The organism is Hirschia maritima DSM 19733, from assembly GCF_000378345.1.
In the GTDB taxonomy this organism is placed as follows: domain Bacteria; phylum Pseudomonadota; class Alphaproteobacteria; order Caulobacterales; family Hyphomonadaceae; genus Hirschia; species Hirschia maritima.
Genome location: NZ_KB899546.1, coordinates 1 through 57,671, shown reverse-complemented (window position 1 = coordinate 57,671; position 57,671 = coordinate 1). Strand labels below are relative to the sequence as shown.

At 45.4% G+C, this 57,671-nt stretch carries 48 protein-coding genes and 1 pseudogene (1 of these 49 running past the window's edge); 25 read left to right on the top strand and 24 right to left on the bottom strand.

Going from position 1 to position 57,671, the window contains the following annotated elements:
• The 7 genes from lptB to F551_RS0108555 all read left to right on the top strand — a co-directional run.
• Positions 1 to 553: the 3' portion of an LPS export ABC transporter ATP-binding protein gene (gene lptB / locus F551_RS0108585; RefSeq protein ID WP_018997090.1), read on the top strand. The gene continues 218 nt to the left of window position 1, outside the view; only the last 553 of its 771 coding nucleotides appear in the window; its start codon lies beyond the left edge, outside the window; the stop codon is at positions 551 to 553.
• Between the two features lie 9 nt (positions 554 to 562).
• A complete protein-coding gene (rpoN, locus tag F551_RS0108580; protein WP_018997089.1) occupies positions 563 to 2,074 on the top strand; it encodes an RNA polymerase factor sigma-54 in 1,512 nt (503 codons plus the stop codon).
• A 135-nt stretch (positions 2,075 to 2,209) separates the two neighbouring features.
• A complete protein-coding gene (gene hpf / locus F551_RS0108575; RefSeq protein WP_018997088.1) occupies positions 2,210 to 2,785 on the top strand; it encodes a ribosome hibernation-promoting factor, HPF/YfiA family in 576 nt (191 codons plus the stop codon).
• 59 nt (positions 2,786 to 2,844) lie between these two features.
• Positions 2,845 to 3,318 (top strand): PTS sugar transporter subunit IIA, encoded by a 474-nt coding sequence (locus F551_RS0108570; protein WP_018997087.1) that lies wholly within the window; start codon positions 2,845 to 2,847, stop codon positions 3,316 to 3,318.
• Between the two features lie 130 nt (positions 3,319 to 3,448).
• On the top strand, positions 3,449 to 4,234 hold the full coding sequence (locus F551_RS0108565) for a hypothetical protein (RefSeq protein ID WP_018997086.1): 786 nt from the start codon (positions 3,449 to 3,451) through the stop codon (positions 4,232 to 4,234).
• Between the two features lie 85 nt (positions 4,235 to 4,319).
• Positions 4,320 to 5,423 carry a histidinol-phosphate transaminase gene (gene hisC / locus F551_RS0108560; protein ID WP_018997085.1) on the top strand — a complete coding sequence of 368 codons (1,104 nt, stop codon included), beginning with the start codon at positions 4,320 to 4,322 and terminating at the stop codon, positions 5,421 to 5,423.
• A complete protein-coding gene (locus tag F551_RS0108555) occupies positions 5,420 to 6,376 on the top strand; it encodes a prephenate/arogenate dehydrogenase family protein (protein WP_018997084.1) in 957 nt (318 codons plus the stop codon). Before hisC ends, F551_RS0108555 begins: the two co-directional genes overlap by 4 nt.
• Here the strand turns inward: F551_RS0108555 and F551_RS0108550 are convergent, their stop codons facing one another.
• The 5 genes from F551_RS0108550 to ftsE all read right to left on the bottom strand — a co-directional run bounded on the left by F551_RS0108550 (position 6,377) and on the right by ftsE (position 10,392).
• Complete coding sequence (locus F551_RS0108550; protein WP_018997083.1) at positions 6,377 to 7,396, bottom strand: DUF2125 domain-containing protein; 1,020 nt, start codon at positions 7,394 to 7,396, stop codon at positions 6,377 to 6,379.
• Positions 7,397 to 7,399: 3 nt separating this feature from the next.
• The gene (locus tag F551_RS0108545; RefSeq protein WP_018997082.1) at positions 7,400 to 8,128 is read right to left on the bottom strand and encodes a lysophospholipid acyltransferase family protein; all 729 of its coding nucleotides are present in this window, start codon (positions 8,126 to 8,128) and stop codon (positions 7,400 to 7,402) included.
• Between the two features lie 72 nt (positions 8,129 to 8,200).
• Entirely contained in the window at positions 8,201 to 8,686 is a 486-nt protein-coding gene (locus F551_RS0108540; protein WP_233355229.1) for a YdcF family protein, read from the bottom strand.
• A 129-nt stretch (positions 8,687 to 8,815) separates the two neighbouring features.
• Positions 8,816 to 9,679: a cell division protein FtsX gene (locus F551_RS0108535; protein ID WP_018997080.1), complete on the bottom strand. Its 864-nt coding sequence runs from the start codon at positions 9,677 to 9,679 to the stop codon at positions 8,816 to 8,818.
• Positions 9,676 to 10,392: a cell division ATP-binding protein FtsE gene (ftsE, locus tag F551_RS0108530; RefSeq protein ID WP_018997079.1), complete on the bottom strand. Its 717-nt coding sequence runs from the start codon at positions 10,390 to 10,392 to the stop codon at positions 9,676 to 9,678. Before ftsE ends, F551_RS0108535 begins: the two co-directional genes overlap by 4 nt.
• A gap of 84 nt (positions 10,393 to 10,476) precedes the next feature.
• On the opposite strand from ftsE, the gene F551_RS0108525 reads away from it, so the two are divergent.
• The 4 genes from F551_RS0108525 to F551_RS16545 all read left to right on the top strand — a co-directional run bounded on the left by F551_RS0108525 (position 10,477) and on the right by F551_RS16545 (position 15,404).
• Entirely contained in the window at positions 10,477 to 11,358 is an 882-nt protein-coding gene (locus F551_RS0108525; RefSeq protein WP_018997078.1) for an MJ0042-type zinc finger domain-containing protein, read from the top strand.
• Positions 11,345 to 11,884 (top strand): phosphoribosyltransferase, encoded by a 540-nt coding sequence (locus F551_RS0108520; protein WP_018997077.1) that lies wholly within the window; start codon positions 11,345 to 11,347, stop codon positions 11,882 to 11,884. Before F551_RS0108525 ends, F551_RS0108520 begins: the two co-directional genes overlap by 14 nt.
• A gap of 130 nt (positions 11,885 to 12,014) precedes the next feature.
• The gene (locus F551_RS0108515) at positions 12,015 to 14,663 is read left to right on the top strand and encodes an ATP-binding protein (RefSeq protein WP_018997076.1); all 2,649 of its coding nucleotides are present in this window, start codon (positions 12,015 to 12,017) and stop codon (positions 14,661 to 14,663) included.
• A gap of 123 nt (positions 14,664 to 14,786) precedes the next feature.
• The gene (locus tag F551_RS16545; RefSeq protein ID WP_018997075.1) at positions 14,787 to 15,404 is read left to right on the top strand and encodes a hypothetical protein; all 618 of its coding nucleotides are present in this window, start codon (positions 14,787 to 14,789) and stop codon (positions 15,402 to 15,404) included.
• Positions 15,405 to 15,434: 30 nt separating this feature from the next.
• Here F551_RS16545 and F551_RS0108505 read toward each other — a convergent pair whose 3' ends face one another.
• The 4 genes from F551_RS0108505 to argH form a co-directional block, all read right to left on the bottom strand.
• Entirely contained in the window at positions 15,435 to 18,056 is a 2,622-nt protein-coding gene (locus tag F551_RS0108505) for a DUF4175 domain-containing protein (protein WP_018997074.1), read from the bottom strand.
• Between the two features lie 30 nt (positions 18,057 to 18,086).
• A complete protein-coding gene (gene lysA / locus F551_RS0108500) occupies positions 18,087 to 19,352 on the bottom strand; it encodes a diaminopimelate decarboxylase (RefSeq protein ID WP_018997073.1) in 1,266 nt (421 codons plus the stop codon).
• Positions 19,353 to 19,423: 71 nt separating this feature from the next.
• The gene (gene lptM, locus F551_RS0108495; protein ID WP_018997072.1) at positions 19,424 to 19,633 is read right to left on the bottom strand and encodes an LPS translocon maturation chaperone LptM; all 210 of its coding nucleotides are present in this window, start codon (positions 19,631 to 19,633) and stop codon (positions 19,424 to 19,426) included.
• A complete protein-coding gene (gene argH, locus F551_RS0108490; RefSeq protein ID WP_018997071.1) occupies positions 19,630 to 21,057 on the bottom strand; it encodes an argininosuccinate lyase in 1,428 nt (475 codons plus the stop codon). Before argH ends, lptM begins: the two co-directional genes overlap by 4 nt.
• Positions 21,058 to 21,099: 42 nt before the next feature.
• On the opposite strand from argH, the gene F551_RS0108485 reads away from it, so the two are divergent.
• On the top strand, positions 21,100 to 21,690 hold the full coding sequence (locus tag F551_RS0108485) for a TlpA family protein disulfide reductase (RefSeq protein WP_018997070.1): 591 nt from the start codon (positions 21,100 to 21,102) through the stop codon (positions 21,688 to 21,690).
• Between the two features lie 3 nt (positions 21,691 to 21,693).
• Here the strand turns inward: F551_RS0108485 and F551_RS0108480 are convergent, their stop codons facing one another.
• From F551_RS0108480 to F551_RS0108455, 6 genes are all read right to left on the bottom strand, one after another.
• Positions 21,694 to 23,793, bottom strand: a complete 2,100-nt coding sequence (locus F551_RS0108480; protein WP_018997069.1) for a pilus assembly protein TadG-related protein — start codon at positions 23,791 to 23,793, stop codon at positions 21,694 to 21,696.
• Positions 23,794 to 23,883: 90 nt separating this feature from the next.
• A complete protein-coding gene (locus F551_RS0108475; RefSeq protein ID WP_033404898.1) occupies positions 23,884 to 24,762 on the bottom strand; it encodes a 3-hydroxybutyryl-CoA dehydrogenase in 879 nt (292 codons plus the stop codon).
• A 183-nt stretch (positions 24,763 to 24,945) separates the two neighbouring features.
• Positions 24,946 to 25,872 (bottom strand): electron transfer flavoprotein subunit alpha/FixB family protein, encoded by a 927-nt coding sequence (locus F551_RS0108470; protein WP_018997067.1) that lies wholly within the window; start codon positions 25,870 to 25,872, stop codon positions 24,946 to 24,948.
• Entirely contained in the window at positions 25,872 to 26,618 is a 747-nt protein-coding gene (locus tag F551_RS0108465; RefSeq protein ID WP_018997066.1) for an electron transfer flavoprotein subunit beta/FixA family protein, read from the bottom strand. The genes F551_RS0108470 and F551_RS0108465 overlap by 1 nt, the downstream gene beginning before the upstream one ends.
• Before the next feature lie 143 nt (positions 26,619 to 26,761).
• Positions 26,762 to 27,346, bottom strand: a complete 585-nt coding sequence (locus F551_RS0108460; protein ID WP_018997065.1) for a cob(I)yrinic acid a,c-diamide adenosyltransferase — start codon at positions 27,344 to 27,346, stop codon at positions 26,762 to 26,764.
• Between the two features lie 82 nt (positions 27,347 to 27,428).
• Positions 27,429 to 27,638 (bottom strand): twin transmembrane helix small protein, encoded by a 210-nt coding sequence (locus F551_RS0108455; RefSeq protein WP_018997064.1) that lies wholly within the window; start codon positions 27,636 to 27,638, stop codon positions 27,429 to 27,431.
• Positions 27,639 to 27,858: 220 nt separating this feature from the next.
• Between F551_RS0108455 and F551_RS0108450 the strand changes: the two genes are divergently transcribed.
• On the top strand, positions 27,859 to 29,169 hold the full coding sequence (locus tag F551_RS0108450) for an ammonium transporter (RefSeq protein ID WP_018997063.1): 1,311 nt from the start codon (positions 27,859 to 27,861) through the stop codon (positions 29,167 to 29,169).
• A gap of 83 nt (positions 29,170 to 29,252) precedes the next feature.
• Here F551_RS0108450 and F551_RS16540 read toward each other — a convergent pair whose 3' ends face one another.
• The 5 genes from F551_RS16540 to F551_RS0108425 all read right to left on the bottom strand — a co-directional run bounded on the left by F551_RS16540 (position 29,253) and on the right by F551_RS0108425 (position 37,528).
• Positions 29,253 to 30,971, bottom strand: a complete 1,719-nt coding sequence (locus tag F551_RS16540; protein WP_018997062.1) for an acyl-CoA dehydrogenase family protein — start codon at positions 30,969 to 30,971, stop codon at positions 29,253 to 29,255.
• A 121-nt stretch (positions 30,972 to 31,092) separates the two neighbouring features.
• Positions 31,093 to 31,386, bottom strand: coding sequence for a hypothetical protein (locus tag F551_RS0108440; protein WP_018997061.1), 294 nt, complete (start codon positions 31,384 to 31,386; stop codon positions 31,093 to 31,095).
• Positions 31,387 to 31,632: 246 nt separating this feature from the next.
• The gene (locus F551_RS16535) at positions 31,633 to 32,490 is read right to left on the bottom strand and encodes a TerC family protein (protein WP_018997060.1); all 858 of its coding nucleotides are present in this window, start codon (positions 32,488 to 32,490) and stop codon (positions 31,633 to 31,635) included.
• Positions 32,491 to 32,615: 125 nt separating this feature from the next.
• Positions 32,616 to 35,411, bottom strand: coding sequence for a hypothetical protein (locus F551_RS0108430; protein ID WP_018997059.1), 2,796 nt, complete (start codon positions 35,409 to 35,411; stop codon positions 32,616 to 32,618).
• 245 nt (positions 35,412 to 35,656) lie between these two features.
• Positions 35,657 to 37,528: a DUF885 domain-containing protein gene (locus F551_RS0108425; RefSeq protein WP_018997058.1), complete on the bottom strand. Its 1,872-nt coding sequence runs from the start codon at positions 37,526 to 37,528 to the stop codon at positions 35,657 to 35,659.
• 198 nt (positions 37,529 to 37,726) lie between these two features.
• Here F551_RS0108425 and fliQ point away from each other — a divergent pair, with 198 nt between their 5' ends.
• The 6 genes from fliQ to alaS all read left to right on the top strand — a co-directional run bounded on the left by fliQ (position 37,727) and on the right by alaS (position 46,764).
• Positions 37,727 to 37,990, top strand: coding sequence for a flagellar biosynthesis protein FliQ (gene fliQ, locus F551_RS0108420; protein WP_018997057.1), 264 nt, complete (start codon positions 37,727 to 37,729; stop codon positions 37,988 to 37,990).
• Between the two features lie 17 nt (positions 37,991 to 38,007).
• Positions 38,008 to 38,751: a flagellar biosynthetic protein FliR gene (fliR, locus tag F551_RS0108415; RefSeq protein ID WP_155825877.1), complete on the top strand. Its 744-nt coding sequence runs from the start codon at positions 38,008 to 38,010 to the stop codon at positions 38,749 to 38,751.
• A gap of 11 nt (positions 38,752 to 38,762) precedes the next feature.
• Positions 38,763 to 39,824, top strand: a complete 1,062-nt coding sequence (gene flhB / locus F551_RS0108410; RefSeq protein ID WP_018997055.1) for a flagellar biosynthesis protein FlhB — start codon at positions 38,763 to 38,765, stop codon at positions 39,822 to 39,824.
• A 99-nt stretch (positions 39,825 to 39,923) separates the two neighbouring features.
• Entirely contained in the window at positions 39,924 to 42,545 is a 2,622-nt protein-coding gene (locus tag F551_RS0108405) for an ATP-binding protein (RefSeq protein WP_018997054.1), read from the top strand.
• 230 nt (positions 42,546 to 42,775) lie between these two features.
• Positions 42,776 to 43,870, top strand: coding sequence for a recombinase RecA (gene recA, locus F551_RS0108400; RefSeq protein WP_018997053.1), 1,095 nt, complete (start codon positions 42,776 to 42,778; stop codon positions 43,868 to 43,870).
• A 203-nt stretch (positions 43,871 to 44,073) separates the two neighbouring features.
• Positions 44,074 to 46,764: an alanine--tRNA ligase gene (gene alaS, locus F551_RS0108395; RefSeq protein WP_018997052.1), complete on the top strand. Its 2,691-nt coding sequence runs from the start codon at positions 44,074 to 44,076 to the stop codon at positions 46,762 to 46,764.
• Positions 46,765 to 46,770: 6 nt separating this feature from the next.
• Here alaS and F551_RS0108390 read toward each other — a convergent pair whose 3' ends face one another.
• Together F551_RS0108390 and F551_RS0108385 are read right to left on the bottom strand one after the other, a co-directional pair.
• Positions 46,771 to 47,508: a pseudouridine synthase gene (locus tag F551_RS0108390; protein ID WP_018997051.1), complete on the bottom strand. Its 738-nt coding sequence runs from the start codon at positions 47,506 to 47,508 to the stop codon at positions 46,771 to 46,773.
• Positions 47,505 to 48,428, bottom strand: a complete 924-nt coding sequence (locus F551_RS0108385; protein WP_018997050.1) for a class I SAM-dependent methyltransferase — start codon at positions 48,426 to 48,428, stop codon at positions 47,505 to 47,507. Before F551_RS0108385 ends, F551_RS0108390 begins: the two co-directional genes overlap by 4 nt.
• A gap of 228 nt (positions 48,429 to 48,656) precedes the next feature.
• On the opposite strand from F551_RS0108385, the gene F551_RS0108380 reads away from it, so the two are divergent.
• The 3 genes from F551_RS0108380 to F551_RS16525 all read left to right on the top strand — a co-directional run bounded on the left by F551_RS0108380 (position 48,657) and on the right by F551_RS16525 (position 52,984).
• Complete coding sequence (locus F551_RS0108380) at positions 48,657 to 50,174, top strand: acyl-CoA carboxylase subunit beta (protein WP_018997049.1); 1,518 nt, start codon at positions 48,657 to 48,659, stop codon at positions 50,172 to 50,174.
• Between the two features lie 86 nt (positions 50,175 to 50,260).
• Positions 50,261 to 51,352 (top strand): glycosyltransferase family 2 protein, encoded by a 1,092-nt coding sequence (locus F551_RS16530; RefSeq protein WP_018997048.1) that lies wholly within the window; start codon positions 50,261 to 50,263, stop codon positions 51,350 to 51,352.
• 15 nt (positions 51,353 to 51,367) lie between these two features.
• Positions 51,368 to 52,984, top strand: a complete 1,617-nt coding sequence (locus tag F551_RS16525; RefSeq protein ID WP_018997047.1) for an alkaline phosphatase family protein — start codon at positions 51,368 to 51,370, stop codon at positions 52,982 to 52,984.
• Positions 52,985 to 53,225: 241 nt separating this feature from the next.
• Here F551_RS16525 and F551_RS0108365 read toward each other — a convergent pair whose 3' ends face one another.
• Positions 53,226 to 53,603 (bottom strand): nuclear transport factor 2 family protein, encoded by a 378-nt coding sequence (locus F551_RS0108365; RefSeq protein WP_155825875.1) that lies wholly within the window; start codon positions 53,601 to 53,603, stop codon positions 53,226 to 53,228.
• A gap of 159 nt (positions 53,604 to 53,762) precedes the next feature.
• On the opposite strand from F551_RS0108365, the gene F551_RS0108360 reads away from it, so the two are divergent.
• From F551_RS0108360 to F551_RS0108340, 3 genes are all read left to right on the top strand, one after another.
• Positions 53,763 to 54,827, top strand: coding sequence for an aspartate-semialdehyde dehydrogenase (locus F551_RS0108360; protein WP_018997045.1), 1,065 nt, complete (start codon positions 53,763 to 53,765; stop codon positions 54,825 to 54,827).
• 165 nt (positions 54,828 to 54,992) lie between these two features.
• Positions 54,993 to 55,904 carry an EamA family transporter RarD gene (gene rarD / locus F551_RS0108350; RefSeq protein ID WP_018997043.1) on the top strand — a complete coding sequence of 304 codons (912 nt, stop codon included), beginning with the start codon at positions 54,993 to 54,995 and terminating at the stop codon, positions 55,902 to 55,904.
• 249 nt (positions 55,905 to 56,153) lie between these two features.
• A complete protein-coding gene (locus tag F551_RS0108340) occupies positions 56,154 to 56,573 on the top strand; it encodes a VOC family protein (protein ID WP_018997041.1) in 420 nt (139 codons plus the stop codon).
• Between the two features lie 255 nt (positions 56,574 to 56,828).
• Here F551_RS0108340 and F551_RS17435 read toward each other — a convergent pair.
• Positions 56,829 to 57,671 (bottom strand): annotated as a pseudogene (locus F551_RS17435) (hypothetical protein); the annotation flags it as partial.

Below are 57,671 nucleotides of genomic sequence, written 5' to 3'. Positions count from 1 at the left end.
CGGACGAGTGGAAATTGATGGAGAGGATGTGACTGCGTTGCCTATGTATCAACGTGCACGTCTTGGCGTCGGTTACCTGCCCCAGGAAAATTCTATTTTCCGAGGTATGACTGTTGAACAAAACATCATGAGTGTTGCTGAGTTGACTGAAAAATCCAAAGACAAACGCCAGGAATTGGTGGAATCGTTGATGGATGAATTGAATGTCTCTCATCTTAGAGATCAGAGTGCTAATTCTCTTTCCGGTGGTGAACGTCGCCGTGTTGAGATTGCAAGGGCGCTCGCTTCCCGGCCAAGTTTTATTTTGTTGGACGAACCCTTCGCTGGGATCGACCCGTTAGCGGTGTCTGATATTTCAGATTTGGTACGGTATTTAAAACAACGCGGTTTAGGCGTGTTGATTACTGATCACCAAGTACGCGAAATGCTTGATATTGTTGACCGCGCCTCCATTATTTATGAAGGTGAAGTACTCTTTGAAGGACAGCCAGAAGAAATTCTAGCCAACGAAGATGTGCGACGGGTCTATCTTGGGGATCGGTTCGCGGCCTAGGAGGCGCGTATGGCGATTTCACAACGTTTGCAAATGCGTCAGGGCCAATCATTGGTCATGACACCTCAATTGCAGCAAGCAATCAAATTGCTGCAATTATCAAATATCGAACTCGCCGAGTATGTCGAAGCAGAGATTGAAAAAAACCCGCTAATCACAAAGAGCGATGGTTCAGAAGATGCGATGCCAAAAACAGAAGCATCTGAATCAACATCAGCCAGTGAGTTGGATTTAGGTGCGGGTGAAGCTCAGAACAATTTAGACGCGCCCAAAGAAGATGCTTATGAAGCTGACAGTCCGTCAGAGCAAATTCGCAGTGAAGCTGGAAGTGCATCACTAAGCGGTCCATCATCTTCCATGGATTGGTCTGGAACGGGAAAAGGCGGCGGTAGTAGCTTTGGTGATGATTATGATTTTGAAAGCAATCTTTGCGAAGAAGTCACACTGCGCTCGCACCTAGAAGATCAGTTGAAAATGTCTGGTATATCCAGTGTTGATCAATTTGTTGCACAACGTTTGATCGATGAATTGGATGAAGTTGGATACATGCGGACTGATCCAACTGAAATTGCACAAGTATTAGGAACAGATGTTGAGCACATCGAACGTGTACTTGGTGTTTGTCAGGGTTTTGAGCCGACGGGTGTTTTTGCTCGAAGTTTAGAAGATTGTTTGATTCTGCAATTGAAGGAAAAAAATCGCTTTGACCCAGCTATGGGAGCGATGATTGAAAACCTACAATTGGTGGCAAAAGGAAATTTAAAAGCGCTAGCTGAAGTTTGCGGTGTTGATCGTGAAGATTTATCAGAAATGCTTTCCGAATTACGCGCTTTATCGCCGCGCCCCGCTGCGGGATATGCAGGTGATGCCGCCCCGACAGTTGTACCAGATGTTTTTGTACGTGAACTTGCAAATGGTATGTTTGCGGTTGAGTTAAATTCGGACACTTTACCGAAAGTCCTGCTTGATCGGTCCTATTATGCTGAAGTGTCTAATGTGACACGGACCGAAGACGAGAAAGAGTTTGTCTCAGAATGTCATGCGAGTGCGAACTGGTTGATCAAAAGTCTTGATCAACGTGCGCGTACCATATTGAAAGTGTCACAAGAGATTATTCGTCAACAAGATGGTTTCTTTGTACGTGGTGTTCAGGCGCTTAGACCATTGAATCTAAAAGCAGTTGCTGATGCTGTCGATATGCACGAGTCCACAATTTCTCGTGTTACATCAAATAAATTTATGTCTACACCGCGCGGTGTATTTGAGCTAAAATACTTCTTTTCAGCTTCAATTCCAGCCCTTCGTGGTGGCGAAGCACATTCGGCAGAAGCTGTTCGATATCGTATCAAATCCATGATCGATGACGAAGCACCGGATGCTGTTTTATCAGATGATCAGATAGTTGAACGTCTACGCGCGCATGGAATCGACATTGCAAGACGTACAGTTGCTAAATATCGGGAATCTTTGCGAATTCCCTCATCAGTTGAGCGTCGTAGGGCCTTGGCCCGCTCGGCATAATGTGCTTCACTGATTGAACTGAGACGGGTCTGGCCGTCTTCGCCGTAGATTTGTCGCGGCGCATGATGGCTTTCAGCCTCAGGGGTGTCTGACGGTTCTCGTCAGACTTGTTTTTCTCATAATTGGAGACCCTACATGCAAATTGAAATCGCTGGAAAACAAATCAACTTGGGTGATGCTCTGAAAGAGCATATTACATCTGGTATTGAAGGAAGCGTATCAAAATATTTCGACCGTGCTGGTGAAGCTGCTGTGTTTGTATCAAAGCCAAGCCGTGATTTTGAGGTCGATTGTTCTGTGCACTTACCCTCCGGTGTTACATTGCAGGCTCACGGTGAGGGTGCTGATGCGCACATCGCTTTTGAAGCCGCTCTAGAAAAAATTGAAAAACGCGTTCGTCGGTATCACAGGCGACTAAAAGATCATCACAGGAATAATAAGGATTCTTTGCCTGCTGAGGCTGTGATGGAGCGTGTTATTGCTTCTCAGGATGACGAAGTTGATGACACAGCTGAACTTGGAAATGCGCCTGCCATTATCGCAGAAACAGATACTAAACTTAAAACCATGACTGTTTCTATGGCAGTTATGCAACTGGAATTGACTGATTCCCCGGCAATAATGTTTAGAAATGCATCTCATGGATCTTTAAACATGGTATTTCGTCGTCCAGATGGAAATGTAGGGTGGGTTGATCCCGGAGACGCTTAGGGATATCTGGTAGCCAATCGGCTATGTATTTCGATAGTAATTGACGAGAATTATACTTTATGACTGACGTTCTGGACCTGCTTCGTCCCGAAACTATTGCGCCGCGCGCAAAATGGGGAAGCAGAAAGCTCGTTATTTCCGAGTTATCAGACATCGTGGCCAAACAAGTTGGTTTGGATGGAAACGATATTTTTAACGCGGTAATGGAAAGAGAACGTCTTGGTTCAACTGGTGTGGGCGAAGGGGTGGCAATCCCTCACGCCCGCATTGATGGATTGGAGAAGCCTATTGGGGCGTTTGCGCGCCTTGAAGAAGCTGTTGATTTCGAAGCGATTGATGAACGCGATTGCGATTTGATATTCTTGATTTTGGCACCAAAAGAATCTGGTGTTGATCATTTAAGAGCACTTGCAAAAGTGTCTCGTATTATGCGTCAGGAAAGATTGCGGGAGGATTTGCGTAAAGCTCATTCTGTTGACGCAGTTTTGGAAGTTTTCGCGCCAACTTCTCAATCAGAAGAAACCGTTGCATAGCTATTTCGAGCAATGATTATTCGTTAAAACTAACTTTGCAGCAGAGCTTATGAATTGCGTTGTTGGAAATTTGCTCAAGCGTGTTTAAGTTAGCGCCCAGTTTACCGCTAATTGAGGTTGGATCTGGGGAATGAACGAAGAATTTATTAGAGCTGAAATTGAATCTGCTGATAAAGCTCTCAATGAAGCGTTCATTCGACGTTTGCGGGCTATATCGGCCCTTAAAGAAGCCAAACAAGTCAATGATAATGAAATATCGGCTGATCTTGCTGCTGATGCTGCGTTGATAAGGCGGTTGATAGAGCAGGCACCTGAAGATGTTTCAATTGATTCAGTCGCTCGTTTCTGTCGTGCATTCATAGGTGAATGTGTCGTGTATCAAGGTGTAAAAGCAGTGCGTTATGCAGGTGGTGATCCTACGCGGCTTGTTGCAGCTGCCAGAGGTTTCTTTGGGTATGCCGCGAATCTAACGCAGGCCACGGACCCTAGAGAGGCGCTGGAAGGCGTTGCTGAGGAGGCTGGGGTTGTTGCTTGTTTGCCTTGGCCTGAGCTGGCTGGTGGAGGGCAATGGTGGCCCATGATGAATGAAAGTCGTTTTTCAGGGCTTAAAATTCTATCTGGTTGGCCAAACCTGCCGGGTGAAAATGCTCAGCCATTGGAAACTGCTATTGTAGCCCGAAAAGAGCTCTCTCCATCTGGTGCGGATGACATGTATGCTATTGCCCATGATGATATTCATGATGCAAACCGAATCTTGCGTATGGTGGAAATGCCGGGTGAGGTGGTCTCTAGAGTACGGTCATTGGCGCTCATAAAACTGGCCGGATATATCACAGAAGACGATTCTCGACTTGAAGAGGCACGTAAGGCTGGGTTAGACGGTTTACAGATTATTGGCGTATTGCCTCGCCCATAGGGTAGATGACCCCCATAGACCCGAAAATAGACAGGTATCATTTCATGCTAGGTGGGATGATACTCAAGTTGTGAAAGCCTATAGAATGACACAGAAATCGCGTCCTCAGCCCTTGCCGCAAGTTATGGAAATATCACCCTACGTTCCCGGGCATGCACCGACGGTTTCTGGACAAAAGGTTTTCAAGCTGTCGGCAAATGAAAATCCATTAGGTGCATCTCCTGCGGCACGTCAGGCAGTAGAAGATGTTTCTCACAATCTTGAAACTTACCCAGACGGAGATGCAGCAGCTTTAAGAGTTGCAATTGCTGAAAGATATGGATTGGATGCCAAACGCATCATCATTGGTGCTGGTTCGGATGAAATTTTTCAAATGCTGGGTCGCGCCTATTTGGAAAAGGGCGATGAGATCGTTCAATCTACGCATGGGTTTTTGGTTTATTCTTTGGTAGCGCAGCAGTCTGGGACCGTGACGATTAGTGCACCGGAAAAACAATTGCACACGGATGTAGATGCGATTTTGGACTGCGTCACCGATAAAACAAAGATTGTTTTCATTGCGAATCCAAACAATCCAACAGGTACATATATTTCATTCGATGAAGTGCGTCGTTTGCACGCTGGTTTGCCATCAAATGTATTACTTGTGCTGGATTGCGCGTATGCAGAGTATGTCAAATCAAATGACTACGCATCTGGTATCGAGCTAGTGTCTGAATTTGAAAACGTTATAATGACACGTACGTTCTCCAAGATATACGGGCTTGCAGCGTTGCGTCTCGGTTGGGCATATGCGCCTGCTCACGTCATTGATGCGCTACATCGTGTACGTGGTCCATTTAATGTGTCTGAAACGGCGCAGCGTGCTGGAATTGCGGCTATTCAAGACCAAGCTTTCATTGATAAATCTATTGAACACAATGATGTGCAAAGAGAACGTTTGACCTTAGGTCTAGAAAAATTGGGTTTAGATCCAGTTCCGAGCGTCGCAAATTTTGTGTTAGCGCGTTTTCCAAAAGAATTGGGTAAATCTGCGGCTGAAGCAGCTAAATATCTAGATGCAAATGGTGTATCTGTGCGGGGAATGACAGCGTATAAACTGCCGCATTGTCTGCGTATTTCGGTGGGTTCTGCAGAAGGTATTGATGCGGTGCTGTCCAACCTCGAAGCCTTTATGGGGCAGTCATGATTGAGCCAGTAGAAACACCAGTTTTTGATACTGTTACAATTCTAGGAGCTGGTCTTATCGGCTCTTCGATTGCTCGGGCATGTCAAGTGAGTGAAGCAGCTAAAACAGTACGTATATACGATGCTAACACTGATGTGAGAGCGCGCGCAGGCAAGATAAATCTTGGAGATGTGTGCGAGACTGTAGAGCAGGCCTGTGATGGTGCTGATCTGGTTATCTTGTGCACGCCAGTGGGAATGATTGAAACAGCGGCTAAAGCTGCGGCACCTTATTTGAAGCGCGGAGCGATTCTGTCGGACGTAGGATCGGTAAAAGCTAGTGCTCTAAAAGATATGCAAGATGCTGCGCCTGAGAATGTGCACGTTATCGCTGGGCACCCAATTGCGGGAACTGAACATTCAGGCCCTGATGCTGGATTTGCACAATTGTTTTCGGGCCGCTGGTGTATTCTTACGCCTCTTGAGGGGCAGAATGAAGCATACAATGAGAATGTGAGTAAGCTATCCAAATTTTGGGAAGCGTTTGGATCAACTGTCGAGTTGATGACAGCTAAACGTCATGATCTTGTTCTGGCTATCACAAGTCACTTACCTCACCTTATCGCTTATAATATTTGTGTGACAGCTGAAGATATGGAGCAGGTGACCGAAGGAGAGGTGGTAAAGTTTTCTGCTGGTGGTTTCAGGGACTTTACCCGTATTGCTGCATCAGATCCAACCATGTGGCGTGATGTGTTTTTGAACAACAAAGAAGCTGTTTTGGAGACGTTGGGTCGTTTTAGCGAAGACTTAGCAGCTCTTCAGCGCGCTATTCGGTGGTCTGATGGCGATCAGTTATTCGATCTGTTCACGCGTGCGCGGTCTATTCGCAAGTCTATTATTGAAGCTGGACAAGATACAGCTGCACCAAATTTTGGACGACGTAATTTGGAAGATGACAGTCCAGCTGAATAATTAGTAGATAGGTTCTAAGTCAGCAATCTTTTGATTTAAAAATTTAGCCTGTCCGTCTGAAAACTGAATGGGCATAAAAGTTTCTTCATTATTGAAGGTTGCCTTAGCTGCCATTAAAGCCATTTGCGATTGTTCATTAAACAATGGTGATCCGGACATTGCATTTTCCAGTGCTTGGACATCATCAAGACGCAGGCTTAGTTCACCCTTTAGCATGTTATTGTAATCGAGGCTCAACTTTTTTGTTTTCAGCTTAAGGTCCAGCGTGCCCCATTTTATCTGCGTGAGAGGGGAGATGATTTGAGGGTTTTCCATGGAAGCAAACGTAGGGAAGTCTTCATAATCTGGCAGCTTCATCCCTTTTTTAATAACAATTGGGGCGCTAACAGGCCCCACATCTGTTCCTAAAAACTCTACGTCTGGAAGAGGTGTTGGTAATTGCAGAAAATCAAAGCCAACTAAAATTCGCATGTCATTTTGATCTTCGGGCATTGGAGCTATATGCAAATTAGGCTTGTCCAATCTTGTAGTTTGATTGTTTTCATCTGTTGCAATCAGGGAATTGGCGACGATGGAAATTTGATTCACATCGCCTTTTTTTAGTTTTAGAGAAGCTTTGAGCCCATCTGTATCCGCTGTGATTGTGCCCAATTTTGATGTTGTCAGAGAATGGTTGCCAGGTGCGAACCCAATGTAATGGCTGAAATTATAGCTCTGCATAACCAGTTGTACTTTTTCAGCCTGCCAACTCCATTGATTTTCAGGCGCTATGACAGACGGTTTTTCAATGTCGACAATAAAACGGTAAGGATACCCCGAAATTTTTATGGGATAATGTTCGACCTGATATCCAACTTTTCTTTGATCCTCAATTGACTTTAGGACAACTTTTTTTACTTCTTTTGAAGCAATGAACCAATAAGCACTATAGGCTGTTACGGCTAAAATAATCACAATAAATAAAGTGATATAGGCTTTTTTCTTACCAGTTGTCTTCTGCATCCCATCGTTTGAAAACATAGTTTAACTCGCTTCTTTTTGGGGATCTATCAGCAATGCATTTGTGGCAGGTTCGATAGCATTTTCCAGTTGTTTCATGAATTCTTTTCTGGGAAGTCCTGCATCAATTGTCGGTAGGATATCGAAAACAATTTTTCCTGCAGGACGAAGAAAGCTACCTCTTGGCCATATGGTTCCGGTGTTTAAAGCCACCGGCACACACGCCTGTTCAAGTTCTTTGTACATGGCGTAGACGCCTGTTTTATAGTCAGGAGTAGCTCCGGGCTTTTGACGTGTACCTTCGGGGAAAATCAGAATTTGACGTCCACGTTGAGATTCTTGTTTGGCACGGGAGAGCATTTTTTTGAGTGTTTTAACATAGCCGCCGCGATCAATAGGGATCATGTCAGCGCGCCAACCATACCATCCCAGAATTGGGTAGAAAAATAGTTCACGTTTAAGAACAAAAGCAGGGTTCTTGGCATATACGAAAGGCATCAAAATATCATATGTACTCTGATGTTTAGATGCCACAAGGACAGCGCCCTCAGGCATGTTTTCCAAGCCTCGAATTTCAGTTTCAATATTGCAGAAAAACTTTAATCCAAAACGCGTTGCTTTTGCCCAAGACCGCGCGCCCGCAACGGATGCCCATTGCGGCATAAACAGAGCGGGGAGGAAAATGACACCCAATACTCCCATAGAAAGATAATGCCATAAGAAAAAAGCAAATGATCGTAACCAAAGTATCATAATGAAGGCACGTCTTTCTATTGAGAACAATCTGGTAAACCACTTATTCAGGCTTTGGAAAAATGGCAAGCACTAGAGGCTTTTGAAGAGGCTCTGTATTTTTTTTATGCGCCATTTAGACCATTCAACAAACATACGTTTTGCAGATTTAGAGTCATTCCACCAAGCTCCTGCATTGATAGCAGGGGATGAAACGGCAAAACCATGAATTTCAATGCTTGGCATAGCATATCGAAATTCTAATAGTGCTCGTTCCATGTGGTAGTTTGAAGTTACAATAATCATATTGGAGTAGTCTTGCTCTTTGGCCCATTGAGCAACTTCCAAAGCATTTTCATGTGTCGTTCGAGCTTGATAGCCGAGAGTTGCGCAGCATTTAAAAAAATCTGGATCTACACCTGCTGCGTTAGCGACATCATTTGAAGTTGCTTCTTGATACACACCAGAGATGAATAGCGGTAGACTGTGTGACTGGGCCAATTCAGTTGCGTTTGCGATCCGATTTTGTCCCCCAGTCAAGGCAACTATTGCGTCAACATTTTCTTGAGAGGGGGTCACGTTTGGGAATTTTGCGGCTCGCCCAGAAAAGCTGACAAAATCGGCGCATAGGAAAAATAGACAAAGAGCCCATATTGCTGTTCTGATTTTTCCAAACAAAAATTTCATACAAGTATAAATTTGGTCAGTTTAAACAAGTTCTGCGAGTGAGCGGATAACTGTGATGCGTGCAGCCAACATAGCAGACAGGCCTGCGATTATCGGCGTAAGTCCCAGAATCAACCCATCTACCATGGATAATGATAATTGCGGCAGAAGCCAGACCTGACCATCACTTTGTTTCGCCATGTAGAGAAGAAAAGCAGCTGCACATAAAGCTAGGACAGCACCCACTGTGCCTGCTTGGAGGCCTAATCCCAAGAAGCGTCGCTCGAATAATCCAGCAATGAAACTGTCTTTGGCACCACACAAATGAAGTACGTTGACGATTTCTTTGCGGGCTAGCAATGCGGCGTGGGTTGCAAAAGCGATCACTGCAATCGCTGTTGCTGCTAGTAGGGCGACTGCGACTAGGGCAACGAGACGTGCTGAATCCGTTGCTCTGCGAACATCTTCTGACCAAACAACATGATCATCGACAGTTGCGGTGATCCGGTTTTGTTGGAATGCTGACTGCAGTTTTTCACCCATATTCTTTGCATTGGGTTGAGCTTCTGCTGCGATGATCTTGGGTAGCGGTAAGCCTTCGGGTACACCATTTTTTCCAAGCCAAGGACTTAACAACTCTTCTGCATCCGATTTCTCCAATGCTCGAGCGGAAGCAATTTCTGGAAAGCCTCGTGTTAATTCTAGGGCTTTTTCCAAATGTTGGGGCGTGCCTTCAATTCGAATGGTAATCTGTCCAGTTACGTCATTCGTCCAATCATTGGCGGCAGAATAAGCTGCTCTAGCGGACAAAGCTGCCAGAGCACCAAGGAAACATAGAGCGCAGACCACAAAAAACAGCGCTGCATCGCGAGCATCTTCTTGGGGGAGGAGGGATGACGAACTCATGAAATTGTGAAACTCGGACTATTGCTAACTTGATGCATGACGTGGCCATCTGCGAGACGTAAAACTTCGGCACCTGCATTTTCAACCATATGTTGGTCATGCGTGGCAATGAGAACCGTCGTACCTAAGCGTTTGTTCAACTCTTGGAAAAGACGTAAAAGTCTATCACCCATTTCAGGGTCTACATTTCCAGTTGGCTCATCGGCAATGAGAAGGTCTGGTTTTCCGACAATGGCACGTGCAATTGCGACACGTTGTTTTTCTCCACCGGATAGGGTTTCTGGACGCGCATGAAGTCGATCTCCCAATCCTACCCAGCGCAGCAATTCAATGACATCGTCTTTGTATTGTCGCTCGGGTTCCCCCATCACACGTAAAGGCAAAGCTGCATTTTCGTATGCCGTGAGATGATCCAACAAACGAAACTCTTGAAAAACCACACCTACGCGGCGACGTAATTTTGCTAATCCGACACGATTGAGACGGTTTGTATTGATTCCGAAAAGCGAAATTTGTCCAGAAGAGGGAAGCAATGCGAGATACGCCAATTTCAATAAAGTTGTCTTTCCAGCACCGGAAGGGCCGGTGAGGAGAGTGAAAGAGCGGGCGTGTAATTCCAGCGAAACCTGAGTCAAAACGTCCTGATCCAACCCATATGATAGGCTAACTTGATCAAATTGCACTGCAGGCTCTTCTAAAGACATATTATTCATGGTTACTAAAAGTTTCCAATTTTATGTGACAATATCAGCAATTGGTTGGACATTGTTAACTGAAAGTGTGTTTTCGATAGCATTATGATTTTGATTTGTCCGTCTTGTCAGACACGATATTTTACCTCCGAGGCCGCATTGGGAGCCTCTGGACGCAATGTACGTTGTGCAGCTTGTGATCATTCATGGTATGCAAAACCTCCAGAAACTCTAGAAAAAAATGCGCAATCAGAAGAAGATTCTGGTTTAACGCGGGCGCAGGTCGAGAGGCTACGTCAAAAAGCAGTTCAAAATGCTTCGACAAGGTCTGGTCCTCACGCTGAACTTAGAGAAAAACAGGCTAAACGTCGTAGTCGCAATCGTGTATTGGCAGCGAGTGCAGCATGGGTGGTTTCAGGTTTGACCTTTGCTGGCATTGCAAATGGTGCAGTAAATTATCGGCAAGAAGTTGTTGAATTCTGGCCAAAAACTGCATCAGTGTATGCAATGATGGGAATGGAAGTAAATCGGTTTGGGCTTGAATTTGGTGAGCTAACAGCGCATCGCTCATTTGATGGAACAACTCCTGTTTTGACTATTTCAGGTTCGGCTATCAATGTTTCTGAAAAACACCGTCCGTCTCCAATAGTGCGAATAGGATTACGCAATGAGCACGGTGAGATTGTACACTTGGAGCGCGTAAATTTGCTCGATTCGGTCATTTCCCCAGGCGAGAGCAGTACGTTTACCGCACATGTAGTGTCCCCCCCAATGGATAGTTTTGACCTTCAAGCTAATTTTGAAAGCCCGAAAAAATCCAAAGAGGGATATACTGAGGGACAATCCACATCTCATGATGCCGGATATGACAAAAATTATGATGATCACGGTGATTCGGAATATAATTCTGATAGCCATGAATACGAAAAAGATGATACCCATGACAGCAAGGCTGCTGACTATGGGAATGATGATGAGCACCACTGACATACCCAAATTTGATGTCATTCTAACAAAAGAAGAAATTGATGAGCGTGTGGGCAAAGCTGCCGACGCTCTCGTGCCTATGTTGCAAGGGCAATCGTGGACGGCTATTGTTATTTTGTTAGGTGCAACGCCTTTTGCCTCTGATTTATTACGTGCTTTGGCCGATCGCGGCATTGACGTGGGGTTTGATGCGTTGTGGTTAGAAAGTTATCGTGACGCAAGAGAAAGTTCTGGTCGCGTTGTCGTTCGAGCGGATATCCAAAGGTCTATATCTGGCCGAGGTGCTCTTGTATTGGATGACGTTTTTGACTCTGGGCGCACATTGGAATTTGCACGGGCACATCTTATGGCAAAAGGGGCGAGAGAAGTGCGAACATGTGTCTTTGCACGTAAACCTGAAGCGGTACCAAACGGTTTGGATGCTTGGGCATTTGATGCACCGCCCAGGTATCTAGTCGGGTATGGAATGGACGATGCCGGTCACTGGAGAGGTTTGCCTTATTTGGGGGCTGTTCCAGAGCAATAGAATATTTTTCTATTTGTTTGAATGCATCACAACTCAATATATTTTTCTTTCAATAGATTAATGTTGACGCTACAGTTTAGACTAAGCACTAAACTGTGTGGGGGCAGTTTGCTATTATGGGTTTAGATGTATGGATGAAGTCGCCGACAGGACAAAATGGCGTTTTCTTATCGAGGGGCGTTTTATTGATTGGCCTGGGAAGCTTATTTCCTGTGCCACGCTTTTTGTATTTTTAGCCGTTTTTGCGACAGAATCGTTTGCTCAAGTATCAGAAAACTCTGAAACTGATTGGCGTGACCAAACCTTAGTCTTTATGCAGCAAGTTGTCGCTGATAATTCAGTACCATTCGATCAGCAGCGTTCCGAGTTTGAAAATAACTTGGAAAAATTAAACCACGGGACGCAATTGAGATATTGGAAATCCGTTCTTTTCAACTCTGCGGCCTATGCTCCAACTGATATCAAAGAGTATGAACGCGCAAGAACAGAAATACTACTTCTAGATCAAAAAGATACCCAATCTGATTACTCCGCTTTTCTTCAAGCAATGGAAATTGTTAAAGAAACTATAGGCAATAATCAGATGGATGAAGGTGTCGCTAAACTAGATGAATTAGCGTCTCATGAAGATATTGATCTTTCTGATAGAATTCGAATTGAGATCGCTAAATCGACGATCTTTGACTATAATTTAGCAGCCGATAGTTCTGCGGAAACGCTGACAAATGCTGCTGGTTTACGAGAAGGACAAAATGTAGATCCCGTCATTGATGTGGACCTTTTAAAAGCGAAATCTTTGGTTTTTCATTTTTCAGAAGAGCCGGAAACTATTCTTGGTTATATAATAGATCAGTATAATCTGGCTGGTGAACAGGATATCTTTATCGAACGAAATTCGGTTCTTAGCATGGTGTCGAGTTTGCTGTTGAGCCATGGAGCAAATGAATACGGTTTCAAAGCTGTTGACCTGATGCAACAAAATCTCGATGCACCAATTTATCCTTTGCAAGAGTTTTCTAGCTATCACTTGTGCTCGTACTTTTATCTTTTCTCTGGTCGGAAGCACAAGAACGAAGAAAATTTAGTCCTAGCGGAAAATCAACTTCAAAGGTCATTGGAGTGTTCGCTTCAAGCAGAGGAATACGTGCCGCTTCACAGCGAAGTTACGGTTTTTGGTTGGGCAAATATCCTGATTGCGACAGCGTTTGATCTGGAACGTATTGATGTGGTTCAAAAATACCTTCCTCAAATGAAGGCGTTATCGATCGCAAATGATAATTTCAACAATAAGACTGAAGTAATCACTATCGAGGCCAAATTATTCAGAGCAGAGGGTAATCACGATGCCGCTTTTGAGAAAATGCGAGAGGCTGTCCGCACCATGTATGCGGAAAAACAGGATCAAATTGCACGTGATGTCGATAGAGAAACACGTTTAATCGCAAAGCAAGTTGAACAGGCGAATTTGGAAGCAGATTTGCTAGAAAAAATCAATAAATCTCAAAAAGAATCTATCACACGCCTTTATGGGTTATTGGGTCTTGTTGGTTTGCTTTTAACTCTGACAGTCCTTTTTGGAATTGTATTATTCAATGCGCGACGGCAAGCAGTTGCGTCCCGCAATGAAGCTGAGAGACTGAGTGAAGTTAAATCTCGCTTTCTCGCCAATATGAGCCACGAGATTAGAACTCCGATGAGTGGTGTGTTGGGGCTTTCAGCAGCCCTTCAGCAAACATCTCTTTCTCAAAAACAACATGAACTCGTGACACTTATCCGCCAGTCTGGTGGCTATATGCTGAATATTCTTGACGATATTTTGGACTTCGCACGTATTGATAAAGAAGAAATCAATATTGAAGAAGGCCCTTTTTCACCCAGAGCTTTGTTAGAAAGTACACATTCTATATTCAAAGAGAATACCAACGATGCAGTTCTTGATGTCCATTTGGAGACTGATATTTCACCTGATCTAGTAGTGGTTGGAGATGAAAAACGGCTGCGTCAGGTTCTATTCAATTTGATGTCAAATGCGATGAAATTCACTTCCCGCGGGCAGGTGGCAATTCGAGGTGGTATATCAGCAATAAATGAAGAAGAGCACACTGCTAATTTCTGGGTTTCCGTGGAAGACACAGGAATTGGCATGGATGAGCAAGCGATGAAGAACGTCTTCGATCCATTTGCTCAAGCCGACACATCTAAAACGCGGAAATATGGCGGGGTGGGGCTTGGATTATCAATCTGTCGACAATTAATGGAGAGCATGGGCGGAAAAATTTCGGTGAAATCTACTCTAGACAAGGGAACAGTTTTTTCATTTGAATTGCCTGTAAGCACGAGCTCAGAAAAAGTATTCGAAGCCAATGCCGAACCTCTCCCGAAATTGGATCAGGATGTAACCTTGCCAAGAATGTTAATTGTGGAAGATCATCCCATGAACCGTCGAGTGATTGGTGTGCTTCTCAAAGCGTTGGGAATCGAACCCCGGATCGTTAAAGGCGGTCATGAAGCACTTTCAGTGTATGAAAAAACTTCTTTTGATGTGGTGATGTTAGATATCCAAATGCCGGAAATTGATGGAATTCAAACAATGAAGGCCATGCGGGAGATCGACAAAAATACGGGCCGGACAGGTGTTCGTTATATAGCTTTCACCGCGAATGCTCTTCCAGATCACATTGAAGAATATAATTCAGTAGGTTTTGATGGAATTCTCACGAAACCAGTGGACGCAAATGCGCTTGTCCAAATTCTTAAACTGGACAGTGACGCAGCCTAGGAAAACATAAAACAATCCGTATTCGGACGTTATTGTGCATTCTTCTTTTTCATATCATATTATTATTTAACTGTTTTATCTTGAGTCAGCACATTTGAGCCGAGTTTATTAAGTAGGGATTTTATGAAAAGAGAGTTTTTCTTTCCAGTCATTCTAACAGCGGCACCAATTTTTTTTCTGTCTGCAGTAATATTTCAGCCGTTTTTTGAGCCCAAATTGATGTTTATGGACACGATGACGGCGATCGAAGAAGTCGGATCATGTTGCAGTACATATTATGGGATGGTGTCTGACTTAGGAATAATGCTGTGGGCTGGGACAGCCGCAATCTTAATGTTTACAGCGTTTGTCTTGTTTCAAAAAAAAGAAAATCAAAACCTGGCAATTTATGCTTTGTTTGGTGGGCTTTTGACGGGGTGGCTGACACTTGATGATGCATTCCGTCTGCATGAAAATTTCTTTCCATCAATTGGAATTCCTCAAAACTTGATCCTTGGGTTGGATATGCTCGCTCTGGGAGTTTTTTTGTTGATATATTTCAAACAGATGAGAGAAAATTATTTCGGTTTATTGGCGATTTCTCTTGTCGGTTTTGGCATTTCGATGGGAACTGATGTTGTTTTGCATTCTATAGAAAATTACGTGATCTATATAGAAGATTCAGCCAAATTTATCGGGATTTATTGTTGGCTTTTATTCCATGCCTTCACCTCAAGAAAGCACATTGCGGAAAACATCTGATGGCGATCAATGAAAAAGCGAATGGTTCACCTAGAAGCGCTTAAGTAGCCTTAGGAGATATTCCATCTCTTCTTTGGTGAGCCCTGATTCTGCTGAACGTCTGCGCAACTCTTCCAATATTTCATGGGCTCGCTGACGATCTAATAGCTCAGGGACTTTCACTTCATTTCCATCTCCTACGACTCCAGAACCCGATGGGCGGCCTAAGGGGTCTGCGTTATCCGCCTGCTGCTGGCTTGCTTGATTTGTGCCTTCCGCTTCGCGCATTTTATCTGCTCTTGCAGCGAGTTCTGTCGCAGCGCGGGCAAGTGCCTGTTCAGCATCGCGCTGATGACGTGCAGCACCTTCCAAATCTCCTTTTGTGAGGGCTTCAGCGGCGCGTTCCTGTGCTCTCTTTGCCTCTTCAAGAGCGTCTCCTTGGGGTGTTTTCGCAAAACCTTCGGCATCCATCTCGTACTCGCCGTTTTGATCCATACTTCCGGCTCCGGGAGGCATGGATGGGGTTTCTTCGACACCGTTTTGAGATCCTCCGCCAGGACGTTTCAACTCGCGTTCGGCCAATTCTTGTTGGCGATCAGCAAGGTCTGAACTTTGGTTGCCTTGTTGTGATGATTGACTACCTTGAGGTTGTCCATTTTGACTATTTTGTTGATCCCGCATTTCTTGACGGGTATCATCAGTAAGGTCTCGTTGATCTCTTAACTCTTCTGCAAGTTCCTCAAGCGCTTTGGACATTGCATCGCTTTGAGGGTTGCCTAATGGGTCGCTTCCTTCACCACCTTGGCTGAGCTGAAGGTTTTTCATGCGATCTAGCAGGTCACTCATGTCTGACAATAACTGACGTGCCTGATCTCTTGCGCCAGTCTCGGCGAGGCTTGCCAACTTATCTAGCATTTTTTCGAGGTCTGAACCGCCTAATTGGGGTTCGCCGCCGCTTTCTCCATCAAGCGTTTCAGGAGATACACCGCGCCGTATCGCTTCGGCCATTCGCATATCTACATAATTCTGCACAGCTTGACGATAAGCATTCATTAAACGCCTTATTTCTTCCTCAGAAGCTCCATCACGCAGGGCGGCCTCTAAAGCTTTTTGGGCTGCTTCTAAGGCGCGAGCTGCATCAGCTAATGAGCCATATTCAGCCCGCATGGCAACAGACCATAAAATGCCTTCTGATTTATCTGCATTGGGCTTGGAATCAGCTGTTGAAAGAACATGTTTTGCTTGTCGAAGTCCGAGATAGATAATGGGGTCATTGAAATAACTATCAGGTTCGTGGGTGAGAGCTTCGAGCATTATTGCTGCACGTTTTATATCTGCAGGTGCTTGTTCGAGTCTTGATGGTGTTACATCAACAATGCCGCTTTCATCCATTATTTGGTCAAAGTTGTCCGGAAGAGGAGCGTATTCATTCCAATCGCGCAAAACAACATTTCTCACTTCCATGGCGGCCTTCGCCATAGGTTGAAGGAAGAGTTTTTCCGGTAGATTGAACACAGCTTCGCGGGACTGAGTAATCTGGCCGGCAGCATCAATTGCGCGTAGGTGTGCTATGACAGGAAGTCCAGCCCATTTGTGCCGTGTTAAATTGAGAGCAACTGAATTACTTGCTGTCAAAGGTTCAATACCAGACAGATCTAAAACAATCCTATCTGAGAGATTTTCTTCTCCGTTTTTGGGTTTGGATAAACGAAGGAAAAGCTCAACCTGAGTGATGCCATAATCATCTTCTGCTTCCCATTCAAATGCAGTTCGATCATTTTCATCAACGGTTGGGTATTTGGTGAATTTGATTGATGGAAACTGGTCTACACTTGATTTTATTTCATAGCTTGCACGCGTACCCCACCAATCTATTTCAGCCACAACTTCATCAAGATCCAAAATTAGTTTGGTTTCGTATGTGCCATCTTCTCCGCGTGTGAGAGGTAGCGTTTTGGTTTCGTCTGAATAATGCAATTTCAGTTTAGGTTTGCCGTGTGTGTCAACGCGAATAGTGAATTCTGATCCGGCGGGCGCACTGAAAGTTTCATTCGTAGGTACATCAAACGGTGCCTGACCAGTGTAAGCAGGAGGTGTCACCCAAGCTTGCGCAGTTAAGTCATCTGCGCCCACCAATGTTCCAAAATCAGCACGAAAAGATGACTGAATACGCGGAATGGCTGCATCATTTGCAAAAATAGCGGCGGCAATTAGTGCCAACGGAGTTAAAAACCGCAGGAATAGGGGATCTATTGAGCGCGCTTTTGAAAACAAAGACGGGGATTTTAGTGTACTGGCTTCTTCATCAATGCGTTGCTTGTGGGCCGCCCATAAAGAAGCAGCTTTTGAATGAGGCCGCACAGGAACGTCGACAAGCGATGATGCTGGGCGCATCTCTGATAGCGAGTCGACCTTGTTGATTGCTTCTTCTCTTTTGGGCTTTTTGTACTTCTTTAGCCCACGAACAAAAAGGAATGCAGATAATAGTAAAATTGAAAGCGTTGAGGCGGCACGAAGTTTGGGAGTGAGTAGATCTATCAAGCCTACGAGTGACAAGATAAACCAAACACTTAAAACAAGCGCAAAACCACCAAATGCAGACACATAAGCGAGCCATTTTAGCCGCCCATGCGTGGTTTCTATCATTCGACGAATACGTTCTGCGCCTGTCAAAGAACCTTTAAACCTCTATATATCTTTCATCTACTCTATCCAGCTCGGCTGGTTTTCTAAAGCGATAATATCCTCGTAAGATGGACGAGGACGGACAACGCTGTAGGAATCGCCATTCACAATCACTTCTGCTGCTAAAGGTCTGGCATTATATTGTGATGAAAGAACGGCACCATAGGCCCCAGCTGACATAAATGCGATTTTGTCATCTTGCTTAAGCGGCGGCATTGGACGCGCTTCTTCAAAACGATCAGTCGTTTCACACACTGGTCCAACAATATCTACTGGCTTTAGGCTCGCATCTGCTGCTGGTTCATTCAGCAGATTGATTTCATGAGTAGCGTCATACAAAGCAGGGCGGGCTAGATCGTTCATCCCTGAATCTAGAATAACAAATGTTCGGCCATCACGTTCTTTTACATACTCAACATTTGCCAGCATAACGCCGGCATTTCCTGCAATCATGCGACCAGGCTCTAGAATAAGTTGAACATCGATCCCTTGTTTAACTTCTCGGATCATTTGTGCGTATTTGGCAGGGGAGTCTGGGTTGTCTTTCGGAGAATACGGGATACCTAGTCCGCCGCCCAAATCCATGCGCTGAATATTTATGCCTTGCTCACGAAGCTCGCGCACGAGCGTCACTACCTTTTCAAAGGCAATCCGCATTGGTTCTACATCCATGATTTGGCTACCAATGTGAACATCAACACCAACAGGATTGATACCCTCCATGGCAGCAGCTTGGGCGTACATCTCACCCGCTTCATGCCATGCAATGCCAAATTTGTGCTCGGCTCCACCCGTTGAAATATTTGCGTGCCCTCCCGCATCAACGTGTGGATTTACGCGAAATGCAATAGGTGCCTTTTTGCCAAGACTCATGGCTATCTCGTTGAGGCGTTCCATTTCAGGGAAGCTTTCAACATTGAATTGGTGAATACCAGCTTCAAGAGCGGCAGTTAGTTCTGCACGTGTTTTACCAACCCCAGAGAATACGATTTTCTCCGCAGGAATTCCAGCATGAAGAGCTTTAGCCAGTTCTCCACCTGAAACCACGTCTGCCCCAGCGCCTAGTTTTGCCAAGGTAGATACCACGCCTATATTTCCGCAGGCTTTTACCGAATAGGCAATGAGGTATTTAGATCCATCAAAAGCTTCGGAAAGCACTTTATAGTGACGTTCTAATGTTGCGGTCGAATACACGTAAGTTGGGGTCCCGACTTCGCGCGCGATATCTTCCAATGGAACGCCTTCACAATGTAGGCGGCCATCTACGTAGTTAAAATGGTGCATTGTAGTCTTGGTATCTCATATCAAGGTGCATAATCAGGGCTGAAGATTATGCATCTAAAGTTTTAGTAGATTTAGTCGTCGTCCGGACCGCCGAGAAGCTCATCATCTGGAACTTCTTCTTCGATAGCTTGCGGTTCAACTGATTGTACTGGTTCTGGCACAGCAACTGGTTCAGGTTTTTCCTGAAATAGTGGTTCCGGGCGTTCCAGGTCTCCCTTTAGGCCACAAGCTGACACCAATGCGAGGGTCGTTAGCCCCAAAAGAATTTTTACAGGTTTCATGCTAAGCGCTCCTTCCACAGGGATATTTGCTCTCTTACTCTAACTGGTGCAGTTCCGCCATAACTTTGGCGGCTTGCAACAGATGCATCTACACTCAATACATCAAAAATGTCTTTGGTGATACGGGGTTCAATGCTCTGCAATTCTTCTAATGACAGATCCCAAAGTTGAACATTTTTGTCTTCCGCCGCTTTTACACTTGCGCCTGTGATGTGGTGTGCTTCGCGGAAAGGAATATTCAATTCTCTAACTAGCCAGTCAGCAAGATCAGTAGCTGTAGAGAAGCCACCTGATGCGGCTTCAGCTAAATTGTCTTTATTGAAGACCATCGTTTCAATCATGCCAGTCATAGCTTGCAATGAGAGGTCCAGACTATCAAAAGCTTCAAACACGATTTGTTTGTCGTCCTGCATATCTTTGGAATAGGCCAGAGGAAGGCCTTTCATGACGGTTAGCATGGCGATAAGCGATCCGTTTGCGCGACCTGTTTTGGCGCGTACAAGTTCGGCGGCATCAGGGTTGCGCTTTTGCGGCATTATGGATGAGCCAGTTGACCAAGCATCCGACATGCGCACGAAAGAGAAGGGTGCAGATGACCAGATGACCAGTTCTTCTGCTAGTCTTGAAAGGTGCTGCGCGCAGATAGCAATGGAAGATAGACTTTCAATCGTGAAATCACGTGCTGATACTGCGTCGAGTGAATTTGCCATAGGGCGATCAAAGCCTAGCTCGCTGGCTGTCATTTCTCTGTTTGTTGGAAAGCCCGTACCAGCCAAGGCAGCGGCACCAAGCGGGCTTTCATCCATGCGGTGGATTGCATCGGCAAAGCGCGAAAAGTCACGAGAAAACATTTCTACATATGCCATCAGGTGATGACCAACGGTGACGGGTTGTGCAGTTTGCAAATGTGTGAAACCGGGCATCACCCAATCAGCATGTTTCTCAGCTTGCCCCAACAGTGCCCGCATAAGGTTTTCAATCTGGTCGAGACGTGTTGAGCAAGATGTTTTGACCCATAGGCGGAAGTCTGTGGCAACTTGGTCATTCCGAGAACGGGCTGTGTGCAAACGGCCAGCTGGTTCCCCGATCAGTTCTTTCAGGCGCGCTTCAATATTCATGTGAATATCTTCAAGCGCTTTTGAGTAAGCAAATTTGCCTTCTCTGATTTCAGCGATCACAGTATCTAAACCACCAAGAATAGCTGTTAGATCATCTTCGGAAATTATGTCTTGAGCAGCCAGCATTTTCGCATGTGCTATTGAGCCAGCGACATCTTCTTCAGCCAAACGTTGGTCTACGTCAATGGATGCATTGATAGCTTCCATTACCGCATCCGGCTTTGCGCTGAATCGTCCACCCCACATCTCTTGTCCTTTAGTGTTGGAAGGCGTATCTGAGCTTTTATTGTCTGGCTTGCTGGTCATATTCAGTTGAAGTCTCGTTGTCTTATGTAGGAGTTTGCGATCATGCCTAAAGCCATTACTCGATTTGGCATACCCGCAATGTTGGTTGTTGGTGTAGTATTTGTTCTTATTGCACTCTTTTCTGCTGGTAGCCAACCAATGTTTGGTGGATCAAGTTTAAAGCGCTTTGCAAAAGGTGATTTAGCAAGTCTAGAGATTACATCTGGGCGCATGGCACCAGTAGGTGAATTTGATAACGCCGAAGGGGGGCGTGTAACCCTTCAAGATTTTAAAGGTGAAGTTGTTGTTCTCAATATTTGGTTTGAAGCATGTCCTCCATGTGAAGAAGAAATGCCATCATTGGGGCGATTGCAGCAAGCAGTTAAAGATGACGGAGTTCGCGTCGTCGCTGTGGCTGTGGATCGTGACCATAATAGAGAAAACTCTCGCAAAGCACTTAAAGACTGGACGAGTGGTGCGTTAGATTTCTATTTTGATAAATCTTACGGCATTGCTTACGACACGAGCGCCAAGGGCATGCCTACGACAATCATCTACAATCGCTCGGGTGAGGAGAAGGCGCGGTTTGCCGGTGGTGCAGATTGGTCTAGCGAAAATGCGATTGCCCTTGTTCGAGAAATCGCATCTCAATGAAATTTACTTGGTTAGACGAAGAACGCCGATTGCAAGCTGTTGGAAAGTATCATCAAGCTGACCGGATGTAATGTTGAATGCGCGGTCAGATTGTCCAGCACATTTTGACAGCAGATCAATCGCATCTTTTTCCGCGGGATCAACGAGATCGAGGTCCACAGCAATTGTGTATAATTCCACACCTGAGTCACGAATAGTTTTACAGGCATCTAGCATCAAATTATCGAGGCTTTTCTTGCTCAAGTTTTGAATACCGTCGGCGATTTCACAATCGCCAGCGAAGCCTCGACCCGAGCCTGGCCAATTTGGATCCCAAGCTTCATTACACCCATAATATCCTTCAAAATGGAATGGAGCATCGTTTTTTCCATCCGTTAGAAGGACCATCATTTTTTTCGTATTCGTATTGTTGAACTCTGTTGGGCTCTGTTTGTTTGGATACCCAAACATTTTGGTCCAACCTGCTTTTGGCGACATCATGCGGTAACTCCACATAAGACCAACATCGGCATGAGTTCCGCCAGGGGCGGGGTACATGTGGTTTAATTTGTCGATGATTTGAGGACGGTTGCCAGACATTCCTAGCATCGCTGTCGGGCAATTCATATTGGGTCCCGTAACAGGCTTGGGTGCATCCCAGGGAGTAAAATCTTCCTCTGGCAACCAATTGCATGCTTGACCACCATCTTTCCAATACTGGAACTCATTGGGGTCGGATACACATGCTAAAACATTGTCTGTTTGGATTTTTTGCCAGTTATCGCTACACGGAAGATCAAAAGGCACATAGGCATTTTTTAGCCCATCCATACCCCATTGAGAGTGCCATTGTTGACATCTCATGACGCGGCATGACGAACCTGGCCATGTGCAGTCTTGTTTTCTAGGTTGTTTATAATTGTCGTTGAGTTCGCACTCGGTTTTGTTTTTGACGGACCAGTCATTTAGATTGGTACATGCACCTGATTTTCCACCATCTGGTTTGATTGGGTCGACTTTGGCAGCATAATTCAAGAGTTGATCCAAAAGATCATCATTGGATTTTGGAAGTTGTTCCAATGGTCCAAAGTTAGTTTGATTTCCTACCGGTGGAGGTGAGGGGGATGGGGTTCCGCCACCGCCGCCACCGCCGCCAGAAGATACGTAATCATAGGCCACCCACTGGCCCCACATATCCGGTTCTATTTGAAGGGCTGGCCACTTTTGTCCGGACGGAATTGAATCGTCCAAAGGAGAAAGAACATTGCCTGCATTGTCTACGCGACGTTCATTTTTTGCGGCGCTAATGCAACCGCGCCATTCGACTGGAGCAAAATCGTTGTTGAGTTCCGCTTGAGAATAATTTCCGGAATACTCCCAAGGCTCGTTTAAGTATTTGCGTCTGTTTTGGAATGGCGCTTTGGGAATGGTTTGTGCGCCTGCATCACCAACAGCAGTGTTGGAGCCATTTGCCTTATTCCATTTTCCCGGTTTTTCAGAATTGATATTTACAGTCGCGGCCCATGGAACGACACCAATTTTGACTGAATTATTGGATGGTGCTTTATCAAACAAGATGTCCACAAAGTCTTTGGCTGCGCTCCGCATCATGGTCATGCGGCCAGATTCAAACATTGAGGTAGAGTTGTCTAAAGCAAGAACGATTTCTACCTTGCTACCAGCACCTGCTTGCGCGGCTGAGACAGAACTGATTTTTTGGGTGGGACGTCCGATCAAACCACCAAAATACATGTCTATATTCGTAGTTGTCGTTCCAACAATTTCGCCGTCTTTTTTAAATTCCAATTTGATATTGGCTTTATTAAATGTGCCTCCCGAAGCAACCAGATTTGCTTGAAGGTAGTCTTTTGCAACTTTTCTTGCGTTTTTCTTTCTTTCTTTTGCGTCGCTTTCACTATCGAGTATGTAATTTCTAGCGGCTGCCAAGACTGCGGCATCAGTTGCGTTTTGTGTATGTGTTTTGGCGCTTTGTGCCCGCTTGAAGTCGACGCCACCGCCGGCAATGATGATAATTCCAAGCAAAGACAACCCGACAATAGGGGCTACAGATCCAGATGTGGATTTTAAAAATGGACGAAATTTATCAAAAACTTGACCAAGCATGGGTCACCTCAACAGACACTAGTTCTATTGAGGCATACAGGAGAATGGTTTAAATATTGTAGCTTTATAGAGGCGAAGTTTGTTTAAACTCTACCGTGTAGGAACAGGATTTTCTCCACGATAGTCGTAGAAACCGCGATTGGTTTTACGTCCAAGCCATCCAGCTTCAACATATTTTACGAGCAATGGGCAGGGTCTATACTTAGTATCAGCAAGGCCATCATGAAGCACTTGCATGATGGATAGGCATGTATCTAAACCGATGAAATCAGCAAGCATTAGCGGGCCCATAGGGTGGTTTGCACCTAATTTCATGCTTGTATCGATGGATTCTACTGAACCTACGCCTTCATATAAGGTATAAACCGCTTCGTTGATCATCGGCATAAGGATGCGATTGACTATAAAGGCTGGAAAGTCTTCTGAGTTGGTAAGGGTTTTACCTAATTTATCGACAAATTGAGCAGAGGTGTCATAAGTCTCCTGGCTTGTTGCTAGCCCTCGAATAATTTCAACCAGTTTCATAACCGGAACTGGGTTCATAAAATGAACACCAACAAAGCGTTCTGGACGATCAGATGCGGACGCAAGACGGGTAATAGAGATTGAAGAAGTGTTTGTCGCTAAGATCGCACTATCTTTCAAATATGGTGTTACATCTCTGAAAATTTGAGCTTTGATATCTTCCTTTTCCGTCGCTGCTTCTATCACGATATCTGCTTCGGAAAGTCTATCAAGTGGAAGACCGGAACCAATGCGCTCTAATGCAAGGTCCATATCCTGTTGAGAGATGACCTCTTTGCTAACTTGGCGGGTCAAATTCTTGGAGATGACGTTGACGGCAGCATCGATACGATCTTGAGAAACATCGTTGAGCAGAACATTGTAACCTGCCAATGCGCACACGTGTGCGATCCCGTTACCCATTTGGCCAGCGCCGATTACGCCAACTGTTTCGATAGTACTCATGCCCAATGCCTTTTGGTTCACCAAATTGTTGATATAAATCAATGCAATATTTACGATACACATAAAAGATATATCATTTAATGCTGATTTGTAAATCAGAAGAAATATAATATTACGCTGAGTAATAAAAAACGCCACCCTAATAAAAGGGTGGCGTTTGAAAAACACATAGTTGAAGAGTGTTTATACAGCGTCTGTCAGTTCTGGAACTGCGCTGAAGAGATCGGCAACCAAGCCGTAATCAGCGATCTGGAAGATTGGAGCTTCCTCATCTTTGTTGATTGCAACAATGATTTTGGAGTCTTTCATACCTGCTAAGTGCTGGATTGCACCTGAGATACCAACAGCGATGTAAAGCTCTGGCGCTACAACTTTACCCGTTTGACCAACTTGGTAGTCGTTTGGAGCATAGCCAGCGTCAACAGCCGCACGAGAAGCACCCACAGCTGCGCCTAGTTTATCAGCAAGCGGGAACATGTATTTCTCGAAGTCTTCTTCTGATCCAAGAGCACGTCCACCAGACACAATACGTTTAGCTGATGTAAGTTCAGGACGATCAGAAACTGATAAGTCTTCTGATACGAAGCTCGATTTGAATGGTCCTGCAGCTGCATCGATTGTCTCAACAGAAGCTGAACCAGTGTCCGCAGCAGCTTCAAAAGCAGTTGAACGAACAGTTACGACTTTCTTTGCGTCAGACGATTTAACAGTCTGAATGGCGTTACCTGCATAAATTGGGCGCTCAAATGTGTCTGTATCAACAACTGCTGTGATGTCAGAAAGTTGCATAACATCAAGCTTAGCAGCAATACGGGGAGCGATGTTTTTACCTGTTGTTGTTGCAGGTGCGAACACAGCGTCGTAATTTGCCATAAGCGGAGTCACGAGAGCTTCCATTGCTTCGGCAAGCTGAGTTTTGTATGGCGCGCCATCAGCGTGAAGAACTTTACGGACACCATCGATTTTTGCTGCAGCTTCTGCAACAGCGCCAGCGCCTTCACCAGCAACTAGAACATCGATTTCACCGAATGTTTTTGCAGCAGTTACTGTTTTGTTTGTAGCATCGTTTAGAGACGCGTTATTGTGGTCTGCAATTACTAGAACAGCCATTATAGTGCTCCTGCAGCTTTAAGTTTTGATACAAGTGTTGCAACATCTTCGACCTTCTCACCAGCTTCACGCTCGGCAGGTTCAGTCACTTTCAACACTGTTAGGCGCGGAGAAATATCAACACCGAAAGAAGCTGCTTCTTTTGTGTCGATAGGTTTCTTCTTCGCTTTCATGATGTTCGGAAGAGACGCATAACGTGGCTCATTCAAACGAAGGTCAGTCGTTACAACAGCTGGGCCTTCAAGAGCCACTGTCTGTAAACCGCCGTCGATTTCACGTGTTACGTTGACTTTACCGTCTTCAACAACAACTTCTGAAGCAAAAGTACCTTGCGGCCAGTCAAGAAGAGCTGCCAGCATCTGTCCAGTTTGGTTGTTGTCGTTATCGATTGCTTGCTTACCAAGCAGGATCAGGCCTGGTTGTTCTTCGTCAGCAACTGCTTTCAAAATTTTAGCAACTGCTAGTGGCTCAACATCACCTTCAGCGGTGATGAGAATACCGCGGTCAGCACCCATAGCTAGAGCTGTACGAAGAGTTTCTTGTGCTTGTGCAACACCGATAGAAACGACAACGATTTCTGTCACAATGCCTTTTTCTTTAAGACGTACTGCTTCTTCAACAGCGATCTCACAGAATGGGTTCATGGACATTTTCACGTTCGCAAGGTCTACACCAGTTTGGTCAGGCTTTACGCGTGGCTTTACATTATAATCAATAACCCTTTTGACGGGTACGAGAACCTTCATCTAGGCGTCTCCGGTAATCTATTGGTTAGCGTGGATAAACCACATTTATTTAATTCTCGAGGCTGGTCCCGATACATGTTTCAACGATTAGGCGTAAGATTTATGCTGCTCTGCGTCAAGATCACTTAGGGGCAGTCTAACTGCTATCTATTTGCGCCCGGAACCCACTTAACATCCTGTTCGCCATTTCCGTTTGCACGACGGGCAGCGACAAAAAGAAAGTCTGACAAGCGATTTACATAAGAAAGTGCAGCGGGAGTTACAATTTCGCTGTCCTTGTCATTAAGTTCTGCGACCAATGTTTCAGCCCGTCGAGTAACAGTTCGCGCCATATGTAAATGTGCGGCCAAGGGCGTGCCGCCCGGCAACACGAAGCTATCGAGAGGGGGGATGTCTGCGTTCATGCGGTCAATTTCAGATTCGAGCCATTTGACTTGAGAATCCACGATACGTAGGGGTTCCCATTCAAGTTTTTCGCTATTTTCAGGTTCGGGCGTAGCGAGATCAGCACCCAAATCAAACATGTCATTTTGAATGCGCTCTAGTGATTTTGAAAGTTGAGCGTGCTGGCCGATGTGAAGGCGGGCAAGGCCAATCGTGCAATTTGCTTCATCGATTGCGCCATAGGCTCGAACGCGCAGATCATATTTTTTGACGCGATCTCTAGTCGCGAGGCCTGTAGTCCCCTTGTCACCAGTGCGCGTGTAAATTTTATTGAGTTTTACCATTCACTTCTACCTTGTGAATTATGATTTGTGCGACGATCTAACGCGGCTCATATAGCTAAAATACTTCGTGGAAAAACGAAGCCTATCCGATAACTCCATTTGCAAATCCAATAGCAACAAGGATTGCAACGGCAATTGCCTGAGCGATAACTCTAATTCTCATGAGTTTATTGGAGCGGGAGGCTGCTTTTCCTGACTTGGAATCTGTATTTAAGCTTATGAGTCCGGCTACGAGGATACCGAAAACTGCTGCTATAGCGATATATAATAGAATGCTGAGTGTCATAGTCATGGTTAGCAACCTAACTCATAATAGATTTGGTGGCGAGTATTAGATTTAATTTCAATCATTGTCCCATTGCCTCTAGTGGTTAAATTTTATGCAGACTGTCTAAAAATAGATCGTTTTGATAGGATTTGGTCCAAAAGTGCGTATAGGACTTGACGATTCCTCTCTTCTTCTCTGCCTGAGAGCAACCCTCGACGAGGAGGGAAAATAGGGAGGCTCAACGATGGGCAGAACGAATGGTATGCTGCGTACAGTTTCGCGGTTGGGCGTAATAGCGCCTGTTTTTCTTTTGGCTGGATTTCCGGCACACGCTGACACTGGTGATACAGCGTGGATTTTAACAGCAACAGCTTTAGTTTTATTTATGACTTTGCCTGGCTTAGCTCTCTTTTATGGTGGGTTGGTGCAGAGAATTAATGTCCTGTCGGTTTTGATGCAGTGCTTTGCTATTGCTTGCTTAATGTCAGTTTTATGGCTCGTAGCTGGATATTCAATCGCATTTGCCGATGGAAATGGAGCTGCCGAAGGAATGGGGCAAATCTGGGGTGGGTTGTCCAAAGCATTTTTGGGTGGCGTCGGTGCCGACACAATGTCTGGAACAATCCCTGAAGGTCTGTTCTTTATGTTCCAAATGACTTTTGCCATCATCACTCCAGCGCTTATCGTTGGTGCTTATGTGGAACGGGTGAACTTCCTAGCTGTCTTACTATTCAGTGCTGTGTGGCTGCTCATTGTTTATGCACCAGTTACCCACTGGGTATGGGGTGGTGGCTGGTTGGCCGACATGGGTGTTCGTGATTTTGCTGGTGGGCTTGTTGTTCACGCGACTGCCGGTATCTCGTCTCTCGTCTTTGTAATTATGATGGGCAAACGTCAGGGATTTGGAAAAGATATCCATCCTCCACACAATCCAGCCTTCGTAATGATCGGAGCTGCAATGCTTTGGGTTGGTTGGTTTGGCTTCAATGCAGGATCTGCGCTTGGTGCCAATGGTGACGCTGCGCGTGCAATGATTGTGACGCACACATCAGCTGCGACGGCGGCCTTTGTATGGATGTTGATAGAGTGGAAACAGTTTGGAAAACCAACATTGGTTGGTATTGCGACAGGTATGGTTGCGGGTCTAGCCACGATAACGCCAGCAGCGGGCTCAGTTGGACCTGCAGGTGCTCTGATTATAGGTGTTTTAGCTGCATTTGTTTGTTATGCCGCAATCAACTTGATCCGCGTAAAGCTTAAGATTGACGATAGTCTCGACGTGTTTGCCGTGCACGGTGTTGGCGGAATATTGGGAACATTGATTTTGCCGTTCTTGGCAACGTTGGGCCCAATGGCACCAGGGCTCAATGAAGGAGAAACAGCTCTTGATGCCTTCACTGTGCAGGCTATCGGAGTGTTGGCCGTGTGTGCTTGGTCACTAATTGCATCTATAGTTATTCTTTTTGGTGTAAAATTGATAACTCCGCTTAGAGTTGACGCGCAGGCTGAAGAGCAAGGGCTTGATGCGGCAACACATGGTGAAACTGCAGCTTAGCCATTTTGAAGTGACAATCTAAATACAAGCAAAAGCCTCAATTAAGTAATTGAGGCTTTTGTTTTGGGGGAACAAAGTTGGTTTTAGTTGTTCGCTTTTAGGTGTTCTTCGATTGAACGTCGAGCGATTACCATGGCTTGAACTTCGCCTGCGCCTTCAAAAATGTTGAGTATGCGAGCATCGCATAAAACGCGGCTGATAGGGTATTCAAGTGCGAAGCCGTTACCGCCATGAATTTGCAAAGCATTGTCTGCAGCGGCCCATGCGACGCGCGCACCTATAAGTTTCGCCATACCTGCTTCAAGGTCGCAGCGTTTGCCGCTATCTTTCTGATGAGCAGAAAAATAGGTAAGCTGGCGCACACCAACGAGTTCAGCGGCCATCATCACTAGTTTGTCTTGAACGCGTGGGAAATCGAATATAGGGCCACCAAATTGTTGACGATCAATAGCATATTGAAGACCTAACTCTAAAGCGGCTTGAGCTGTCCCTATAGCTCGCGCCGCGGTCTGGATACGAGCGCCTTCAAATGTGGCCATGAGGTACTTGAAGCCCATTCCGTCGCCATCTTCACCACCCAGTAGGTTTTCTTGAGGCACTTCAAAAGAGTCAAAGCCGAGCTCATATTCTTTCATGCCGCGATACCCAAGAACCTCAATCTCGCCGCCTGTCATTCCATTTGCAGGGAAGGGGTTTTCGTCTGATCCGCGTGGTTTTTCCGCTAGGAACATGGATAGGCCTCTAAAGTCGTCCGTATCCGGTTTTGTGCGGGCAAGCACAGTCATAAGATCTGATCTTGAAGCGTGTGTAATCCAAGTTTTATTACCTGTAATTTTCCAATGATCACCATCTAATTCAGCGCGAGTTCGCAATGCGCCTAAGTCAGATCCTGTATTGGGTTCAGTAAACACTGCGGTCGGTAGAATTTCACCAGACGCGATTTTAGGTAAGAAATTTTCTTTTTGAGCTTGAGTTCCGCCGTTCAATATTAGTTCCGCTGCGATTTCTGAGCGTGTCCCCAAAGAACCGACGCCAATGTATCCGCGCGAAAGCTCTTCCGATACAACACACATGGCTAGTTTACCCATGCCAAAGCCGCCAAATTCTTCTGGTATGGTCAGGCCGAACACCCCAAGTTCCGACATTTCATTGACGATTGAAATTGGAATGAGTTCGTCTTTTAGGTGCCATTCATGAGCGAAAGGAACGACTTTTTCATCAGCAAATTTTTTGAACTGATCTCGTACCATAGACATGGTTTCATCAAGCCCAGTATTTTCTACCGTTGCCTGTCCTTGAGCATTCTTAATTAGCTCAGCGGCCCGCGAGCGTACCATTGGCGTATCACCATTGGAAATAAGAACAGAGACGGCAGGGTCCGAAAGAAAAGTAGATACAGTTTCAAGTGAAATTCCTAGATCGGCCGAGCGCACCATTTCGCACTGCGTCATAGGGATTCCGCTTGATAATTGTTTTAGGTATTCAGAGAAAAGGATTTGACTCAATAGAGCATCTGCTTCGCCAAATGCGCCATCGTTAGAGAGGCGTTCAGCCCAATTTGCGGTTTGAGCAAGTGTTTCTGCGTACGCGCACATCCAACCAAGGCCATGCGACGCTCGCTGCTCTATACCCATGAGTTTGCGATCTATTTTTCCATTTGGAGCGATCCGCGGCGTAACAGACTTTAATGCGTGGTCATAGAATGCTTTGGCAGCTTTGGCAGCTTCGCTGTAAAGGCGAGGTAGTTCGCTGGAAGTGAGACCCTGAACAGCTTGTAATGGGGAGGTAAAATTCTCAGTCATCGCTATTTTTCCTGTTATGCTGCAGTGCAATATATCAGAAAAAATGAATTTGTCGCCCCCTTTGCATATTTATCTTTTGAGGGGCGTTGTTTGGCTGTGAAATCGATCGGGTTGTGAAAGGTTAGTAACAGCTAGAGCTATTACGAATTGTAAGTTCGGAAGCGCCAGAGAAGAAGCACTTTTCCATGTGTTCTGTTTGTGCGCCGATATATGAAATATCAAATGAGCAGTAGAATTTTCCTTTGCCGAGATTGTCACATGATAGATTGCGCAAGTCGTCAATAATAGCATCACGTGACCATTCAGCCATTGCAGCTTTAATTTTGGTTTTGTTTGGGGTTTCGTAGTCGTCACTACAACCAACAAGGCAAAGCGATGCTGCCACGCTCGTGGCGCATAGAAGATTCTTAATCATGATATTCCCTCAGTATTCAATGCAGGTTGATAGACCTGATTGACCTCCCATTTTGATTAGCCGCTTCTCACTTCGGCGATTGGGCAAGGGATATAACAATTCAAAGTTAAATTTGTGTTGCTTTTTGTTTATACTCTAGAGTGGTTGGTTCTATTTGAGTGATACTAGAAGAATAGAATTTTTTATATTCATAACAAACAGCCCAGTATTTGTTTGTTCTTTGGGCTGTTTGTTACGTTAGCTCAATTAAGCTTTATGTACGCTATCGACGACTTCGGCTGGGTTTTCACCCAAGAGTTCTTTCTCTCTCATTGCCCAAAGTCGTTTTTGGTATTTTGTCTGAATGACATCTGTGATGACCAGTACAACGATAACAAGATAGAATGTTGATTTGGACATTGCTTCTATTTCGTGGCCAAACAATTTCAAGTGAGCTAGGTGCCCGCCCTCGGAAACCAGCAAAACTCCCACAAGGAACAAAATAAATAGTCCCATGATTTCATACATGCGGTTCTTTTTAAGGAACTCTGCTACGTAATCTGCCATCAGTATCATCACAATACCAGATGCAATGATGGCAACAGCCATAATCCACACTTGATATTCTGTTTCACCTGTTGGTGTTTTTGTATTGGCGATAGCCATTGCAGATAAGATTGAGTCAAATGAAAACACCAAATTCATAGCAACAATCATTGAAATAGCTTGCGCCACTGATTTTTTGTTTTGCCCTTCTGTGTGTTCAATATGATCAACGATCATAAGGTGCGAAATCTCTTTGATTGCTGTGTAGATGATGAATGCTCCACCAGCGAGGGTCACTAGAGCCTGGAGATTAAATACACCTTCGATAAAACCCGTCATGGTTAAGTTGAAGAGGGGTTCTGCCAGCAAACCGAATAAGTTCACTATTATAATGAGCAATACAATTCGGAAGAGCATGGCAAGGCCAATACCCCAACGTCTAACCATTGAGGCTTTTTCTTCTCCAACGCGTTTAGATTCGATGGAAATGTATAGAAGATTATCAAAGCCCAATACTGCTTGCAGGGCCAGCAGCATGAGTAGAGTAAAAATTCCTGAGACGGTGAATATTTCGGCCATTAAAGCTCTCCACGTTCTAACCAAACGGATTGTTTAGCTAAATTTTCTTCTTGATTGTAATTACGCCGACAAGGGAAAGCCTTGTCGGCGTAATGGTTTTCAATTCTAACTTGTCTGATTCAGTCTTAATGATCAAATTGGCGAAGGCGTTCTGAAACTGCGCGGGCAGCGTTTGTTTCAATCGCGTCTGCTTCCCCAAACCTCTGAAGCGCTAAACGCCACAACCATTTGGCACCGCCCGGGCGACCTGATGCGGCTGCGTGATCTCCTGCTAAGGCTGTTAGCTCTGCTAATTCTGGCGTGTTTTCATCGCCTTCTTGAACAAGGTTACGACGGATATCAGCTAACAGATTGTCTGCATCTTCAAGCTTTCCTGCATCGATTGCTTCCTTAATCGGCAACAGACGAGGATGCGTGATGTTTGTGTCACTTGGTGTTTGTTCATTCGTAATAGGAGCAGGGGGCGCGAGTGTATCTACTTCGGTTCCTTCACCCGGCGCAGACATAGCTGAATCGGCTAAGGTTTGAATGTCCATCTGACTTGAAGAAGGATTGTGACTTGAAGCGGTGCTCGCAGCGAGCGCGGCCAGACCTGCCATTCCGCTCGCAACTTCAGGAATTGGAGTGGAGTTTTGTGGTGGTGAAGGAGTTTCGTCGACGGAAGGCAGGTCTTCTATAGGAGGAAGTGTTTGTTCTTCCAAACTGGCTTCTATGTTGAATTCTTCCGATGGAATAGTGACTTCAGGAAGAGGGGCAACAGGCTCTAGTTCAACTTCTTCAAGAATATTGAGGTCAGCTTCCTCATTTATTGAGGATGGCTCTAATGAAGGCAGTTCATCCAATTCTGGAATAACTTCTAATCCTTCAACCTCGAGAGCCGCTTCTGGCTCAGCTGTTTCAGTCGATAATTCCTTGGTAAATTCTTGAGGCTCAGATGTGTTTTCTTCAAGTGAAACTTCTTCATCCAAAGAAGCGCCTTCAAGTAGAGGTAACTCCTCTGGCAAGTCTTCTAGTTGAGTTTCGTCAATTGAAGCAAGTTCGTTTGAAAGGCTGACTTCGGAAAGGTCTTCAGACGTGATCTTGTCATCCAGCTCCATAGCATCTTCCTGCGATGGAGTATCTTCAGGTTTAAAATTAAGCGGTGCGTCAATTAATCTAGTTTCTGACGGAGTTGTTTCTAATTCGGGAAGGTCTTCAATTTTTTCTTGTTGAGGTGCTTCCTCGAGAGAGCTTGGTTCTAATGAGGCAATGCCCTCGATACTAGAAGCTTGCTCTGTCGTGACAACTGTTTCAGCAATTGCAGGAGAGTCTAATTCTGGCAACTCAAGATCAGAGAGTGATTCCACCTGATCGTCTTGCGAAAGGACATCATCAGATGAAGCGGAGGCCTCAAATTGATTTTCTTCAGCAGATTGCGTTTCTTCGACTGCTAAATTGAGCTCGTCCGTTGAGCCAAGGTCTTCTATTTCGGCATTGAATTCTTCAACTGTGGAAGTAACTTCTTCAGTTGGTAGCGCTTCTTCTAAAATCTCCAGTTTACTGACTTCCTCCACCTCAGGAATTTCAACTTCTAGATGGGATGGCTCGGCAGTAGGTGAGTGAGCAGTTTCGTCTGGAGTTACATTGAGTTCCTCAGTTGAGCCAAGGTTTTCTATTTCAGTGTTGAATTCTTCAACTGTCGAAGCAACTTCTTCAATGGGCAGCGTATCTTCTAGAGGTTCTAGTTCGCCGACTTCCTCCAATTCTGGAATTTCAATTTCCAGCGGGTTCGGTGCTATTTCATCTAATGAAAGATCGTCTTCTAAAGATAGCTCTACAGCTGGTTCAGGTTGCAAATCTTCAGCTTCAATAGGCGCAAGATCTGGTTCTGAAATATCGAATGATGGCAGTTCTTCTTCAATCAACTCACTTGATTCAATCGAGAGATCTTCGGTCGCGTTATCTGTCGAGGAGGGCTGTGTCTCCTCATCAACGAGATCGTCTTCATTATCATTAAGTGAAACGACTGCGGCTTTTGTGCTGGGATCAGAAAGTGCGTTCAGTTGAGCTTCAAAAGCATCATCATCTGAAGCGTCAATTTCAGTTTCTGGGAGGGAAGTCGGTAAATTATCTTCGAGAACTGGGGTATCTAATTCAGGTTCTGAAGATTCAAGAACAAACCCATCATCCATAGATGCACTGGCGGCTTCCATCGCCATGGCTTCTATGTCTTGTTCATTTAGTTGAGAATCCATGTCCGCCGAAAGTTCTTCGATGATTTGCTCTTCTTGAACAACATTGGTTGGCGTTTCTATCAGTGTTTCAGCAGGAATTTCTGTTTGGGGACTATTGGGTTCAGCAAATGATGTTGCGTGTTCGGTTGCTTCTACAACAGTTTCAGTGTCTTCGGCCTTTTGAAAACCATCAGCATTGAAGCGGGGTCTTTCAAAAGGAAGCTCTTCGCGAGGGTATTCCGGTTCGTCATTTTGAGTAGAACTATCTTGTGATGCCCCAAAGGCACTTGCGGCAGTTGCGCCGCCCACAAGTGCTACGCCAGCGGCTGCAATACTGGTGGTATTGTCTTGATCCTTTGATGGCTCATCTATGCTGCCGGGTGTTTCTTGCAACCAACTAGGGCGATCAGAATTTTGTAATTGAGGTTCGGTGTCTTCATCAGCAAATGCAGGACCTGATAAGTCAACATTGGGGCTTTTGTCTGGGTAGCGCCAATTAATTTGTTCTACTTTTGCCCGTGGAGACATTCCCATAAGAAACAAAACTAAGCCTAGAAGCGTAAGCACAAGGCCTAGCGCGACGAGCCACAGTGTTTCTGTGTCGGTAACATTAAACACGCCGCCGGGAGAGTCTTTTCGGAGCCAAATACACCAGCCTCCGCCTATCGCTAGAACTAGCCCGAAAAGTAATTGCAGCGCTCTAACCATATTGAATCTGCATCCTCGTACTAAAATACACTTTGACTCACTACTTGATCATCAAATCGGCGTTTTGAAAACACGCTTTAAAAATAGAAAAACGGGTCGATTAGATCAATAACGATATTCTTACCAGAGATCAAAGGGATAGGAAGATATTAACACAGTCACATACAAGAAAAATGCGGGATTAGCCCAAGAATTCGGCATAATCCCGTATGTCCATCAATTTGAATCCCTTAAAGCGTTAGCTTTTAAGGTCTGGATTTTTCGATCCAGTCATCGATTGCGTGCTCCAATTCACTTAAAGGAACAGGGCCACTTGCAAGCACAACATCGTGGAAATCAGGAAGACTGAAAGCATCTCCCATTTCTGTTTTGGCTTTTTCTCTGAGTTCAAGAATTTTAATCATTCCAATTTTATAGGCTGTGGCTTGCCCCGGCATGACGATGTAACGATCAATCGCTTTAATACAGTCGCCTTCTGGGTTTGGAGTGTTATCCATAAGGTATTGCGTCGCTTGTTCTCGTGTCCACTTTTTCTCGTGAATTCCAGTATCGACCACCAAACGCGCAGCTCGCCATAATTCCATGGCCAATCGACCAAAGTCAGAATATGGGTCCTGATAAAAACCCATTTCTTTTGGCAAATACTCTGAGTAAAGTCCCCAGCCTTCTGTGTATGCAGTAAAACCGCCGTATTTTCTAAATTTTGGAACGTTTTGAAGTTCTTGAGCTATTGCCAATTGCATGTGATGCCCTGGAATACCTTCGTGGTAAGCAAGAGCCTCCATTTGATATATGGGCATACTGCTCATTCTGAATAAGTTCGCATAATACACACCCGGACGGGACCCATCTTGTGCTGGGCGCTGATAGAAGGCTTTCCCCGCGCTTTTTTCTCGGAAAGATTCAACACGTCGCACAACCATTTCCGCTTCTGGGAAAGTGTTGAATGCTTTGGGTAACACTTCACGCATCGTATCGATTAAAGCGGTTGCCTCTTTGATGTATCGGCTCCGACCTTCATGATCATTTGAGTAGTAAAACTGTTCGTCTAAGCGCATGAATTCAAAGAATTCTGAAAGTGTGCCTTCATACTCAACCTTTTTCATGATGGTTTTCATTTCATCATGAATGCGCGCAACTTCAGACAAGCCTAGTTCATGTATCTGATCGGCTGTAAGGTCTGTAGTCGTCATGCGGGCTAAGCGTTTTTTGTAATAGTCGCCACCGTTAGGTAGCTTCCAAGCTCCGTCATCATTGCTTGCAAGCTCAATATCTTCCTTTATCCAAGCTTCTACCTCTTTGTATGCTGGCAATACACTTGTTAGGAGGGCTGCATTTGCATCCAATATAAGATTGATTTTTTCGTCATCCGAAATTTCAAGCTTATTAATTTTTGACTTTATATCTGCAAATAATGGGCTGTCTTCTCCCTCTGCGAAAGGGGCACCGCTAATCACGTTTTCAATATCCGAAAGGACATATTCATAAACGAATTTTGGTGGACGTATGCCTGACACCGCTGCGTTTTGAGCATTCTCAAGGTGCGTTCCGAGATAGTCTTTGACGCCGTTGAGACGAGCGATATAGCTAATCGCATCTTGTTTATCAGATACGCGGTGTTGAGCGATCAAAAAAGCAGGGATACGGCTTTGTTGTCCATACATCTGATCGAACACATAACCGTGATGCCGATAAGTGAACATATCTGCACTTTGTTTTCCGCGCAGCTTGAACAATCTATATGAGAGTTGGGTATCTGGCGAAAGCTTGTCGTAATCTACCAAAGATTTCATCTCTTCAATAGCAGCTTGTCCGAGTTCAAATTCTTCTAGTGCTGCGGCTTCACTAGGGTCATCCCATTTGTCTTTATTCGTCTTCAGGCCAAGACTTGTTTGAAACATGGGTGAACGCGCAACAGCTGCATCAAACTGTTCTTCAAAAAAGGTGTTTAGCTTTTCTGATTCAGTTTGAATGACTTCCTTCTGGAGATCTTTAACTGTTGAAGATTTAGCAATATTGTCTGCAGCTGTTGAAATAATCGAATCGTCTTCGATATCAGCATTTGTGGCACACGCTGTTGCGAGTAATAGTGCAAAAGCAGAAACAGTGTTGCGCATGGATTTAATTCCTCCCAAAATACTTCCAAACACACATTGCTTACTGTGTTCCATTCGTCAATTGCAGGACTTTATTAACCTTTTTGAACCAAGAGTTAATTTGAAGCATTAAATTAGATCTACGCCATTAGGTGCCATGAGTTTGGCTCGCCATGCATAGATTGATGTTTGGATTTTGAAATCAGAGGCTTACTTTCGATGACCGGCGCTGAAGTGCTTGATTTAGGGCGAGATGCATTGTGGGCGACAGTCGCAATGGCAACTCCAGTCATGGTGGTTGGCCTGGTTGTTGGGGTGTTAATTGCCCTGCTGCAAGCTCTCACTCAAGTTCAAGAAATGACTTTGGTGTTTGTACCTAAAATTATAGCTATCTTCCTGACATTGCTTTTGTTTTTGCCGCTAATGGGGGCGACCTTGTCAGGGTTTTCCGATGTCATTTTTGCTAAAATTGCGGGGTATTGAGCTAAATGGATGCGCTAATGCCATACACTTGGGCCGGGGCTCTTTTGTTTTGTCGCATCGGCGCTGTGCTCATGTTGGCCCCTGGTTGGGGTGAAAGTTCTGTTCCAGCTAGGTTTAGGTTGTCTGCTGCATTGTTAGCAACATTTGCGATAGCGCCAACATTAACCAACGAAATTCCGCCTATTCCTGAAAATGTCAGCCAGAGCGTAACGTTAATCATTAGCGAAATTTTGATCGGGATTATGATGGGGGCAGGCGCTCGGATTTTAATGAGTGCGCTTCAGGTTGGAGGGCAGGTGATAGGTATTTCTTCTGGTCTTGCTATGGCGAACCAGTTTGACCCTACTGTTGGTTCTTCCGGTGCTATATTGGGTGTGTTCATGTCTATGACCGCTATAGTGCTGATTTTTGCTGCTGGGATTCATAGAGATATGTTGCAGGCTGCAGTTGATAGTTATCAGCTCTTCAAGCCGGGTGAACCTCTTCCTATTGGAGACGCGGCTCAATGGGAATTGGGTGCTATGGCAACTGCATTCAAATTAGGCATACAAATCGCAGCGCCAGTATTAGTCGTGGCTTTAGTTTTCAACCTCTCCATAGGTTTGGTTGCACGCTTGATTCCTCAGGTGCAGATCTTCTTTATCGCCATGCCGATACAAGTCATGCTTGGGCTTAGTATCATGACATTCATCCTAGGGGGCGGGTTGCTGGTGTGGTTAGACACGCTTGGCCGATATGCACGCCTCGAAGGGCCGATATAGGGGAGGGATGAATGGCTGAAGACCAGGATGATTCGCAGAAGACCGAAGAACCAACCCAGAAACGCCTCGATGATGCGCGCAAAAAAGGTGATATTGCCAAAAGTCAGGATGTACCTGTTTGGTTTATATTGATGGCAGGTGCGGCGATTATTGCCGCAGCGCGTCCTTTGGCCAGCAGTATTGGCTCTCCACTCACCATGCTGCTTGATCATCCTCATGATTTTCAGTTGGCTGACGGCGGCGCACAGCGTTTGATGGCAGCCCTTTTAGGTGAGTTGTTTGCGCCAATGATGATCGTTTTTTCTATCATCATTGTGTTTGCACTTTTTGGCCATGTTATTCAGTCAATGCCTTTGTGGACTGCTGAAAAGATGAAGCCAAAACTGAGCAAAATTTCTCCTTTGGGCGGTGTGAAACGTATTTTTGGTCCGCAAGGCTGGATGAATCTGTTTAAGGCCATTTTGAAGCTTTTAGCTGCGACGATAGCGGTAGGGTTCGCAGTTTGGCCGAGCCGACATGAGCTGGTGAAAGTAGGCGAGATGGATATTACTGTCTTGCCTATGGTGTTGCAGGACAAAGCTAGTCGCTTGTTTATAGCTGCTCTTATTGTTGTTGGGTTTATCGCAGCAATTGACTACATGTTTCAAAAACACACCCATATGAAGAAAATGCGGATGTCGCGTGAGGACATCAAACAAGAAACAAAACAAAGTGATGGTGATCCGCAAGTTAAAGCAAAATTGGCTGCGATACGGCAACAACGTTCACAGCAACGAATGATGGCCGCAGTGCCTGAAGCTACAGTTGTTGTAACAAACCCCACGCATTATTCAGTTGCTTTGAAATTTGATCCTGAGGTTGATGCTGCTCCAATTGTGGTAGCCAAAGGGATCGATGAAGTTGCTTTAAGAATCCGCGAAGTCGCTAAAGAAAATGAAGTACCACTTGTTGAAAGTCCGCCCTTAGCGCGAGCTTTGTTTGCGAGTGCTGAATTAGAACAAATTGTCCCTAGAGATCATTTTGAAGCGGTGGCGAAAGTCATTAGCTTTGTGATGAGAACTGGTAAAAAATAATATTTATGGTTAACCGCAGAGATAAAATCCGTATACACTATTTATCAAAGCGCGAATTGCGTGGCTTTTCTGCTGCGTTGAATAATGGATCGAGCCGTCATGTCTGATTTGAACGATACAAAAACAGTGAACAAACCGCACTCGGAGAAAAAGAAAGTTGATATCCTTCAGACTTTCTTTTGGTTGAGCGTGGCGGTTGCTGGAGGAGCTGCAGGTGTAGCGCTGACATGGGGTGAGAAAATTGGGCTCGCGTCTGTCGTTCTCCTCATCGCACTTGGTAGTCTTGCTTTAGTGCTATTGTTGTGGGTTACGCGTGGAGCAGGTCGCCGCATTGGTGTCTTCCCTGAGAGAGGTGCTGCCGAGGAAGCTGCTCAAAAGGCTGTGAAGGGTTTTTCATGGCTTGAAAGCTTGTCGGAACCTGCACTGGTGACGGAACGCGGCGGGGCTGTTGTGACTGCAAACAGCGCTTACCGTAAATTGGCAGAGCAAGCTCATGAAATGGGCGAGAGCGGCCCAATCCCAACTGTGGATCGTCTTTTTGGAGCGAACCCAGGCATGGCAGCTCCTATTTTCAGATTGGCAAAAGCCGTAAAAACAGGTGGCGCAAAAGAAGAAGTTTTGCCTGCCTTAATGTTTGGTGGAAGCGATAAGCCTGTTCAGTTTGTGGCGAATGTATCTTCGGTTGGAACTGGCCGAGCTTTGTGGCGATTGCGCAAGACTGATGGCAGTGATGCGGATAGCTCTTCTGTAGATCCACGCGCACTGTATGTAGAAGACGCACCTGTTGGCTTCTTCTCTGCGCGCCGTGATGGAAGAGTGGTTTATGTAAATGCCAGCCTTCGCAAAATGTTGAGCCTACCTGATGAGCTGGGTGGTTTGCGTATGGATGATTTGATGCGTCCAGAAGGTTTGAAGCTATTGCGCAAAGAAACGCGCGGAGGTGCTAGCCAGCGGGCCGATGTTGTATTGCGTTCCAGAAATGGAGTTGAGTTGCCTGCGCTTCTGACAACCTCTTGGACTGGTAAGGGCCCAGATTCCTTGTCTCGTTCTGTTGTACACTTAGGATACAGTGCTGAAAATCCACCACAGCAGGAAAAAGAAGACAATGTATCGCAAGGGCTTGTTGCGCCTGGGCAGGTAAGTGACGACACTATGTTCACTGACGCACCATTTGGTGTTGTGCGTCTTGAGGGCGATGGCGTTGAAACGGCTGTCATGATGGATCTAAACCGCGCCCTTCGCGACATGACCGAAGCACGAGCGCAACCAGGGGCTCGTTTTGCGGATTTGTTTATCGCTGAAGAAGGTGAGGAGGGGCTTGCTTCGCAACTTGCAAAAGCACTTGATGGCGCAGTCGAGTTAAAGCTGGCTTCTGACACAATCAAAGACCCAAAAGATGCGAAAACTGTTGATGTCTTCATTGCTCTGGATCGTCGAGGACGCCCAGCAGCTGCTTATGTGATTGATACAACCGAGAAGAAAACGCTTGAGCTGCGACTTGCTCAGGGTGAGAAAATGCAGGCTATTGGTCAATTGGCTGGTGGTATTGCGCACGACTTTAATAACCTTCTTCAAGGTATCATGCTCAACACAGATAAGCTGCTTATTCGTCACCCGCCGGGTGACCCGTCATTCTTTGATCTGAAGCAGATGTATGAATTAGCGGCGCGTGGGGCTGAGATGATCTCAATGCTTCTCGCATGGTCTCGTAAGCAGACATTCCGTCAAGAAGTGCTAGATCCATCCGAGATGCTATCGTCTTATTATGTGTTGCTTCGCCAAATTATCGATGAGCGCATTAAGCTAGATATTGTCCATGGACGTGATTTACCGCAAATTCGTGCCGACCGTGGGCAGCTTGAAACAGCGCTGACAAATCTCTGTACGAATGCGCGTGACGCGATGTTAGAGAAAAATGGCAGCGGAGAATTGGTTGTTAAAACCTCTCGCGCTGACGCGGCTATGGCGCGAAAAGATGGGTTCAATCACGTTCAGGAAGGTGATTATCTGCTGATCGAGGTTATCGACAATGGGACAGGAATTCCGCCTGAGCTTGTTGAAGAAATCTTCCAGCCATTCTTCACGACAAAGAAACAAGGAGAGGGAACAGGCCTTGGTCTCGCATCTGTTTACGGGATTGTGAAACAGTCTGGCGGATATGTGTATCCGGTTTCTAAAGTTGGTCGTGGTACAACGTTTAAAATCTTTATGCCGGCTTATATTGCAAAACCGGAAGAAAAAGAAGCGGCAGATAAATCCGCTGAACGTGCTGCGAATGAGGCTGAAACAGCTGCGCAGGTGAATGAGATTGCTGAGAAGAACCGTCCTAAAGATCTTGCGGGTCGCGGTCGCATCATGTTGGTTGAAGATGAGGACTCTGTACGTGGATTGGCGTCCCATCTTCTCTCTACATTCGGTTATCAGGTCATTGAAGCTGCTGATGGAGAGGAAGCGCTTGAGCTTATTCAGGAAAATGCTGGTCAGATCGACCTTCTAATTTCTGACGTGGTTTTGCCAGGGATGGATGGCCCCGCTCTGCTTAAAGAAGCTAAGCCTTACCTTACGGGCGCTCGCGTGATGTTTATCTCAGGGTATGCAGAACGTGATCTTGCGAAGACTTTGGATGAAGAAAGAGAGATTTCTTTCTTGCCTAAACCATTTACTCTTCGCCAATTGGCCGAGCGTGTGAAAGATGAATTGAACATCGTTGAAGCTGCATAAAACCAGTTTTTTCAAATGAGAACATCCAAACCACCGTCTATATATAGGCGGTGGTTTTTGCTTTCTAAGCATATCTTGTGTGTGAGAATAAAAGTAGAACATTCCTCACATTCGCTATTTGTTCTTTTGGAACATTTGTGGTACAAATTAATCCAACAGGCGATGGAAACTGTTGCACACAGGCGTTGAATAGTCGGTGGCAGTGTGCGACATAATATGGAGAATCAAATATGGCGCGTGCGTCTTTGCAAGTTGTGGAAAATAGCGGAATGGATAAGCAAAAAGCCCTCGAAACGGCTCTCGGTCAGATCGAACGTAATTTCGGTAAGGGCTCTATCATGCGTTTAGGCGATAACGCAGCAATGGATGTTGAAGCAGTTTCTACTGGTTCTCTCGGTTTGGACATCGCGCTTGGAATAGGTGGTCTTCCTAAAGGGCGTATTATCGAGATTTATGGTCCTGAAAGTTCTGGTAAAACAACAATGTCGTTGCACTGTATTGCCGAAGCGCAAAAAAATGGTGGTGTAGCTGCATTTGTGGATGCTGAGCACGCACTAGATCCTGTGTATGCGGGTAAACTTGGTGTGGATCTAAATGATCTTTTGGTTTCCCAGCCAGATACAGGTGAACAATCTCTAGAAATCGCGGATACACTCGTGCGTTCAGGTGCGGTTGATCTATTGGTTGTTGACTCTGTGGCTGCTTTGACACCGCGCGCGGAGCTAGAAGGAGAGATGGGAGACAGTCTTCCTGGTCTTCAGGCACGTTTGATGAGCCAAGCGCTTCGTAAACTGACTGCATCAATTTCTAAATCAAACTGTATGGTGATTTTCATCAACCAAATCAGAATGAAAATTGGTGTGATGTTTGGATCGCCTGAAACGACAACAGGTGGTAATGCGCTAAAGTTTTATTCTTCTGTGCGTTTGGATATTCGTCGTATCGGTGCCTTGAAAGACCGCGATGAAGTGATTGGTAATCAGACGCGTGTGAAGGTTGTGAAGAACAAGGTCGCGCCACCATTCCGTCAGGTGGAGTTTGATATCATTTATGGTGAGGGAATTTCCAAAACGGGTGAGTTAATCGATCTTGGTGTTAAAGCTGGTGTCGTGGATAAAGCTGGTTCTTGGTATTCATATGGATCTGAGCGCATTGGTCAGGGACGAGAAAATGCGCGGAAGTTTTTGAAAGAAAATCCTGCTATTTCGGCAGAAATCGAAGAGAAAATTCGCGCGGACGCAGGATTGATCTCGGAGGAAATGTTAGCAGCAGGACAAGCTAATATAACCAATGAAGAAGACCCTGATGCTGCTGCAAACGGTTAAATATTGAGATGATTGAGGAGCCACGCATGAAAATGCGTGGTTTTTTTCTCTTATTGTCACTCAATGCTTGGCCAAAGCAGAAGTGCACTATATATCGCGGTATGGAATTGAATTGCTCCGCGACCTGATCTTTCTCTGTTGCTTATATCAAACAAGGAAAATCAGCAGATAAGGAGCTTATGCACGAATTAGGAGTGCCAAGCATGTCTGATGTAACCGCGAGCGTTAAAGCCAACCCGTCCAATAGTGTAAACGGTGTGCGGTCTCAGTTTCTTGAGTATTTTAATAAGAATAAGCATGAGGTTATTCAGTCAGCTCCACTCGTTCCTCAGGGCGACAACACACTTCTATTTGTAAATGCTGGTATGGTGCCGTTTAAAAACCTGTTTACAGGTGCTGAAACACCAAAACATTTGCGTGCAACGACGTCTCAAAAATGTGTCCGTGCCGGTGGTAAGCACAACGATCTTGATAATGTGGGATATACTGCGCGCCATCACACATTCTTTGAGATGTTGGGCAATTTTTCCTTTGGAGATTACTTCAAAGAACAGGCAATCGAGCATGCTTGGAACGTTGTAACTAAGGTTTTTGGCCTTCCCGCCGAAAAACTAGTCGTCACAGTTTATTCTGAAGATGAAGAAGCAGCGGCCCTTTGGCGGAAAATCGCAGGTTTGCCGGATGATAAGATTATCCGAATTTCTACATCAGACAATTTCTGGTCAATGGGTGACACGGGGCCATGTGGTCCGTGTTCCGAGATTTTTTATGATCATGGTCCAGATGTTTGGGGTGGTTTGCCGGGTACGCCGGAGGAAGATGGTGACAGGTTTATAGAAATCTGGAATCTGGTCTTTATGCAGTTTGACCAAGCCAAGGATGGGTCGCGTACACAATTGCCTAAGCCATCAATCGACACCGGCATGGGGCTGGAGCGGATGGCGGCAGTGCTTCAAGGCGTGCACAACAATTATGAAATTGATCTGTTCCAGAATTTGATCGCGGCCGAACAAGATGTGTATGGTCTAAAAACGAATGAAGAGAATATTGGATCTTTTCGTGTAATTTCTGATCATCTCCGTTCTTCAGCTTTCTTGATTGCAGATGGCGTAACACCATCCAATGAAGGGCGTGGTTATGTGCTTCGTCGTATCATGCGCCGTGCGATGCGGCATGGGCACATTCTTGGATCTAAACAGCCTCAGATGCACAAATTAGTGCCCGCCTTGGTTGGAGAAATGGGTGCTGCATATCCAGAGCTTGGTCGCGCTCAGGCAGCTATCATCAACACTCTTGAGCAGGAAGAAGGGCGTTTTCAGCGCACGCTTGGTCGCGGTTTAGCTCTGCTTGATGACGCGACTTCTTCCATGGGTAAAGGAGATACTTTACCTGGTGAAACGGCGTTCAAATTGTATGACACTTTTGGTTTCCCAGTTGATTTAACACAAGATGTGCTTCGCGCTAAAGGAATTGGCGTAGATGAAGCTGGTTTTGAGCAAGCTATGAAAGTGCAGCGTGAGAGCTCGCAAGCTAGCTGGCAGGGAGCCGCAGAAGGTGATGCCATTAAAGTCTGGTTCAAGTTACTGGATGAGTATGGTGCAACTGAATTTATAGGTTACGCAAAAGAAGCTTCTGAAGCTGACTTGAAAGCTATCGTCGTAGACGGCGAAGTGGTCAATCAAGTTGGTGAAGGTCAAAAAGCAGAGCTTGTTTTTGATAAAACGCCATTTTATGGCGAGTCTGGTGGGCAAGCAGGAGATCGCGGTGAAATTCGCTTCGCAGGCGGCGCTGTATTTCGCGTATTGGATACGCAGAAGCGTGCTGGGGATGTGTTTGCTCACATAGGTGAGATGGTTACAGGCGAGATCAAAGCGAGTGCAAAAGGTTTGATGGAGGTTGATAGTGTTCGTCGTTCAAACATCCGCTCAACCCACTCCGCGACACACATTTTACATGCGGCATTGCGTAATAATTTGGGAGACCATGTCACGCAAAAAGGCTCTTTGGTTGAAGAAGATAAATTGCGTTTTGATTTCTCTCATTCCGGTACTTTGTCTCAAGCAGAATTGGACGCAATCGAAGCTGAGGTGAACTCAGTCATTCGTCAAAACGCAGAAGTTTCAACACGTGAAATGGCACCTGAGGCTGCAATTGAAGCAGGTGCGATGGCCCTATTTGGAGAGAAATATGGTGATACAGTTCGCGTTCTCTCTATGGGAGAGGCTTTAGAAGGTGGCGAGAACTCATATTCTGTCGAGCTGTGTGGTGGTACACACGTGTCTCGTACAGGTGATATCGCTGTATTTGCGATTACAAGTGAATCGGGGGTTTCCGCTGGTGTACGTCGAATAGAGGCGGTTACTGGAGCAGCCGCCTTGAATTATCTGAAAGCGAAGGTCGCGATTGCGCAGTCTATTGCAGATAGTTTGAAATCTACGATCGAAAAGGCACCAGAGCGTGTTGTGGCTCTTCAAGAACAGAAGAAATCTCTAGAAAATGAGTTGTCTGATGTAAAGAAGAAGCTGGCAATGGGTGCAAGCGCTGGTGGAGCAGCTGAAGGGCCTGAAGAGATCAATGGTGTGAAATTGTTGGCACGTGTTGCAGAAGGTGTGCCGGCCAAAGATCTTCGCGGTTTGATTGATGATGCCAAAAAGCAACTAGGTTCCGGCGTAGCTGTTTTTGTTGCCGTGAATGACGGAAAGGCTGCTGTTGCCACTGGTGTTACAGATGATCTCAAAGATAAAATCAGTGCAGTAGACTTGGTGAAAGCTGCGGCTGCAGCCGTCGGTGGAAAGGGCGGTGGCGGTCGACCTGATATGGCTCAGGCTGGTGGTCCAGACGGATCAAAAGCAAATGATGCAGTTGATGCAGTTCGTGGTGTTCTTAAAGGCTAATCCGTATTATTGGAAAATGGTGTCGATATCTTCTTTTGATAAAATTCGCCATTTTCCTGTTTTCAATTCGTTGGGTAAATGTAAGCCACCTATGCTGATGCGGTGAAGTGCTGTAACGTGATTGCCTACAGCAGCAAACATTCGACGAACTTGATGATATCTACCCTCATGGATTGTCAGGATAGCTTCTTCATCACCCAAAACATTTAGCTCTGCAGGGAGAAGCGGTTTAGTCTCGTTTTCGAGCATCATTGTTCCTGAAGCAAATATGTCCGTCTCGTTTCCATTCAGCTTTCTGTCTAGATTGACGTGATAGCGTTTTGGAGTGTTCGTTTTTGGGCTGGACACGCGGTGATTGAGTTGGCCGTCATCCGTGAGCAAAATTAATCCTGAGGTGTCTTTGTCTAGGCGCCCTATGGGTGAAAATAGTGGGTCTCGTCGATTCCATCGATCCGGAAATAATTCCGATATTAGTGTTCCGCTATCTTTTCGGCTGCAAGTAACCCCAACAGGTTTGTGCAGTATCACTGCAAATCCTGGAAGTGGATCAAGTTGTTGCTCATCTATTGTAAGTTCTGTTTGTAGACCAAGGCTTGGTGTAACTTTCTCTTTCCCATTTTTGAGAGGGTGGCCATCAATCAGAATACGCTCTTGCTTTACGAGTGCATCAATTTCTTTGCGAGTCCCATAGCCCATATTGGAGAGCAATTTGTCTAACCGAACGGGCTTAGCGGATTGGCTCATTTTATAGCCTCAATTACCTTAAATCCGTGTGAGTCTGCTTTAGGAGTGAAAGAGCTAAATACTTCGTTGATTGTACGTTCATATGGTAGGTGACGATTGGCAACCATCCAGCAAACACCGCCCTTTTTAAGCATAGTGGCCGCGCGTTCCATAAAGGCTTTACCCAAGCCATGGTCTTCCTCGCCTGCATCATGGAAGGGTGGATTCATCACGATGAAATCAAGTTCAGAAATATCTTTGGGGCCATGGCGCGCATTTTCCCATAAAAAGGTTATGCGATCATCGGAAACATTTCGATGTGCCATTTCAATAGCGCGTCTATCAATGTCGATGAGCGTCATTTCAGTAACTGAGTCTGACTTTAGAACTTCATATGATAGAAGCCCGAGACCACACCCCAAATCAGCGCCTCGACCTGAAAATTCAGGCAAATGTTCCATTAATAATATGGAGCCTGGGTCCGGCCGATTCCATGAAAAAATGCCTGGCTGAGTCCAGAGATTCAGTTCTTCATTTAATTGGGGACCGTTTTCTTCAATTACCGCATGAATTTGAGATAAGTCGGAAGGCGGAGAACAACTGGCTATTTTTTGGTGCTTCTTTGAATCAACGCGAATGTTTGAACATCCAAGCAACTCAAGGTCTGCTTTGAGGCGTTGTCCGCCTTTTTTCTTACCGGCAACAGCAAATAATTGACCCTCAGGAGTTAAAGCTCGCAGCGCATGGGCCAACACGAAGCGGCGTTCTTGGGTGCCGGCTGGGGCTGCCACAGCGAAATGGTCCAGTGATGAATCGGGACATTCTGCAATATCTGCGCTTTGCGGAAACAGTGGTGAACATTGGCGTGCATCTTTTGGGATGGATACTAAGGTTCTGTCTGGCTTGCCATAAAGGCCGGATTTTAATGGTGTGTTGCTCATCGGGGAGCGGTACGAAAAATTGAGGCACCTTGCAAGAGTTTCAAGGTTTTCTGGTCGGTTTAAAGTGAAAGAATTGGTGTTTTATTCAGAGTGTTTGTTCTCGTTAGGGAACTTGACAGTACAGTTCGCTCCCGCCAGTTTTTGAACAATTGTGCCAGAAATATAAAACATGTCCATCAAACTGTAATAGAGTTTGACCCATTAAATAATTAGATCGGGAATATAGAATTGAGCTGGGAAAAAGAACTCGACGAACTCAACCGCCGTAGAAAACTTGCTGAGAAAATGGGTGGTGAAGACAAGGTTGCTCGTCAAAAACAACGTGGCAAACTTACCGCCAGAGAACGAATAGATGCTTTGTTGGATCCCGGTAGTTTTTATGAATTAGGGAAAACTGCAGGCGCGGGGCAATATGATGAAGATGGTAATCTAACTGATTTTACCCCAACAAACTTGGTTTCAGGGCGCGGGCGGATCAATGAAATGCCTGTTGTTGTAACGGCAGATGATTTTACTGTGCGCGGCGGATCTGCTGAAGCCTCCAATTTGCGCAAAATTGAAATGTCGGAGCGTATGGCGCACGAGCTAAAGCTTCCCCTTATTAGAATGATAGATGGAACAGGCGGCGGCGGGTCAGTTAAATCACTTGAAGATTTTGGATTCACTTATGTGCCTTTCCTTCCTGCATGGGAGGATGTCGTAAAGAACCAAAAAACAGTGCCTGTTGTGGCAATGGCTTTAGGGGCCACTGCAGGAATGGGAGCTGCCCGAACCGTTGCCAGTCATTATTCGTTGATGGTCAAAGGTATGTCTCAGGTTTTTGCTGCAGGACCAAAAGTCGTGGCTGCAATTGGAGAAGATGTTGACCGAGAAGAATTGGGAGGCGCTGCAATGCATACTTCCAACGGTGTGATCGATGACGAAGTTCCCAATGAATATGCTGCTTTTGAAAGAGCTCGCACATTTTTGTCTTACCTTCCTTCATTTGCGGGAGGTCCGCTAAAGCGGGAAAGTACAGAAGATAGTGTTGATCGTAAGGAAGAAGAGTTAATCTCCACCGTGCCCAAAGATAGTGGCAAGGTTTATAGCATGCGGCGCGTTATTGAAGCAGTAGCTGACCGCGGCACTGTATTCGAGATGGGAAAGAGATGGGGACGGGGCGTTATAACATCTTTTGTCCGAATGGATGGATGGCCTGTTGCGTTGCTGGCAAGTGATCCAACATTTTTGGGAGGCTCATGGACGGCTGACACAGCTGACAAAGCAAAAAGATTTGTTGAGTTGGCAGAGCAGTTTGGACTTCCAGTGATACATTTAGTCGATAATCCGGGATTTATGATTGGTTCGGATGCTGAACGTAGGGGGACTATTCGCAAGGGGGTAGAAGCTGCTGCTGCTGTCTATAGCACAACCATCCCCTGGGCCACGGTTATTGTTCGTAAGGCTTATGGAATTGCTGCTGCTACGATGTCCAATCACACGCGTTTTCAATACAGGTTTGCGTGGCCATCGGGAGATTGGGGATCTTTACCCATAGCAGGTGGATTGGAAGTAGCCTATCGAGCAGAACTTGAAAAAGCGGATAATCCAGAAGAAGAATTGCAGAAGATTAAAGCGAGATTGGAAAAGGTAACTTCACCTTTCCGGACTGCAGAAAAGTTCATGATTGAGGACATTATCGATCCACGCGAAACGCGTCCCTTGCTTTGCGAGTTTGTGAACTTAGCAATGGCTGCAAAGCAATAAGCCCAAGTGTTCAATAGGCCAGTCTGACTAAGAAATTAGGCTATGGTATGTATATTGCTTCTCTTTTCGGGAAGCGGAGGAAATTCATGCCCAAGTCTATTGATGTGGTGATATTATCCTGGGATCGACCGGAAGACACCATAGAAGCGATTGAAAGCGCAATCGCTCAGAAAGAAGTGGATGCAAACATAATCGTTTTCGATCAAGGCAGTCGGTGCGTGAATGTCAGAAAATTGCGTAACTTTTGTGAGCCTTTGGAGAATGTAAATTTCATTGAGAATTCGATGAATGTAGGGGTTCCTTCTGGTCGCAATCAAGGATGTATTAAAGGCACATCCAAATATATTGTATTGCTTGATAACGACGCGGTCTTTGCTGATCAAAACTGTTTAAACCGTGCGATCAAGGTTTTGGAAGGCAGTGATACACTGGGTGCGTTGAGTTTAGGTGTAGAAAATTTTTATTCAAATGCTGCATCTCCGCAACCGGACAAGACAAGCTGGACCTTTGGAAGAAGGCCTGTCGAACGTGATTGGAAAAAGGTGTTCAAAGCTAGAGCTTTTGTAGGTGCAGGAGCAGTTTTAAAGCGTTCAGTATTTGAGCAATCAGACGGCTTTGATGGTTTTCTCTTTTTTCTTCACGAAGAGGAAGACCTTTCCAAACGCATTATCAATCTTGGATATGAAATAGAATATCGGGGCGATATTAGAATTCGTCACAAGGTTTCGGGTGAACATCGCGTGTATTGGAAAGGCAAAAGAAGCTATTACAACGCTCGTAATCGGCTGTATCTTAACTTCAAATTTGGTGTTCCTATAAGCCAGATTTTGAGTGATTCAGTTCTTTTAATTGTTGCTGGAGCGCGCGGTGGTTGCCTATTTAGCACGCTTGAAGGAACAATTGCTGGAATTTCTTCTTTTTCAAAGGCGCGAGAATGTAGAGCAAACCAAAAAGGTTTGGCAACCACTTCGGAATCTATCGCTTATCACGATAAAATTAAAACTGACCTCATTAAAATTGGGACAAAATTCCCTCTCGATGAGCACAAGGGCATGGCCAAATTTTTGCGTCGATTAAAATGGGAAACTGGTTTTATGGTTCAAAAATCAAAACCCATTTTAGGGCCAAAACAAATCGAATTTTTTCGTGAGTTTTTCTCTTCCAAAAAAGAACAATAAAATCAGAGGCTCGGTGTGGCAGATAATAAACGTGAACGACTCCTAATCATTGGACTTGATGGCTACGAGACCCGTATTGCTGATGCTCTTATCGAGCAGGGGAAACTGCCAAACATAGAACGTCTCTTGAAATCCAGTGCGCACCTAGATGTCGATCATGGACGGAACAAGCTGACCGGATTATCGTGGCAGCACTTTGCGACGGGACAATCTCCTGAAGATTCCGGGCGATGGTCGGCTGTTGATTTTGACACAAAAAACTATGTCGCCTCTCAACCAATGAGTATCGAGCTGCCGTTTCTAAAGGCGGCGGGTGAGCGTGCAGTTATTCTGGATGCGCCGTATTTTGATTTATCATCATGCCCAAACATGAATGGGTTTGTGAATTGGGGCGCGCATGATCCCGGTGTTGCTCCATTTTGTAGACCAGATAATTTGTACAACGAAATCCTTGAAAAATTTGGTCCTTATCCTGCGCCCAATGATATCTATGCATTCGTATGGAATGATGCAGAAGCCACAAAGCAAACGGCTGAAAATTTACGAAAAGCAACTCAAGTCCGAAGCCAATTAACAAGTTGGTTATTGAAAGAACGTTTTCCGGATTGGGATCTTGCTCTAACGGTTGTGAGTGAACTTCATTCTGCCATCGAGCCTTTATGGCATGGGTTTGATAAAGCTCATCCACTGAATGCGCACCCAAGTGCTAAACCAGCATATGATGGCCTCGTGGCGATTTATGAAGAGTTGGATAAAATGATTGGCGACCTTCAGCAACAATTTCCTGATGCCGCATTATGTCTATTCTGGATGCATGGCATGGGGTCAAATGATGCTGATGTCGTATCAATGATTTTATTGCCTGAACTTCTCTATAGGCACACATACAACAAACCAAATTTTATTACTCCTGAACGCTGGAGCTCAAAAGCAAATTCGGTTCCTATGCTTGAGCCTGGAGAAAGTTGGAGTAGTGCCGTTTTTGATGAGATGCAGGTTTCTGAGTATACGCGCCCAGCGTCTTTAGAGCGTGCAACGAATAAAATCAAAACATTGGCTGCAGGTGCATTGGGACGTAAAAGAGATAAATCGGTTAGTTTGGATTGGATGCCCTCGTCAGGATTTAGCCATGCTTGGGAAGGCATGCCAGCGTTTGCACTGCCATCATTTTATGATGGACGTATCCGATTGAACGTAAAAGGGCGTGAAGCTAAAGGCATGATTGCGCCAGAGAATTATTCTCAAGCAATGGATGAAGTCGAGGCTTTGCTGCGTGAATGCAAGTGTTCACGGACAGGAGCATCTATCATTCGTGAAGTTCACCGCACTAGTCCGGAAGATCCATTTGCAGTGCCTAAGAGCAATGGAGACATGGAAATCATCTGGGATGGTGAACCTCTTGGCATATTTCACGAAAAATATGGTGAGATTGGCCCGTTGCCTTATCGAAGAACAGGAGGTCACACGGGCGGATTAGGAGAGTGTCTTTTATTGGCTGACTCACTTGAGGCGGGGCATTATGGTTGCGTCGATGCAATGGATATTTCACCAACGATTGCCGAATGGATAGGAATTGAACCTGAAAACAAAATTTCAGGTGAGAGCTTTCTGTCCAAGCTGGAAGGAAAATAAAAAAAATCCCCGTGCCTCGCTCATTTTCGGGAGGGACGGGGATCAAAGGTTGCCATGAAGTTCGCTGCGGAGCGAATTCCCTTATTACGTTTCAAGTCGCGTGCCAGTTTTCTCCTCTCAGGGGAGAAGAGTTTTGTGCATTTGTGAGTGGTTTACGGAAATTTGAGCGGGTCTGAACTAAGTAGGGCGCAAATTATGTTTCAAATTGGAACAAATCCACAAATTGACTTTTTTTGCAGCCTTAAGAATAATCCGTAATGCGCGCGATCAGCCCATTTTCAATTTCGAAGATTGTAGCGCCGCGAATAGCGACTTTATCGCCCGGGCGAACACCATCGCCAAGTTCGGCTAATGCTACGCCTGTAAAAACTGTTTCAGCAGCCACACGATTGCCCTGTGAGATGATTGATGCCAAGCGATGAGAGCGGTCTTTGAAGGCAGCCATTGTGCCGGCCAAAACTTCACGAACTTGCGCTTTGCCCTGTAAACGCATAGAGCCGCGTGGATTCATGACCGTTTCAAACATGATGTTGTCTGCGCAGCAGGCAAGAACGCCGTCAATATCGTCATGATTGCTAAGTGTAACATAACGTTCGACTAATTCTGCTGGGTTGGTCATTTTGTCTCCTGCCCGTGTTTGAGAGAAAAGAGCGCAGGGCGGCGCATAATTTTGTATTATATATTTTATATAATGCATCAACCTTTGCATATATGGCAAAAGTGCGCTAGGTGGCGTTCCTCAGTAAAAAATTTAAAGAAGTCTATTGGAGACCCCCCTATGGCTCTTCGTGTTGCCGTACTCGGCGCAACCGGCAATGTCGGTCGCGAAATGATGAACATCCTTGATGAACGCAAATTCCCTGCGGACAGCGTAGCTGCTATTGCATCTCGTCGTTCTAAGGGTGCAGAAGTGAGCTATGGCGATAAGATTCTAAAATGTGAAGATGTTGAACAGACAGACTGGTCTCAGTTTGATTTGTGTTTGATGTCCGCTGGCGGATCTGTTGCCAAAGAATGGGCTCCAAAGATTGCTAAAGCTGGTTGTCTTGTCATTGATAACTCATCACACTACCGCATGGATCCGGATGTGCCTTTGATTGTACCAGAGGTGAACCCTGATGCTGTTGATGGGTATGATAAGAAAAATATCATCGCGAACCCAAACTGTTCAACAGCTCAGCTTGTTGTTGCGCTTAAGCCATTGCACGATGCTGCTGGCATTGAGCGCGTTGTTGTTTCAACTTACCAATCCGTTTCTGGATCTGGTAAAGATGCAATGGATGAGCTTTGGAACCAGACTAAAGGTATTTTTGTAAACGATGCGCCTGAGCCGCAGGTTTACACAAAACAGATCGCATTCAACGTGATCCCGCACATTGATGTGTTTATGGATGATGGTTTCACAAAAGAAGAATGGAAAATGGCTTCTGAAACCAAGAAAATCTTGGACCCAGACATTCAGCTAACTGCAACGTGTGCCCGTGTTCCTACATTTGTGGGGCACGCTGAAGCGGTGAATATTGAAACAGCTGACCCGTTATCTGCAGACAAAGCGCGCGCGATTTTGAAAGAAGCTGACGGTATTGTTGTGGTGGATAACCGTGAAGATGGTGGTTACATCACGCCGATTGAATGTGTTGGTGAGTGGGCGACATTTATTTCTCGTATCCGCGAAGATGTGACTGTTGATAATGGTCTGGCGTTCTGGTGTGTATCTGACAACCTTCGCAAAGGTGCAGCGCTGAATGCAGTTCAGATTGCAGAGCTTTGTGTAGAGCGCGGTATTTTGAAACCGGACAGCCTTCTGAAATCGCCAACTTTTGATAAGGGTTCGCCCGCTTAATTAAAAACTTCCATCGTTGAAAGTTTTGAAAGGCCGGGCAGAAATGTCCGGCCTTTTGGCATTTGATCAACGCTATGAATAAACAACATCAGTTCCCAATGGATGTAAAACAAGACAAGAACATCATAACTGGAATTGAGGGTTTCATGCTGCTGGAGACTATGCATGACTGAGACAAAAAATTCACAATTTGGGCTATTCGCTGCTTTGGGCTGCTACAGTCTTTGGGGCTTTTTGCCAATTTATTTTAAGCTTGTGGGGAATGTTTCCCCAGACTTGGTGCTGGCTCACCGCATATTCTGGTCGGTACCCACGGGGATTGTTTTGATCGCACTGGCTAATCGCTGGCGTGATGTGTGGGAAGTTGTGAAGGATAAAAAACGCCTAGGTTGGTTGGCGTTGTCAGGTGCTCTAATGGGCCTGAATTGGCTGATATACATCTGGGCAGTTCAGCAAGAACGCGTGATGGAAGGAAGTCTTGGTTATTTCATCAATCCGCTATTCAGTTTTGTTTTAGCAGCTATTTTCTTTGGAGAGCGTTTTTCAAAAGTACAGCTCGCGGCCATTGTGTTGGCATCTCTTGGTGTCTTGAACCAGACAATTAATGTCGGACAATTTCCGTGGGTTGCCATTTCGCTGTGTATCACATTTGGCCTATACGGCGCGATCCGGAAGCAGGTGATCGTTGATAGTCGGACAGGCTTTCTGCTAGAGGTTTTGCTCTTATTGCCATTTGCTATGGTGTATCTGGGGTATGCTTGGGCGCAGGGGGCTCCGTTGATAGCTGAAACAACAAGTGACAGCATCTTGCTCAGCCTTGCAGGTATCGTTACAGCTGTGCCGCTTATCTTGTTTGCATTGGCCGCTAGAAGATTACGCCTCTCTACGATTGCGATCATGCAATACATAGGGCCAACCCTGCAGTTTTTCGTCGCGCTTTATTATGGTGAGGCATTTACAACAGGACATGCCATCACATTTGGTTTCATCTGGTTAGGCGTAATCGTCTTTACTTATGGTGCGTGGACACGAGATCGACGCGAAAAAATTGCAGCGGCTGTTGCGGCGGCGGAATAAGTCTCATAGTATCCAATTGTCGAAAAAGTCAGGCCAGTTTGGTTGAGCGGGCCCGTTGGTTTTGTTTGATAATGTTATCGAAGAAATACCAATGCACTGACGGGTGAATTTCACTCAGTCCCACGGCGCTGTCGTTTCTCATCATTGAGAGGCGTGGATGGCGTTTGTGATTTTTTCTGCCTCCTTGTCTTTCAATGATGAAACACTGGCGCTGTGCGACATGATGTTAAACATGACTTGGAGACTAGAATGAAACAATCACTCACAATTATTGGTCTAGCTGTAGAAGACCTTGGTCGCTCTTTAAACTTCTATAAAGACGGGCTTGGATGGGAAGCAGGATTTGAAACCGAAGGGATAGCGTTTTTCCAAATGAATGGATTGCTTTTTAGCGTTGTCCAAAAAAAGATATTGGAAGATGACTTTGAACGAGACATTCAGATGGGCGGGAAATCGGTTACTCTGGCTCACAATGTTTCGAGCAAAGAAGAAGTAGATGCAGTACTCGCGAAGGTAACGGCGCTGGAGGGAGCAACACATGTTCAAGGGCCAGTGGAGCGCACATGGGGAGGGTATTCTGGATATTTTGAAGATCCAGATGGTCACCTCTGGGAAATCGCATGGAATCCCTTCCTGAAAATAGATGCGGAAGGCTTCGTGACACTTTAGTCGTCGATCAAAAAAAATCCCCGTGCCTCGCTCATTTTCGGGAGGGACGGGGATCAAAGGTTGCCATGAAGTTCGCTGCGGAGCGAATTCCCTTTTCACGTTTCAAGCCGCGTGCCAGTTTTCGTGCGGTTGGGGAGCTGTAAGGAGGGTGTTTTGAATGAATTATAGGCCGCAATAGGAGGGGCATGCTAGAATATTTATACCCCATGAATAAATACATGGGGTATAAATATCAATGAGAGATAAAGATTAATTTTAGTCACCGAGGCCGATGTTATCAAAGTAATATGTGCTACTTTGACTTCCACTAGCGGAAATAGCATTAACACCTACCGTGTTTAAAGCCGAGACATTTAGCTGAGAAAGCTCCACTTCAATTGAATGCCATGTATTAGGAGTAAATGCCTCAAGTGAACCAGGTGCACCATTCAAACTCCACGCCGAGCTATTACTGTTGTCAAGATCTATCGGCCCAGCCCAGCCACTATGTCTAAATGAAATTTTGCCTTTATTACCATCTCGATAAACATTGAAACGCAATATTCCAGTAGTGCTATCAACAGTATGAGTTTTACTCAATCCTGCTTGTCCCCAGGCATTAGCAACTACTTTTAAAGAGAGGTTTCCTTCAAAGGATTGCTCTGGTGAAGCTGCAACCGTTCCGCTTCCCCATTCATTTGCCCCGTTTTCAAAGGCTTCGGAAAACAGCATCAAGGATATATCACCCGTCGGTGGAGGTGGAGGTGGAGTATCACTCTCGATCAATTGGATATTGTCAATAATGGCACCTTCACCATCTTGAGATTGTGAAGATAACTCTTGAACTGTTAACCTATCTTGAGCCCCAGTTCCTATTACAGAAAATGTATAGGTTGCCCAACTAGAAGTCGGTACGAACTCTCCAGTCTTAGTGTTGTTCCATAATATCTCAACACTTTGGGAGGACGAATCTGATCCAGGTCTCAAACGAGCATCTAAGCTAATAGTGTATGATGCATCACTGTTAGTTTGAACATTTTGGTACAGGCCATCCTTATTGCTCAAAACGTCTAATTCAATATTTTGACTACCATCTGTTGGCTCAATTCCGGGCATGGC

What these genes read in the sequence shown, in the direction of transcription:
- F551_RS0108550 (WP_018997083.1), bottom strand. Translation starts at nt 7,396, where the DNA reads ATGTTTTCAAACGATGGGATGCAGAAGACAACTGGTAAGAAAAAAGCC.
- F551_RS0108535 (WP_018997080.1), bottom strand. Translation starts at nt 9,679, where the DNA reads ATGAGTTCGTCATCCCTCCTCCCCCAAGAAGATGCTCGCGATGCAGCG.
- fliR (WP_155825877.1), top strand. Translation starts at nt 38,008, where the DNA reads ATGCCATACACTTGGGCCGGGGCTCTTTTGTTTTGTCGCATCGGCGCT.
- F551_RS0108565 (WP_018997086.1), top strand. Translation starts at nt 3,449, where the DNA reads ATGAACGAAGAATTTATTAGAGCTGAAATTGAATCTGCTGATAAAGCT.
- F551_RS0108365 (WP_155825875.1), bottom strand. Translation starts at nt 53,603, where the DNA reads ATGACCAACCCAGCAGAATTAGTCGAACGTTATGTTACACTTAGCAAT.
- hpf (WP_018997088.1), top strand. Translation starts at nt 2,210, where the DNA reads ATGCAAATTGAAATCGCTGGAAAACAAATCAACTTGGGTGATGCTCTG.
- F551_RS0108340 (WP_018997041.1), top strand. Translation starts at nt 56,154, where the DNA reads ATGAAACAATCACTCACAATTATTGGTCTAGCTGTAGAAGACCTTGGT.
- flhB (WP_018997055.1), top strand. Translation starts at nt 38,763, where the DNA reads ATGGCTGAAGACCAGGATGATTCGCAGAAGACCGAAGAACCAACCCAG.
- F551_RS0108570 (WP_018997087.1), top strand. Translation starts at nt 2,845, where the DNA reads ATGACTGACGTTCTGGACCTGCTTCGTCCCGAAACTATTGCGCCGCGC.
- rarD (WP_018997043.1), top strand. Translation starts at nt 54,993, where the DNA reads ATGACTGAGACAAAAAATTCACAATTTGGGCTATTCGCTGCTTTGGGC.
- F551_RS0108390 (WP_018997051.1), bottom strand. Translation starts at nt 47,508, where the DNA reads ATGAGCCAATCCGCTAAGCCCGTTCGGTTAGACAAATTGCTCTCCAAT.
- F551_RS0108385 (WP_018997050.1), bottom strand. Translation starts at nt 48,428, where the DNA reads ATGAGCAACACACCATTAAAATCCGGCCTTTATGGCAAGCCAGACAGA.
- F551_RS0108455 (WP_018997064.1), bottom strand. Translation starts at nt 27,638, where the DNA reads ATGACTATGACACTCAGCATTCTATTATATATCGCTATAGCAGCAGTT.
- alaS (WP_018997052.1), top strand. Translation starts at nt 44,074, where the DNA reads ATGTCTGATGTAACCGCGAGCGTTAAAGCCAACCCGTCCAATAGTGTA.
- F551_RS0108450 (WP_018997063.1), top strand. Translation starts at nt 27,859, where the DNA reads ATGGGCAGAACGAATGGTATGCTGCGTACAGTTTCGCGGTTGGGCGTA.
- rpoN (WP_018997089.1), top strand. Translation starts at nt 563, where the DNA reads ATGGCGATTTCACAACGTTTGCAAATGCGTCAGGGCCAATCATTGGTC.
- F551_RS0108430 (WP_018997059.1), bottom strand. Translation starts at nt 35,411, where the DNA reads ATGGTTAGAGCGCTGCAATTACTTTTCGGGCTAGTTCTAGCGATAGGC.
- F551_RS0108475 (WP_033404898.1), bottom strand. Translation starts at nt 24,762, where the DNA reads ATGAGTACTATCGAAACAGTTGGCGTAATCGGCGCTGGCCAAATGGGT.
- lptM (WP_018997072.1), bottom strand. Translation starts at nt 19,633, where the DNA reads ATGAAACCTGTAAAAATTCTTTTGGGGCTAACGACCCTCGCATTGGTG.
- hisC (WP_018997085.1), top strand. Translation starts at nt 4,320, where the DNA reads ATGACACAGAAATCGCGTCCTCAGCCCTTGCCGCAAGTTATGGAAATA.
- F551_RS0108520 (WP_018997077.1), top strand. Translation starts at nt 11,345, where the DNA reads ATGAGCACCACTGACATACCCAAATTTGATGTCATTCTAACAAAAGAA.
- F551_RS0108470 (WP_018997067.1), bottom strand. Translation starts at nt 25,872, where the DNA reads ATGGCTGTTCTAGTAATTGCAGACCACAATAACGCGTCTCTAAACGAT.
- F551_RS0108405 (WP_018997054.1), top strand. Translation starts at nt 39,924, where the DNA reads ATGTCTGATTTGAACGATACAAAAACAGTGAACAAACCGCACTCGGAG.
- F551_RS0108460 (WP_018997065.1), bottom strand. Translation starts at nt 27,346, where the DNA reads ATGGTAAAACTCAATAAAATTTACACGCGCACTGGTGACAAGGGGACT.
- F551_RS0108425 (WP_018997058.1), bottom strand. Translation starts at nt 37,528, where the DNA reads ATGCGCAACACTGTTTCTGCTTTTGCACTATTACTCGCAACAGCGTGT.
- F551_RS0108465 (WP_018997066.1), bottom strand. Translation starts at nt 26,618, where the DNA reads ATGAAGGTTCTCGTACCCGTCAAAAGGGTTATTGATTATAATGTAAAG.
- F551_RS16535 (WP_018997060.1), bottom strand. Translation starts at nt 32,490, where the DNA reads ATGGCCGAAATATTCACCGTCTCAGGAATTTTTACTCTACTCATGCTG.
- F551_RS0108525 (WP_018997078.1), top strand. Translation starts at nt 10,477, where the DNA reads ATGATTTTGATTTGTCCGTCTTGTCAGACACGATATTTTACCTCCGAG.
- F551_RS16545 (WP_018997075.1), top strand. Translation starts at nt 14,787, where the DNA reads ATGAAAAGAGAGTTTTTCTTTCCAGTCATTCTAACAGCGGCACCAATT.
- F551_RS0108545 (WP_018997082.1), bottom strand. Translation starts at nt 8,128, where the DNA reads ATGATACTTTGGTTACGATCATTTGCTTTTTTCTTATGGCATTATCTT.
- F551_RS0108485 (WP_018997070.1), top strand. Translation starts at nt 21,100, where the DNA reads ATGCCTAAAGCCATTACTCGATTTGGCATACCCGCAATGTTGGTTGTT.
- ftsE (WP_018997079.1), bottom strand. Translation starts at nt 10,392, where the DNA reads ATGAATAATATGTCTTTAGAAGAGCCTGCAGTGCAATTTGATCAAGTT.
- F551_RS0108440 (WP_018997061.1), bottom strand. Translation starts at nt 31,386, where the DNA reads ATGATTAAGAATCTTCTATGCGCCACGAGCGTGGCAGCATCGCTTTGC.
- F551_RS0108515 (WP_018997076.1), top strand. Translation starts at nt 12,015, where the DNA reads ATGGATGAAGTCGCCGACAGGACAAAATGGCGTTTTCTTATCGAGGGG.
- F551_RS16540 (WP_018997062.1), bottom strand. Translation starts at nt 30,971, where the DNA reads ATGACTGAGAATTTTACCTCCCCATTACAAGCTGTTCAGGGTCTCACT.
- lysA (WP_018997073.1), bottom strand. Translation starts at nt 19,352, where the DNA reads ATGCACCATTTTAACTACGTAGATGGCCGCCTACATTGTGAAGGCGTT.
- F551_RS0108555 (WP_018997084.1), top strand. Translation starts at nt 5,420, where the DNA reads ATGATTGAGCCAGTAGAAACACCAGTTTTTGATACTGTTACAATTCTA.
- fliQ (WP_018997057.1), top strand. Translation starts at nt 37,727, where the DNA reads ATGACCGGCGCTGAAGTGCTTGATTTAGGGCGAGATGCATTGTGGGCG.
- F551_RS16530 (WP_018997048.1), top strand. Translation starts at nt 50,261, where the DNA reads ATGCCCAAGTCTATTGATGTGGTGATATTATCCTGGGATCGACCGGAA.
- F551_RS0108360 (WP_018997045.1), top strand. Translation starts at nt 53,763, where the DNA reads ATGGCTCTTCGTGTTGCCGTACTCGGCGCAACCGGCAATGTCGGTCGC.
- argH (WP_018997071.1), bottom strand. Translation starts at nt 21,057, where the DNA reads ATGACCAGCAAGCCAGACAATAAAAGCTCAGATACGCCTTCCAACACT.
- recA (WP_018997053.1), top strand. Translation starts at nt 42,776, where the DNA reads ATGGCGCGTGCGTCTTTGCAAGTTGTGGAAAATAGCGGAATGGATAAG.
- F551_RS0108480 (WP_018997069.1), bottom strand. Translation starts at nt 23,793, where the DNA reads ATGCTTGGTCAAGTTTTTGATAAATTTCGTCCATTTTTAAAATCCACA.